Source organism: Lacimicrobium alkaliphilum, assembly GCF_002591895.1.
GTDB lineage: Bacteria > Pseudomonadota > Gammaproteobacteria > Enterobacterales > Alteromonadaceae > Lacimicrobium > Lacimicrobium alkaliphilum.
This window is the reverse complement of sequence record NZ_NISX01000015.1, coordinates 57,469-115,139: the sequence shown is the minus strand read 5'-3', so window position 1 is coordinate 115,139 and position 57,671 is coordinate 57,469. Positions and strand designations below refer to the sequence as shown.

Below are 57,671 nucleotides of genomic sequence, written 5' to 3'. Positions count from 1 at the left end.
CCACTTTCTTCGCCGGCTTTAAGCGTATCCGTTAGCCTATGAGCGAAGCTGTTATCCTGTCCCTGATCGGCGATACCAGAGCAGAGAATACGATCTGGCAGCAACAGAGAATGAACCCTAGTGTGTACTCACATTTGAAAACAGGTTAATAATCACCACCCCACTGACAATCAGGACCATTCCGAGCATGCTGGCCAAATCCAGCTTTTGACCATATATCACCCAGCTTGTCAGCGTAATCAGCACTATGCCCAGCCCCGCCCAGATTGCATAGGCAATACCAACCGGTATCGTCTTCAGGGTAAGGGATAAAAAGTAGAACGCCATGACGTATCCTAAAACCACAAGCAGGCTGGGCCAGAATTTAGTAAAGCCATCGGTTGCTTTTAAACCTGAGGTCGCGACAACCTCAGCAACAATAGCGGCACCAAGAAACAACCAGTTTTTCACGTAACCCCCTGAGCAGGTTTCAAGACTCACCGTATGCTACTAGAAACATTCAGGCAATGCTCTGGCTTATATACCAGAAGGCTTGGGATAGTTTCAGCCTTCCCCTTCACTCAGAAACAGAGCCGGTAATAACCGGCCCGGATACATTAGTTATTAGCTGTACTATCCTCAATTAATGGAGGAATGGTTTCGCCCTCAGGAAGACGTTCCATTCTGTAATTCAGCTGAACCAGCAAATTGGTTTGCTTCACTGCCTGCCCATTTATGACTTCAGGCTTATATTTCCATTGTTGCAGGGCGGCGATAGAAACCTTATTGAAGGTTTCTTCGGGAATGGCTTTGACGACTTCGATATTATCGGTTGAGCCATCTGCGTTGATATCAAATTGGAGTACTACCGATCCCTCAAGCTCATTTTCTGCTGCATAGATCGGATATTTAGGCTCAACACGTTCTACCAGAGCTGATGAACTGACTTTCTTCCCCTGCACCTTTGATTGTTGATTTGCCATAGCGATACCCGTTAGCAGACCGCCCGATAGCAGTAATACCGTTGCAAGCAAACTGCCTTTTATTGAACCGTTATTTTTGATTAACTCGATACGTTGTCTCATGCTGTGTTTATCTCCGTATTGTGAATAAATCCAACTGGGTTGTAGTGACATTTCTGCACAGCGCAGCAACGCTTTGCTATACAGTATTTTTTCCTGCCGATTCTTATTGCCTAATACCACCGCATCACAGGCTAACTCCTGAGAGCGCCGGAACGCTGAGTAGGCCAGCCAAACCAGGGGGTTAAACCAGAACAGGGCAACAAACAACAACGCGCACAGATTGAAAAAGTTATCCCTGCGGCGGTAATGCACCAGTTCATGTTGCAATATCATTTGTTGTTGAGCAGAACTGAAATCTGCCAGAAAAGAGGCAGGAACAATTAATTTTGGCTTAAACAGCCCAATTAACACCGGGCTGCCCACCTCTTTTGACATAGCGACGGTCAGATTTTCTGGAAAATTGCGCGGCAGAGTAAGATGATTGGCTGGCACAGTGCATAAGCGGCTTATTCGCCATTGCTGCCAAAAAGCAATGCCGATAACCCCGGAGCCGCCGACGATCCAAAGTAACTGCCAGCTGAACATCGCACCAACCTGCTGCGATTGACTGGAAAAAACGACCACATAACGATTAAGAGTATGGTTTTCAAGACTCACCAGATCCACGGGCAGATTGTTTACCATCAATGTTAACGGCAGCAATAACCACAATGCATATAGGGTTCTGGCGCCCAAATCCCGGGCCGCCTTTCGTTCCAATAACAACAGAAGCAGCAATGTGACGCAGAGTACGACTTGTTGCGACAGGATCCAGCTAGCCATTATCTTTCTCCCATTTTTCGATCAAGGCTTTTAACTCATCCACATCCTGCTTAGAAAGGGAGTCGGCTTCGGCAAAACCGGCCACCATGGGGGCAACCCGACCTTCAAACAGCCGGCGCACCAGACTCTTACTTTCGTTGACTACGTAGGACTCACGCTCCAGTAGCGGGAAATAAAGATAACTACGCTGTTGTTTGTCAAAATCGATGGCCTTCTTCTTTACCAGGCGACTTAATAGGGTCTTAACGGTTTTGTCATGCCAGCTTTTATGTTTATTGAGTCGTTCAATAATGTCGCTGGCCGTTGCAGGGTGTTGTTCCCATAATGCATCCAGCACTTCGAATTCAGCCTTGCTGATTTCTGTCATACGCACCTCGATTACAAATGTAGTCAATGACTTTAGATTACACCTGTAATCTATAAATGCAACAAGTTATACAAAAAAGTTGGGGTGCCTGGGCGGATGACGTCAATCCGAAACAGATATGGACCGTATTGAATCCGTTTTTGGATAAAACCGTTATCTTTGCCAGAATAATCTGTAGACCCATCCTGCGGCTGACCGAAATTGAAGTGCCGATGGCTCTTTCGAAAGAGGCTATTGAGTAATACTTCCTGCCCGGCGGCAGCAACGTAAAAAACAGGACAGTAACGTTGAATACTGACTTCCCAAAGATCTCTCCCCTTGACCCTCTGCACGTTGCCACTATTGAAAAATTCGGTGGAAAAATCACAGCGCTGGAGCCCATAGGCGCGCGGGTGCTAGGCATCGACTTAACATTCACCGAACCACCTCCGCCTGATGTCGTCGGAGCTCTTGAGCATGAAATGGCAAATCGTGGGTTCATTGTTTTTAAAAACAAACAGCAACTGGCCGTCGACGATTTTCTGCGCGCCAGCTGCTACTGGGGTGGCAGGAAATTACACAGCACTCATGGCGTTCATCCTGCAACGCCAGGTGGGAATCAGCACATTTTCCGCCTCTCGAATGATCGGCGCAGTGGCATTCCCGGTGTGGGGCCACAGTGGCACAATGATGGCAGCTTTAACGCTGCTACCTTTTCACACTCCGGCTACCATATTATCCGCCCGGCAGAAAAAGGGGGAGGTACGTATTTTGCCCATCAGGGTGCTGCCTATGATGTTCTTCCGGAGGAGACTCAGCAATTCTGGTGTCGTTTATCTTCTGTCAATTCAAGTTCAGGCGCCGTGCATCCACTGGTTCATTTGCACCCCGTCACCGGGCGCAAGTGTATCTGGTTGCACTTAGGCATGACCGGCGCTGTAATTGAAAAACTTGCCGGCAAGGATGGCTTTCGCCTGTTGAACGCCGAGGAGCTGAAGCAACTTTGTCGCGAATATAACGACATTCTGAACGCCGGTCTGCAAAACGGATACGCTATCGGCTACGAATATGAGCAAAACGACTGCCTTTTTGTCGACAATCTGGCCGTGGCCCATCGAGCAGCCCCTCAGGCTCACTTAACCGCCGAAGAGCAGGGCCTGCGCATATTGCACCGCAGCACCGTTCGCGGTGTCCAGGATCTTGCCCCTGATTTTGGTTTACCACAGTTTCTCGATATCCATCGCCCCGGTCCTTTCGGAGAGGGCGTATGGCAGTTTGGCGGAGTCGGCTTTCGATGGGACGATGGTATTCCCATGCAGAATTAATTAGAGCGCCGCGGTATCTTAGGGCTGACATGGGATGCCACCAATCAGTGCTTCTGCAACTCTGACTCAGCCACCGCTATCCAGCGCCAGTCGAACAAAGGTATTGATGATTTCTGTTTGCTGGCGCCAGGCGAGGCCGATCTCACGGCTCAGTTGCAGCCCTTGCAAAGGTATAAAACGGATATCCGGGCTATGCAATTCTTCATGTACCGGCACCAGCGCACACCCCACCCCGGCACTGACCAGACCAAGTGCGTATTCGATGGTCTGAATACGGGCGCGGATATCCAGGCTGATCCCCGCCTGTTGAGCCAACTCTCTGAGAGCCGCACACCCTTCACAAGGGCTGCGCTGAATAAACGCCATATCAGTCAGGTCGTTGATGCTGATAGTAGTTTGAAATGACAACGGATGATTGGTGGGTACCGCCAGCTGATAGCTGTCCTGCCAGATCAACTGATATTGCTCGCCTGGCTGGAGCAGGTCTCGGGTAATAATTCGGGCATCGCTGGCATCTTCCGGAGGCACCAAAGATAACTCCAGCGCGTCACGGGCCGAGGTAAAGGCTTTAAGCAATGCACTCATCCTGCTCACCCCTAACCCTTTGGTAACCCCCAGTCTGAAGGGTTCCTTTTTGAGACCGCCGGAGAATACCGAGTGAATAGCATCGGCCTGAGCCAATAGTTGCTTAGCCAGCGGATAGAGCTGCTCCGCCGCTTCGGTGGCTTTTACGCCACGGGCATGGCGCAGAAACAACTGTTGCCCCAGCTCATTTTCAAGCTGTTTAATCGCCGCCGACAGTGACGGCTGGGCAATAAATCGCCGCCTGGACGCGCTGCTCAGGCTGCCCTGTTCATACACTGCGACAAAGTGACCAAGAGGGCGTAATTCCATTGTGTATCCGGTCCGCTTAGATATAGATCTAAACTATACCTAATAAAGAAAATTGGTACTATTCCTTTAACTAAATTGGGCTTAGTATCGGTATCAGGCTGAACAAAAAGTGGGGTCAGAGTAAACTTTAACGCACAGTTCTATTTCTTTGGCTGAGCAATAGACAGAAAAGTTTACTCTGACCCCACTTTTTAGACACCACTTTTACCAGGCAACCGTTTTTGTAAACAATCAGGTGTATTCGTTATGGCAAAACCCGCTTTCAACTGGCAAGACCCGTTATCACTGGAATCCATGTTAACCGAAGAAGAGCGCATGATCCGCGACAGCGCCCATCAGTACTGTCAGGAGCGCCTGATGCCAAGGGTGCTGATGGCCAACCGCGAAGAAATTTTCGACCGCGAAATCATGAATGAGCTGGGTGAACTGGGCCTGCTGGGTGCCACCCTGCCGGAGGAATACGGCTGCGCAGGGGTCAATCATGTGGTCTATGGCCTGGTAGCCCGGGAAGTGGAGCGGGTCGACAGTGGTTATCGCAGCGCCATGAGCGTGCAGTCTTCACTGGTGATGCACCCTATTCATGCCTACGGCAGTGAAGAACAGCGTCAGAAATACCTGCCTAAATTAGCAACCGGCGAATGGGTGGGCTGTTTTGGCCTGACCGAACCTAACGCCGGTTCCGATCCGGGCAGTATGGCCACCCGGGCCGTCAAAGTAGACGGCGGCTATAAGCTCACCGGCACCAAGATGTGGATCACTAACTCCCCTATCGCCGATGTATTTGTAGTGTGGGGCAAGCTTGACGGCGAAATTCGCGGCTTTGTGCTGGAAAAAGGCATGCCCGGCTTAAGCGCACCAAAAATCGAAGGTAAATTCTCGCTACGCGCCTCCATTACCGGCGAAATCGTGATGGACAATGTGCTGGTGCCGGAAGAAAACCTGCTGCCTAATGTCAGTGGACTCAAAGGCCCTTTTGGTTGTTTAAACAAGGCTCGTTATGGTATTTCCTGGGGCGCGCTGGGTGCAGCAGAGTTCTGCTGGCATGCGGCCCGTCAGTATACGCTCGATCGCGAGCAATTCGGCCGCCCCTTAGCGGCCACTCAGCTGATCCAGAAGAAACTCGCGGATATGCAAACCGAGATCACTACCGGCCTGATGGCCTGTATCCAGGCCGGGCGGCTGATGGATCAGAATCTGCTCGCCCCAGAAGCGATTTCCCTGATTAAGCGTAATTCCTGCGGTAAAGCTCTGGATATTGCCCGGGTCGCCCGGGATATGCATGGCGGTAACGGCATCGCAGATGAATTCCACGTTATCCGCCATGTGATGAACCTCGAAGCGGTCAACACCTACGAAGGCACCCATGATGTACATGCGCTGATCCTCGGCCGGGCACAAACCGGATTGCAGGCTTTCGGTTAAATCAATGTCCAGACTATGAGTCAGGTTCTGTTGATGTAATTCTGAACCCTCCACAGCATGGATGCTGTGGCGGAGCGTCCGGGGAAGGATTTACCGCGTGTTCTGAATTGCATCGACAGCGCCTGCCAACAGTGATGCAAAAATTTAAACCGCCAATCAATTTTACCTGCGCTGCGGCGGTATTCAGGAGTGACAGATGTTGGATCGCAATAGTATCGTCAGACAGAATCTGATCCGCCAGATTGAGCAAAGAACACTGCCCAAACCAGCACTAAAGATGACCACAGTGGATGCCGGATTGAATCACGGCCAGTTGGTGGATTTATTTGAAACCCAGGTGATGAGCCGGCATCTGGATCTCGAGTCCCGGCGCATGCAAAAGCTGGGGCAGAGCTTTTATACTATCGGCAGTGCCGGCCATGAGGGCAATGCCGCCTGTGCCGCCGCCCTGCGTCCTGACGATATGGCCTTTTTGCATTACCGCAGTGGTGCCTTTGCCATTCAGCGCGCCAAACAATACCCCGGCAGTACACCTTTATTTGACATGTTGCTGTCTTTTGCGGCCTCAGCAGAAGACCCCATCTCCGGCGGGCGCCATAAGGTATTGGGTAGCAAGAAAATGTTTATTCCGCCGCAAACCAGCACCATTGCCTCACATCTTCCCAAGGCTATGGGTACGGCGCACAGTATTGCCCTGAACAGGAAGCTTGGCACCGAATCGGTGATGCCCAAAGACGGCATTGTGTATTGCAGTTTCGGCGATGCGTCGGCCAATCATTCCACTTCGTTGGGTGCCATTAATGCAGCGTGCTGGGCGGCCTATCAGTCGGTGCCCATGCCCATGCTGTTTGTCTGTGAAGATAACGGTATCGGCATCTCTACCCCTACCCCTCAGGGCTGGATCCACGCCAATTTTGCCAACCGCGCCTCGCTGGAATACCGCTATTGTGATGGCCTGAATCTGCTGGATACCTTTAACACCGTCAGCCAGGCGGCGAACTGGGTGCGTAAACACCGCAAGCCACTGTTTTTGCATATGCGCACGGTGCGACTACTCGGCCATGCCGGCTCCGACTCTGAATTTGCTTATCGCAACCTGCATGCTATCGAAAGCACCGAAGCTCAGGATCCGCTGTTGCATAGCGCTGCCATACTTATGGAGCAGGGCGTTCTCAGTGGCGATGAGATTATCGCCCTGTATAACGAGGTGGAACAACGGGTACAGCGCATCAGCAAAGAAGCGGCCAGCCGCCCAAGACTGGTGAATAAGGAGCAGGTGCTTGCCTCTGTGATCCCGCCCAAGCGTAAGCTTCCGGCACTTGCTGGGGTAGCTGAAGATAAACGCTCAGCCCTGTTTGCCCATGAAAAACACAATCTTGGCAAGCCTCAACACCTGGCCAAGCTGATCAACTGGGCGCTGATGGATCTGATGGCTCAGCATCAGGAAATCGTCCTTTGCGGTGAAGATGTGGGCAAAAAAGGCGGCGTCTACAATGTTACCGCCAAATTGTGCGAGAAATTCGGTGTGCCCAGAGTGATCAATACCCTGCTCGATGAACAATCGATACTGGGGATGGCCATCGGCATGGCCCATAACGGCCTGTTGCCGATCCCGGAGATCCAGTTTCTGGCCTATGTGCATAACGCCGAAGATCAGATCCGTGGCGAAGCGGCCACGCTGTCGTTTTTCTCCAACGGTCAGTACACCAACCCCATGGTGATCCGCATCGCCGGGCTGGCCTACCAGAAAGGCTTTGGCGGGCATTTTCACAATGACAATTCCTTTACCCTGTTCCGGGATATTCCCGGGCTGATCCTGGCCTGCCCCTCTAATGGCGCCGACGCCGTAGCCATGCTGCGCGAATGTGTGCGCCTGGCCAAAGAAGAACAGCGCCTGGTGGTTTTCCTCGAACCCATCGCCCTGTATATGAAAAAAGATCTGCACGAGGAAGGCGACAACCTCTGGTCTTTCGATTATCTGCCACCGGCACAAAACCAGCCCATCGCTCTGGGCGAGCCGGGCCGCTACGGCGATGGCAAGGACCTGTGCATTATCAGCTATGGCAATGGCTATTATCTCAGCCGTCAGGCCGAGAAAATCCTGCAACAGCAGGGTATTCACTGCACCGTGCTGGATCTGCGCTGGCTGGTGCCACTGAATGAAAAGGCCATTGTCGAACATGCTCAGGGCTTCGATAAGGTGCTGATTGTGGATGAGTGCCGCAAGAGCGGTTCGGTCAGTGAAGCGCTGGTGACCCTGCTGCATGAAGCGGATCAGGCCAGTCAGCAACAGCGGCAGATCACAAGATTATGCGCCGAAGACAGCTTTATTCCGCTGGGCAATGCCAGTTATCAGGTGCTGCCCGGTACTGAACAGATAGTGGAACTGGCTCAGAGCATGGTTCAGGGCATTAGTAGTAAAAACAATAATATACGTGGGGTCGGCTGATGAGCGCTAAACAAACCGCCGTGGTCATTTGCCCGGGCCGGGGCACCTACAACAAAGACGAACTGGGTTATTTTCGCCGTAACCACGCTGATAAAGGCCATATTCTGGATGTGATTGACAGCTACCGCCACGGCCAGGGGCAGATGCCGGTGAGCGAACTGGATGCCATGAGCGCCTACAATATGCGCCAGCATACCGCCGGTGAGAATGCCTCGGCCCTGATCTATGCCTGCGCCAGAGGGGATTTTGAAGCCATTGATACCGAGCAATATGAGATTGTTGCGGTGACCGGCAATTCCATGGGCTGGTATATTGCGCTGGCCATGGCCGGGGCGTTAGGCGAACAGCAGTCTATCGAGCTGATTAATACCATGGGCTCGATGATGGCCGGTAAACTGATTGGCGGGCAGATGATCTACCCTGTGGTGGATGAAAACTGGCTGCCGGATCGAGCGCTGCAAGCGGATATCCAGAACTGGATGGCTGAGGCCAATCACCAGAGTGGTGCTGAAGTCTATGTATCGATTTATCTTGGCGGCTATCTGGTACTGGGCGGCAACGACAAGGGCCTGAAGGAAATGGAGCAGCGCCTGCCCAAGGTGCAGGACAGATACCCCATGCGCCTGTTTAACCATGCCGCCTTTCACACCCCGCTGCTAAAGAGCATTTCCGAAAAAGCCCGGCAGGTTCTGCCCACCTCCTTGTTCAGCAAGCCGACACTACCGCTGATCGATGGGCAGGGTAAGATATGGCAACCCTACAGCACCGAGCTGGATGCCCTGTACCGCTACACCCTGGATACTCAGGTGGTGGCACCCTATGACTACTCTGCTGCCATTATGGTAGCACTGAAGGAATTTGCACCGGATAAGCTGATTATTCTCGGCCCCGGTGCCACCTTAGGCGGCGCCACCGGCCAGTGCCTGATCCAGAACCGCTGGCAGGGCATTACCGACAAGGCCGGATTTATCAGCCGTCAGCAGCAGGATCCGCTGTTACTGGCTATGGGAATGGCAGAGCAGCGATCTCTGGTAACGGGCTGATAAGTTATCAGCCTGCAGCCATTTAAATTACCAAAGTGCCAACTATTAGCCCCCTGCAATCAAAGGTGCTGGACATGCCCGCCAACTGCCGCGGGAACGACGTTCAGTCATGCCCGAATGCAGTTATCGGGCATCCAGAGCCCTTTTATGGTGGTTAGTTTACGGCAGTAAAAATCTGTTTGTTCCGTGCTATGTAGTGGATAGTGAGTGTCTACCTCATCTTAAAAATCGGTTGGTTGACGCAAACACTGAATAAAACAGGCAAAATACTTTAAAGTAACCGCACGGTAACAAAAACTGGTAGCCCTCAATGCTTAAACATTTTTCACTGTCATTTGCGCTGATACTACTGCTCAGTAGCTGCGCTGGTACATCGACTCAGCCCGATTATGCTGATCTGATTGAAGCCGATGTGGCCTCTTTGCAGGCTCGGATGAACAAGGGCGAGCTAAGCTCTGAGCAGTTGGTGAACTTCTATTTGCACCGGATCGAAAAATATAACCGTCAGGGGCCCGAATTAAGGGCAGTAATCAGCATCAATAAAGACGCCGTAAAGCGCGCCAGAGAACTGGACAGATTACGCAATCAGGGCGAGATGCTAGGGCCTTTGCACGGTATTCCGGTATTACTTAAGGACAATATCGATAGTGTGGGTCTGGCCAACACCGCAGGCTCTGAACTGCTCAAAGATAATCTTCCGGCTGATAATGCCTTTCTGGTCACCAGACTCCAAGCGGCTGGTGCCATTATCCTGGGTAAGGCAAACTTATCTGAGTGGGCCAATTTCCGTGGTCAGCGCTCCAGCTCTGGCTGGAGCGCTTTGGGCGGTCAGGCCAGAAATCCCTATGATCCCAGCACCTCACCTTGCGGTTCCAGTGGCGGTTCTGCTATTGCAGTAGCCGCCAATATGGTGACCATAGCAGTGGGCACCGAGACCGACGGCTCACTGGTGTGCCCGGCAGCTGTTAATGGCATTGTTACCATCAAACCAACATTAGGACTTATCAGTCGCGATGGCATTATTCCGATTGCCCATAGTCAGGATACCGCCGGGCCCATGGCCCGCACCCTCAGAGATGCTGTTATTATGCTGGCATCCATGCAGGGAAAAGACAGCACTGACCCGGCTTCCTTTGCTACCAATACCGACTGGCTCAGTCATCTGCAGGAGGAAGGCCTGAAGGGCAAACGTATCGGCATCGTGCGCAATCTGACTGGTTATCATGAGCTACTCGACAAACAGTTTGAGGCCCAGTTGGAGATATTAGAAGCCCGCGGTGCCATTCTGGTGGAGGATGCCAATATCGAAACCCTGCGCAAGTGGTCGGAAGATGAATTTACCGTGCTGCTGCACGAGTTTAAAGCTGATCTGGCTGCCTATCTGGCGGGCACCGATTTACCCTATTCGGGTTTGAGCGATCTGATTGCGGCCAATCAGGCTTCAGATATTGAGCTGTCTATTTACGGACAGGAGCTGTTTGAAATGGCCGTACAGCGCACTGAAGATCAGCAGCAGGACTACCAACAAGCCCTGGCCAGAGCCAAGCGCCTGGCGGGCAAAGAAGGTATCGATGCCGTACTGGAAAAGCATAATCTCCACTTACTGATTGCACCCACTGTAAGTCCGGCCTGGAAAATCGATCATATTAACGGCGATCATTATATGGGCTCTGCCAGCTCTGCTGCCGCTGTGGCAGGCTACCCTCATATCACGGTACCCATGGGGTTTATCGAAGTACCTGGCAGTCCTGCTCTGCCCGTGGGCTTAAGCTTTTTTGGTACCGCCAACTCGGAGCCGGTGCTGATTGAAGCGGCCTATGGCTACGAACAGGCCAGCCAGCACCGCAAGCCACCGCCTTTGTAACGGCGCTCAGTCATGCCCGAATGTTGTTATCGGGCATCCAGCAGCCTTTGAATATCCAAAACGCACCACCTTAGCATTGAGTCATCAAAGGTGCTGGACAAGTCCAGCGACCTTTAACAAAAGGCCATAATAACCACAGAGGCACAGAGAACACGGAGAAACGCAGTGCCCCATGCCTTAGAACCTCTGTGCCCTCCGCCTGTCCAGCCCCTTTGCTTAGCCGCTTCTTGAGGAATATACACCTAATCTAAAAAAGCAAAGGTGCGGGGTGGCTCTGCGGTGAATTATGTTTAACGCAGTTTAAGGTCACACCCCTGCCAGGCGCTTCAGCAGGGTCAGAAAGGCTTCGCAGGATTTCAGCGACGCCGTTTCTTCCATGGTGTGGTATCCGGTGGTGGGTATTTGCAAGGTGGTGCCTGTCACCACGCCTTTGGAAGCAGCGATAATCCGCCCCATCTCGGTGCTGCCAAGTGACTGGGGTTGCTGGCCTGGTGTCAGCAGGGCATTTTTTTGTTCTATATACTCATCTTTATAGCTGTAGCTTAACCCTGACGCCTGGCATAGATCAGCCAGGGTATTGGTCAGCTGCGGATCAAAATCCGCATTGGCATCCTTATGTCTGAGCACCAGTTGCTGACGATCTGCCTCGCCACGATCCGAATAGGGGCTGGTATCCACCACCACCAGCCTGTTGGTACTGCTACCGAAGCGGCGGAACCATTCGAGCAGATAGCGCCAGCTCTTGCCCGCCTCTTCCTGCGCAGTGAAAAAGGCCGTGCCCTGAAACCCCAGACTGAATAAATGCACCAGATAAGCGGCAGTCAACACATTGTCCAGTTGACCGCTGACACTGTTGTCAGTGATCTTGAGCTTATCGGCAAAGGCCACCGGCGTCCCGGCAACCAGATGCTGCATGCCTTCGAGGGTGAAAATCAGGTTATTGCGTCGCTCACAGACATAACTGGATGCTATTTTTCCGCTACCTCGATAAGCGCCGGACCAGGGTTCATAGGCCATCACCGGCGTGGCATCAAAGCGATCAACAATCTTACTGATCAACTGTTCCGATACCGAGTTGCCGAGTAAGTCAGACCGGTTTCCCGCCACAAAGGCGGCATACTGAAATTCATCAGGCCCGGTGCAAATCAACCCATGGCGGTCAATATGGGCAGAAAACATGGTGCTGTAAGGATCGCTTCCCTGTGCCACCAGCAAACCTTCGTACCAGGTAACATGGGCGCCGCGCTCTTCGAGTTCCCGCTGCAATACCCGGAAAAAGCTGTGCTCGGCACCCACCACACTGGGTTCACGGATCAGTATTTTAAGCAGATCCAACACTTCGCTTAGCTGATACATAAAGATCTTTATCCGTTAATGGAACATGCTTCGCAGCATAATATTCACTGGCCAACGGCGCCAGCACATTCCACGCGGCCAGAACACAAACACCCGCAAGACTGTCAGCATTTCTAACAAGCCTGATAAGACGGCCATTTAACCCACTGTTTTTTATAGATATTAAAAGTGGCTCTAATATTGCACTTTTACTCCTTAGTGAGCTCTATTGGCAACTAATTTATTCATCAGAACAGGTGTATCGTCAGTATCAGCTCCTCCAGCCAACAAGGAACACAGGCTGTTCATTCACGGCTTTGAGTAGTGCCAACGAAAAACAGACGGATAGAACAAAAACACTTGTTGATTTGAAGGAATAACAATGCAAAACAAAATACTAAAAGGCCTTTCTCTGGCTTTCGTTTTAGGGACGGGTTCTGCCAATGCCGCCCTGATGTATGATGCCGATGTAACCCCGGATGCGATCTTTGGCAGCGGTAATGCCAACGGTAGCTTTACTGTCGATCAAAATAATGGTGTTGAACTGGGTTTACGCGGTAAGTTGCGCCACAACGCAGCAGGCCTACCAGAGAATACTTTTAACAGTAACGGTGATGGCACCTACAGCTTTAATGCCGGAGTTGCACCGACGCAGACTGCGCCGACTGCAGAGTGGAGCTTCGAATGGTCAATCAATACAAATTTTGATGGTTCGAGCGGTTACAACCTCTCTGATCTGACCTTTCTGTTGGGCCTGGACAGCGATCCGTCCCTGTCGACCAATTTTGCTGACAGCTTTGATGTGATCAACGGTGCGCCCTGCTTCGATCATGCACTGGGTACCAATGCTACCGGCAATGGCGGCGGCCTGGCCACAGACTGTGGCGTAGCCACGGCAGCGGCAGATTACTCGGCTAATATTGGCAGCTTTAATGTGGCCCAGAATTCATGGAAACCACACTGGTTTCTTACCGGATTCGATCCTACTGTGGATGGAACCTATGACTTCTTTCTGGCAGCCTTCGCCTCTGATGGCAGCGAATTGGCGCGCACCAGTATGCAGATTATTGTTGGTGAGGGGGGAAGCGCTGACATACCGGAACCAGCGCCGCTGTTGTTACTGCTGTCTGGCCTGTTAGGGCTCGTCGGAGCCAGAAAGCTGAAGAAAAAATAATTAACAAAAACCTGCAAGCTATAACGCCAGCCATGCTGGCGTTTTTTTTATCTGCGCCAGGCCGGACGCTATATGGGTGATCCCGGTGGTAACGGCAAAGGTTTAAACAACGGCGCCCACTCTCCTTTATCCAGATAGTTTTCAATCTGTTTCTGCAGGTACTTGTGCTGGTTACTGTCATCGTTGTCATCCAGCCAGTCTTCCAGGTCCGACAGAGCCGCGTACATATCGGCACGTACTTCAGGCGCCAGTTCTGTTTGTGATAACGCATCTACCCACCTGTACAGCATTACATGCAGAACCCGGTTGTGGACTTGTCGTTGATACCCATGTTGAGGCGTAGCCTTAAAGGTGCTTTCCAATAATCTGGAATACAAGCCATGAATCCCTCCTAATGACTGTTGCTGAGCCACACGATTGAGTCGTTGAGGGTGGAGTAGCAGGTTCAGAGTGTTATTCGCAGCCGCTTCGGCAGCCGAGATCGGATCAAAGGTCAGCCCGGTGCGGGCTTTGAAGCTCTCACGACCTTCCTGATCACCATAAATTTTGGGCGTAATCAGCTCCAACAGCGACACGGGCAAGGCCAGATATTCTGCGCTGATGGTCTCCAGCAATGCACTCAGTGCCGCCTGCTGTTTATCTGCAGATACCGGCCTCACCCCTTTGGGCTGGCTGTGCTCCCCTTTAAGTTCATATTCGTAATGCACACCACCAATCTGTTTAGCTACTGCTTCCACCTGATAACGATGTAACAGATAAATGGGCACCAGCGCTTCATGCAGTGACGACAACGCCTGCTTATCGGCAATGCTGTCCAGACCAAAGTTCTGCAGCGCCAGCCTGCGTACTTCAGATAATCGCTTCAGCTCGGCAACGGGATCCTGGCCATTGTCCCAAAGGTGACCTATGGTGCTGGCGCCACCTGCAGGACGGGCATCGCGATCAGCCATATATTCAAGCCCCTGCGCCTTGGCCTTAGCAGCCAGTTCGGCCATGGCTTTGTGGTCATCTGCGAAATTTGCATAACCCATTTCAATGGCATACAGATCCCATTCACCTAAGCCCTCGCGGTAAGCGTTGTTCAGTACCACTTTGCCGTTTTTAATTTCTGCCAGCGGATGGGGGTAATCCATTACCGAAGCGCGGCCATTGGCGCTGGCAGCAAAATTATGAATGATTCCCAGGGTATGACCCACTTCATGGGCGGATAACTGACGAATACGGGCCAGCGCCATGGCCTGCTGCTCACTGGTATCGGCATTTTCATCAAAAGGACTGGTGAGGCCGTTGGCGATCAGGAAGTCCTGACGCACCCGCAACGAGCCCAGGGTCACATGGCCTTTGATGATCTCACCAGTACGCGGATCGGTAATCGAACGCCCATAAGACCAGCCACGGGTCGCTCTGTGTACCCACTGAATCACGTTGTAACGCACATCCATGGGGTCGGCATCTTCGGGTAACGGCCTGACCTGAAAGGCATTCTTATAACCTATACGTTCAAAGCCTGTATCCCACCACATGGCACCTTCATACAGGGCGGTACGCACCGGCTCAGGCACACCGGGGTCCAGATAAAACACTATGGGTTCAACGGCTTCACTGACATCTGCAGCGGGATCTTTTTTAACCAGTCGGTGCCGGGGCAGCAATCGTTTCACCATCGGCTCGTCAATGGCGGCGGCGTAATCCATAAACTCCACCTTCCAGTAACCCGAGTAAGGGTGGAAAGGCCTGGATTGATAACCTTCTTCAGGCAGAGCGATCAGTGAGTGATGCAGATGCACCGACACCGCAGCGGGTTCAGGTGTCACCTGCTTAACATAGTCTCCGGCTTTGCTTCCGGCGAAGGTCACCAGCGATTCCAGCTCGGTATTACGGGGAAAACCCTTACTCCGTGCCAGATGAACACCGCTGCGTTTGGCGTCCGCTTTAAAGCTACCCTGCTCTGTCGCCTCCAGACGCTCACTGACATTGTGAATATCCGACAGCAGAAATTCCGTATAGTCCACCAGCACTTTATCCTCTGTGCTGGCCACCACCGGCAGACCGGCAATCACCGAGCTGGCAAAGGCTTCGTCAACACTTTGCTGCTCGGCACTGTTATCGGAGTCGGCGCGATAATAGGTGTTCAGTTGCTTGAGTAATACTTTGTTGCCGTATTGCTCAAACTGCACCAGTCGCGTATCCCCTTGCTGGCCTCTGTCCAGGCCAATATCATTAGAGCCGATGCCTCTGGGCAGGCTGCTCTGAAAAATAAAGGGTGTCTCGAACTTATCCACCACCAGAAAGACTTTGTCTTCTTCGCTGTGGTAGTAGAAATCGAAATAGCCCTGATGATGCTGCATCTGTTGAGTAAAATCTGACATTTCCGTTGCCAGCAGCATGGGGCTAATACACAGGCACAACCAGACTAGTATTCCTCTCATTTTTATCTCCGGGTATTTTAGTGTTGTTATCTGAACAGCTTATCTCAGGCCCTTGCAGGGATAAACAACAACCTGCTATCGGATCGTCGCTTCGACCTTGTATCTGCACCGCACAACTGTGAAGCACATCAGATAAGTTACCCGTTGGAGTGCCAAAAAGGCAGCTCATAAGATTCCGCCCCTTTAACCCAAAGGCCATTTTTGTCGGTTCACGGCATTTTTGTGTCGGTTCGCACGACCCGCGATAACTTCAGATTCCTTTTTAATATGGTGAATATGCAGGCCCGAATCATTCTATTTGGATCTGTTTTTTTAAATCAATAAACAAAAAGGAAATACAGATGAATAACGTAAAAGCAAATAAAAAATTAAACTTCTACGTATCCAATGATCGCACCCGTGGTGTGAGCTCATTCGGTTTGGCGATTAAAGCTGGCCGCTGTTCTTCTACTTCATCGACTTGCTGTTGCTGCTGCCAACAGCAGCTCAAATAAAGTAGTTGCTGAGCGAGAGCTATCATTCGATAGCTCTCATTCTACTGCCAAACCGGAGAGTTACCATGCGTGAAGAAAACCAATTAATTGTCCACCCTGCCATTTCATGGCTTCAGTTCGATAATGAACATTTACAAATACGTGTGCCTGACGGCCAGAATATTACTCTTGAAGAACGTGCCAATGAAGTACGCCTGATCCTTGAAAAATTAAGCCAGCCGCACAGCTATGAAGCCACTGTTACGTGGGCACAAAGCCAGAAAATAGATCGGGAAATCGTCGACTCGGCATTGAGCACTCTGAACGAGTACTCGATCATTGTTGAAACCAATCAGTCTCACCAGTCCCCTTTACCTGGTGTCTTCAAAAATGTGATTGATTTTAATATTAATGCCAGCAAAGCATTGCGATCTGGTCTTGCTTTCCCTTACTTCAATCAGCTTGAGGTCGTAGGAGAGGGGGACATTAAAACGGTAGTCGCCAGCACCGCTGCAGAAGTAGAAACCTATTTAATTTCACAAACCCCGGAGAGCGACACCCGTTCACTTCGTATTGTGTGCACCACAACCGGTGATCAGAAGTTACTTCGTGAACAGAACAAGCAAGCGGTAAAGGACAAAGTGGCAATGCTACCCGTCCAGTGGGCCGACGATATGTTCACCATCGGGCCTCTTTATATCCCTGGTGAATCAGCCTGTTATGAGTGTCTCACTATTCGGCGCAGAGCGTCCACCAACTACCTGGCTGAATTAGATGGCGGACTGACCGGCACCATTCAGCGCAGTCATATCCCCAAGCTCGACACGCCTATGAAAAATCTAATCGGATTTGCGGTCAGCCGCTATCTGTCCATCGTCGGCTGCGGCATGTTCCACCTCATCAAGCCAAATGAAGTTGAATCCTGGGACGTCATAAAGGCTGAGAAGAAAGTGGGTGAAGTATTGAAGGTACCGCGCTGCGATGTCTGTGGGCGTAAGAAAACCTCTGATCCGATTCGCGCCATTCGCGACCTTAACAGCTAACAGAGGAGTGGAACATGGACCAGCTAAATGAAACATTGTCCCGGGTCGTTGCGCCCAACTTCGGTTTGTTAACCTATGTGAGCGAAGTTCAGATTCAGGCCACGGAACCCGATATTTATGTGGCCGTGGCAGAGTACCAGGATCCGATCAGGGTATCTGAACATACCCGCCATCTGTCGCTTGGTGAAAATGACAATCGGCAAGCATCAGGTGCCGGCCTGGACCGAGAGTCAGCGCTTTGGTCAACCCTGGGTGAGGCAGTGGAACGGTACGCCAGTTCGGTTGTTGATACCGATAACCTTTACTACGCCACCTTTAACGAACTTGAGGGAGAAAAGCTCGATCCCAGAGATATGATCCTGTTTGCCGACTGGCAGTATGCCTCGGATAATTTTCCATATACAAGGTTTTCAGAAGAGAACCCTTATGGCTGGGTGAAAGGATATAACCTTAGCAAGGGAACAGAAGCCCATATTCCGGCACGCTTTGCTTACCTGAATTACATCTCTCAATATCCACACGAAGCATTGGATAATGGCTACAGTACTGGACTTGCCGCCGGCCCAACGATGACAGCAGCGATTTGCTCCGGGATCAGGGAGATTCTGGAAAGAGATGCATTCTCGTGTCATTTCCTTAATGGGATTTCTGCGCCAGAGATTGATCTGACGGCGATCTGGGATACGTTGCCTAAGAATTTCCAACGCGCTCTTAGTCAACCAAACATTGACTACAGCATCAGTAATATCACCTCAGAATTTGGCTTTCCAGCTGTGATGTCGGTCCTCAAATCCGGTGACAAATTCGGCTTTTCAACAGGCACCAGCTGCCATTCAAAAGCGGGGCTAGCACTGGAAAAAGCGGTAGTGGAATCTTTCCATACCTTTAACTGGGTGCTGGACATCAACCGCTGGCAGGAGCCTTTAGACAATCCGGAACAGGTCCGCTCATTTGCAGATCATGTTGCTTACTATCTGGACCCTACACGCCATAAAGACCTGCAATTTATGACAAATCTGAAACCGGCCGTTCCTTTTGACGTCAGCGCCGGGGACTTTCTCAGTGACGGCTTTGCAGATAAAGCCGAGCTGCAGAGTATGGTTGACGTATTAAAGACCCACGGATACGAAGTGTTTGCCGTCGATCTGACCACTGATGATATCGCGTCACTGGGTTTCACTGTGGTGAAAGTCGTGATCCCCGGTCTGCAACCTCTGTATTGCGGTCATGGAAACCAACACCTGGATCCCAGGCGCTTGCGCCAGTTCACAGAAAACATGGGGTACCCGTCTCCGGAAAAATTCAATACGACGCTGCATGCGTTTCCATAGGAAACAATTATGAACTCAGAATATCAACAACATATGACAAACATTGGCCTTGAGCCTGCTGAATCCGGCCTGCTTGAACTCTTTCACGAGTCATCGAAGGTCATGTATTCAACCGCCCTCAAGCGCGACCTTCGAATTGGTGCATATTTGTATGACCCTCGCTGTGTATTGGAGGCCAGCCGCAATAAGAAGTTGTACCAGACTTGCCCGATTACCGAACTTCCGCAACCACAACATTTAGAGATGGCGTTGGACGACGTCTTTCAGAATCGCAGCTCCTGCCGCAGTTTTAGTGGTAAAGACATCGGTGCTCAATCGCTCGCCAATATTCTTAACGCGTTGCGGGTAACACGTCGGGGCTTTTCTGCGGAGTTCGAAGAAGTCCCTATGGCCATGCGTTCCTACCCCAGTCCAGGTGGCCTTTATCCGGTCGAGGTCTACGTCCTTGCGATTAACAGTGATGATATTGAGCAGGGCGTATACCACTATGATTTTGATTTGCAAAACCTTGCCCGGGTCAGCAGTTTGCCAAGTAAAGAGTCACTGCGATTGATGCTCGGTGATCACGACAATATCTGTACTAACCTTGCTTCATACGCCATCGTAATGACGGCTGTCCTGCCGCGCAGTACGGTCAAGTATGAATCGCTCGGCTACCGTTTTGCGCTGATTGAATCAGGGATCGTGGGGCAACATTTGTCACTTGCAGCGACAGCCGCAGGGATTGGCAATCTGTTCTGGGGTAGCTACTACGATGATGAAATTCATGATCTGATCGGTATTGATGGCGTCGAGGAAGTGGTCACCAACTTCCTGTGGTTGGGAGACAAATCATGATCTCCCAGCCAACCCAGACTTTAACTCCACCGCCAATGACGCCCCAACCAGGGCTGGCCATTGCAGACGTGCTCATGGAAATATGCGGCAACGCCAGTCGTGGTGAGTATCACAACAGTCTCAGTGCACTGAAACGGATTATTCCTGTTGTTGGTGGTGGAGAAGCTACTGCACTATTGTCAGAGGTGGCTCAGGGGATCTGTGGCTGTCACCAGAGTGAAGGTTTCTGGCTGACAGGCGAGGCCATAAAACTTGACGCTGACCAATTGGCACTACTTAAACAATGTGCTGAGCAAACCTCGGCTCACTTTCAGGCAGAGCAACCGCTAATATTAGTGGCACTTCTTGAACAGCCTGACTTGCCCCCTTATATGGTCAGGATCATCAATGGCGTCGGTGTGTTATTCGCACATCCGACACATTTTCAGCGCCATATTCTCACCCACGAACTAACCCATGCGATTGCCGCAACAGGGCACCATTTTCTGGATGAATCCCTTGCTCATTATGCTGAAAGTGAAATCGCGGATCAGCCTGGCGTGACTGAATTGTCGGCCATTGAAATCTTATCCTTGCTGCAGAACACGGGGATTTCCGCATTTCAGGATTTACCCCCACAAAAGGTTAATCATTGCTATCAGCAAGGTGCCGCGCTAATTCACTGGCTGGCCCGGCAGACCAGTACCAGCATGGTGTATCAGTTTTACTGTGATTATCACTTGGTTACCGCCAACACCTCTGTACATAAAGCGATCGAAAGCTTCTTCGGCGTCGAGATCAGCCAACTTGATAGGTCTGACGTGACCCATTCTCGCCATGCTGATCGTTGTGTGGAACAGGCCGCCAAATTGCTGAACGAGTATTACTTCAGTGGCAGGCTGAACGAGATAGATGATCACGTTAATACACTGATGCAGCGCGCCAACACGCTGACTTTGCCACAGCAGCTCGCTCTAATCAGAGGCTTGTTTAGCCGCACCTGTTATTGCCAGAACAGCACTGATCAGGACAGAGCCACAGTGCTTGCCCTGGCAGCACGCTATCTTGAGCAGCAAGATAATGAAGACGCCACAACCTTCAGTATTACCATCATTATTGCGTGCTTAAAAATGAGCACCGCAGCGTCTTATATCGAAATCCAGGAACTGGCAACACAGATTAATCAACGTTTTGATCAAGGCCTGCATTGCTACCCCAATGATGGCGAGCTGAATCTGATGAAAGCCAAGAGTCTGCATGACACACCTGAAGCACAAGGTGGCGATAAAAATCTGGCGAAAAGCTTCTTCACTAAAGCGTCTGAAGACACTGAATTTGGCCAGTGCATTCGCCTGTTGATCGCTCGCTATCAAGAGGAGGCATAAAATGGAAAAGCTGATGACAATCCAACAACTTGTAGTCACGCACAGTAACGACACCTTGCTGGACATTCCTGAACTGAGTCTGTTTAAAGGCTGCCAGATTGCATTGGTTGGCGGTAATGGCTCCGGCAAAACAACGCTATTGGAGAGCATTCTGGGCCTGCGAAAGACCGCAGGAGGAAAAATTAGTTTGCATTGTGATAAGCGTAAACTCGGTGTACAGCTGCAAAATGCCACCTACAATCCGGAAATATTGGTCAGTGATGTTGTCAAGTTGCATTCAACGCTCTATCGCCAGGGGGACTGCGATCTGTATGACAGCTTCATGCTTAAAGACCTTGCCCATAAAAAATACGGTCGTTTGTCACGGGGACAGAAACAACGGGTGGATCTTTACGTTGCATTAGCTCACAAGCCCAGCACGCTCATCCTTGATGAACCGGGAACCGGTCTGGACAAACACTTCTACGAACAGTTTCTGCACGTTATCAGTCACTACCAGGACAATCCGGATATTACTATTGTCATGGCCTCCCATACCCCTTCGGAGGTTGAGAACGCGTCGCATATTCTGTGGATTGAAGACGGCAAAGTACAGGATTTTACCACCACAGAGCTGATGCTCAATAAACACCTGGGTTCTTTCAAGGTACATATTTGTTACCAGCCACATTTTGATATTGATGAACAACTCAGCGCTCTGTCACGCCTTGCCGGCTTTCGTGATGTAAGACATCCCGCCAGCCACGAGGCCGTTATTTATGGTGATGAATCTTTACGTCAGCCAATGCTGGAGCTTGCAGCTGAGTATTCCTTCCCGACATTCAGTTTAAGTAAAACCAGTGCCGAGGATTTCCTGGAACTGGTTTCTGCAAACGGTCTTACAAAACACTAAGGAGTCAGTCATGTCTATTATTTCAGTATTAACCTGGATCGAAATCAAAGCCTACCTGAGAAACTGGGGGGCGATTTTCTGGACATTTGTTTATCCGGTAGCACTGTTGATTCTGCTGTCACTGGTTTTTGGGGGAAGCAATGCCTATACCGCCCGCATTGAAATTGCCAGTGCCCAACCTAATCCCATTGTCGACGAATATATCGAGGCGTTGCACGACAGGGTTGCAATGCTGCCCGGCCTGGATATACAGGCGATTTGGCTTGAAAACCCCAACACTAAGCAGACCGCTCCGATCAGGCTGTCCTTTCCTGCTGAGTTTGGGCGTGCCAATACAGCCTCTTCAGTACGAGTAGCCGTCACCGGTGAAGTCGACGCCAATGTTGGAGGGATGCTGTCTCTGCTCGGCGAGTTAACCGAGACGTTCAACCGGATAAAAACGGGTGCCAGGCAGCAGTTCGCAATGGATTATGTCTACGCCGATAGCAACGCCAACAACAGTAGCAACTACAACGCATTTCTGGTCAGCGGTCTCACTGCACTAACCGTGGTCTCCACTGCCATGTTTGGCTTCACAACGGTATTGGTTGAGATGCGCCAGAACGGTGCATTAAAGATGTTTCAGATATTCCCTATGCAGAAAAGGCACTTTATCGCCAGTTTTGTGTTGTCCCGCACCCTGGTGCTGGCGCTATTTTGCATTGCGTTCTTCTACCTCGCCAATGCCGCGTTACAGACCGGAATCAGTATCACGGGACAGAGTGTGTTTGGTTTTGCTTTATTGTTAGTGCTGGGAACTATTGCCTTTCTCAGCGTGGGGCTGTTACTCGTCAGTCTAATCAAAAAGGGGTCAACCGCGGTCGCCATTATCAACATTGTAAATCTTCCGATTATTTTTCTTTCCGACCTTTTCATACCGGTTGCCGCAATGCCGGCTTTTATCAGGAATATCGCCGAATTGTCACCCGTTTACCTGTTTGTTAATGCGATGCGCTCGGTAACCCAGCCTGAGTTTGTTATCAGCGCAATAGGACCTACCGTAGCCACACTCATTGGAATCAGCCTGGTAAGCCTGATGATTTCCTCAAAATCCTTTCAATGGAGAACCGTCTAATGCGTACTTTCAAAACCCTTGTCTTGATATCGGCACTGCAGATGTGCAGCGCAGTATATGCCGGGAATATCAATGTCAACATAGACAACCTGATCGCCAATGAAGGAAAGATCTATGCCAGCCTCTGCCAGCAAAACAACTTTATGAATGGCCGTTGTCACTTCGAAATTGTGCGCAAGGTGCAGCATTCTCAGCAAAAACTGACGTTCAATGATGTTGGGGATGGCACCTACGCGATTTCGGTTTTCTATGACAAAAATGACAATGGTGAGCTTGATACCAGTTTATTTGGGATCCCCAAGGAGCCCACCGGAGTCAGTAATAACGTCGCCGCGAAGAATGGCCCACCACAGTTTCAGGAGGCCAGTTTTGAGGTCACGGCCGGTGAGTCAGTTCAGATTCAAATCAGTGTCTTTTAAGGAATCAGGGATGAGCAGTAGTAGTCAAGCAATTGTTGTATGTCGTCAGGTAAGCAAGCGTTATCGAAAAGGGGAAATCCCTGTTGACGCGTTAAAACGAGTAGATCTTACCTTGAACCCGGGGCAGTTGATCGCTGCCAGCGGCCCCTCCGGCAGTGGCAAGAGTACCCTGTTAAACCTGATTGGTTTACTCGACCAACCCAGCACGGGCACGATCGAGCTTTTCGGCCAGCGCAGTGAAGTGCTGAAACGAAAGGAGCGCCAGGCACTGCGACGCAAATATCTGGGCTTTATCTTCCAGAACTTCAATCTTTTGCCGGTCTTAAATGCGGTTGAGAATGTCGAGTTGTCTCTGTATGGCCATCCCCTCAGTAAAGACCAAATACGCAACCAGGCATTAGCGATGCTACAGCAGGTGGGGCTGCTTAACCGTGCTTACCACTACCCAAAAGAACTCTCTGGTGGGCAACAACAACGGGTTGGTATAGCCAGGGCACTGGTGCATAAACCAAAGCTGGTCATGGCCGACGAACCGACAGCGAATCTCGATACCGGCAGCGCCACCGAGATCATTAGCCTGATGCGTAATTTGTCCCATGAAATCGGTACAACCTTCCTGGTTTCAACCCACGACCCAAGACTGATCAAAAACATGGACAGAGAGGTCACGCTAACCGATGGAGTATTATTATCATGATTTGGCTTACATTGGCGTGGCGTAATTTTATTCGTAACACACGCAAATCCTATTTCACGCTGCTTATTATCGTTGTCGGAACGGTCGCCTGTGCAATTGGTCTGGCCTATATCAGTGCCACTTTTATGCTGGTAAAAGAAGGCACCATTCGCGGAGGGGTGGGCCATTTACAAATTGCCTCTTCTGACTGGTTTGATGGTCATGAAGAGTCAACCCTGGAGCACGGTCTTGCTCCGGAACTGACCCGCAGGATCGAGAAATTCAGTGATGAACACCCGGATATAAAACTGGCGATGCCGAGAATCCGCTTCCAGGGCCTGATCAGTCATGGCGACACCAGTCTGGTCTTTATTGGTGATGCCGTAAAGGCAAAGCTGGAACGCCAGTTGTCACAGTCTTTTGTCAGTACAGTTGAAGGTCAGGGGCTTGAATACCTTACCCCTGAACAGGTCTATTATGTGGTCATTGGCAGCGAGTTGGCGCGTCTGCTCGGCGTCAGTCCCGGTGATGATATTACCCTGATGGCGGTGACAGTACATGGTGGTATTAATGCCGTTGATGCCACGGTCTCCGGCATTTCCAGTTCGGGCAATCCTGATATTGATAAAATGCAGCTTTACGCACCTTTAGAATTGGCCCAATCACTGCTGTTAACCAACAAGGTGTCTAAATTTGTTTTGTTTCTGCAAGAGCCGCATGCAATACCAGACGTGCAGGCTGCGCTTACCGCTGATTTTCCTCAATTAGCTGTCAGAACCTGGCAGCAGCTATCGCCTTTTTACGAACAAATGGTGGCACTGTATAGTCGCCAGTTCATCGTTTTTGGGATCATCATCGGTATGGTAGTGGCACTCACCACAGGCAACGCCATGCTGATGAATCTGTTTGACCGCAAACAGGAGCTGGCCACCATGTCCAGCATGGGTCTGCCCGAAGCCGGTATTAGAATCAGTTACCTGTTTGAAAGCGCATTGCTTGGAATTAGTGCCGGGGCCATTGGCCTAGTACTGAGTGTCGCTGTCTGTGAACTCATTAACCTCGCATCCATCACTATGCCGCCCCCTCCGGGACGCTCTGAAGGTTATACGCTGATGGTGTTGTTCGATGTCGGACCGAGTCTGCTGTTATGGGCTGGCGTCATTCTTCTTTGTGTGATTGCAGCCGCATTCGCTACTAACAGAATCAATAAATTACAACTTGTGGAGGCCATCAATGGTTAAACGCATTTTCAAATCAGCGTGGCTTATCAGCCTGGTTTTTAGCCAGGCCGTAATCGCCAATACGACCGATCAAACATCGGTGTCTTTGAGCCAAGCGCAGCGTATTCTTGAGTATATTGATCAAGGGCGGGCAGCCAAATCCCCTTTTCAGGTCAGACTCAAAATCATCAAGCAAACCGATCAGACATCGTTCTCCTATCGTCTCGTCGATGACGGTAAAAGTCGTTCAGTACTGTACTTCTTAGATAAACACCAACGCGGCCAAAAAGTGTTAGCCACTGAAGATGAAACCTGGTTTTTTTCCAATCGCACACGCAGGGCGATAAAGATTCCAGCGGTGCAGACACTCTTTGGTGATGCCAGCATTGGTGACATCGCCAGAATACGTTTCTCTGCCGATTACGCCCCCACGTCACTGGAACAGGACGATGAGCTTACTACTCTGTCACTGAGCAGCAAGCATCCTGCAGCCACTTATCAAGCCGTTGTGCTGACCCTCAACCGGGCCAACAATTTGCCTCAGCAAGCCAAGTTCTTTGCCGCTTCAGGCAAGCACCTTAAAACCGCAGATTTCACCGAGGTAAGTGTTGAACAAGGCATTCCGGTGATTCACGAATGGAAATTGTACTCACCCGACAATAAGCATTCTGCCACCATTGTACAATCTTCCGACTTTGAAGAGATTTCCGTGCCTGCTGTTGCTTTTACCAAGCCATACCTAGAGCTGACGGCGAAGTGATGCAAACATTAGTCATCAAACGATACACCCTGTTATCGGCCCTGTTATTTGTGGAAATTACATCAGCGAGTGCCCAGGTAGCAGAGATAATACAGGTGAGTTCTGTGGTGAATGAGCGGGAAACGCTGTTAAATCCAGGGAAATTCTCAACGATTCCCTCTCCCACTCATGAAACCGCGTTAATCCTGTCCGATCAGCTTTCAGTGGGGGACCTCACATCCTTTAGTTATCGCATGAGGCTGGAGTATGACAGTGGCGAACCAGAACAACGTTTTGATGCAACGTTACAGGAAGCTTCATTCAGTACGTTTATTCAGCAGCGTTGGGTAGTGAACGCCGGAAAAACCCAGTTAGGCTGGGATATGGCAACCTCATTTCAACCTCTGGGATTTTTTCAGGACAGTGAAAACCTGTTTGATTTAACCGATGTTCAGAGTCGTTCCAGCGGCTTGCCCCTGATCGCCGCAACCTATTTACGCCCCTCCTGGAGTGCAACAGTGGTGTACAGTGATGACAAATGGTCCGCCTATGATGGCTTTAACAGCGGAGTAGAGCAATGGGGCGGCCGTTTTCAGTATCAGTCCGCCTCCAGTGATTGGTCGTTGGTGCTGCAAAAGCCTGCCGGGCAAAATATGGGAGCCGGATTTAGCGCCACCTTTTCACCTACAGACTATATGGTGACCTATGTGTCCGCCTTTTATCGACAAGGAACACGCAGACCCCAGAATCTGATGTTGGACTCCAGGCAACCACAGCTGGCAGCGTTTTATCCTTTTTCTCATCATCGTAAGCAATCAGATACACCATACTGGCGGGGCGTGCTGGGTTCTACCTTTGCCTTCAGACATCTGGACTTAACCCTTGAGCTTACTCACGATGAACGGGGACTGGATACGTTGATGTGGAGAAGATTGTCTGATTTGATCGCTTTTCATAACCAGTTGCTGATTTCAGAAACGACGCCTGAAGTACGAGAGCTGATTGCCAGGAATCTGTTTTTCGACAGTCAGACATTATCAACCCATGGCGCTCGGGAAACATACGTGTTTGCCTATCTTAAAACAGAAACCGACTATGCAGATGCGTCACTCTATACCCGTACGGCCCTTGAGGACAAAAGTGCTCTGGTTGGCATTACTCTGCAAAAAACGCTCTCAACGGCGCTGACGATTTCGCTCAGTGCGCAAACGTTTCTCGGCGGGCAACACGATGAATTTGGCATCACGCCTGTTGACTCTTCATTTCAGTTTACCCTCAGATACCTGTTCAATTAAGGAAGTATGATGATGCCTGAAGCCCTTACCAACCTGCAACGAACCTTACCGCCCTGGTATTACAGTAATGAAAATGTGTTTCTTAAGGAACGCAGCGAGGTGCTGGCAAATCAGTGGTTTTTTGTCGCTCACCGCAGTGAATTTTCACAAACAGGTGATTTCAAACGTATCAACCTGTTGAACACCGATATTATCCTACGACTTCAAGATTGTGGTGAGATAAAAGCATTTTCAAACCGATGCCTGCATCGGGGGGCCACGCTCACGCATGCTCTTAGCGGCAACCTGCCGGTTATCACCTGTCCATATCACGCCTGGAAATACGATGCTCAGGGCCTGCTGATTTCAACCCGGGGGCAAATGCCTCAGCTTGAAAACAAACTCTGCCTGCCCTCATTCACAACAATAGACGTGTCGGGCTTGATACTGTTAAAACTCAAGGGCTACGAACAAGGCGTTACATCTGACGTTCCTGAAGTCGACGCACTCAGCCCTTACTGGAGTTTCTATGGTCTGCCTGATGCAAGAATTATCAACACCAAAAGCATAACGTGTAAAGCCAACTGGAAAATTGTTACCGAGAACTTTCTGGAATGTTATCACTGCTCGCCTTGTCACCCGCAGCTATCTGAAGTTGAGAAGCACGTGGCGTTACTTGAGGATCAGCAGTTAGGCCAATTCATGCAATTGCAACGAAACTACTTCAACCGCGCATCGGAACTGGGTCACCCGATTCCTCCACCACAATTCATCAATAGCGAGGCGCTTAGTTACCATGTGGTGAATGCAGTGCCACTTTCTGGCAGCACAGAAACCGGTACGCGAGATGGCAAACTGGCTGCCCCCCTAATGGGCGAGCAAAAGGCGTCCGATCAGGGTTTTTTATACGGATCTCTCGGCCCCTTTGTGCACTTTTCACTATATTCAGATCATGCCGTGCTGTTTAACTTTACTCCCATCAACAGCCAGTCTACACAAATAGATGTTACCTGGATGGCACGGGAAATACCTGATGCGGATGCCGTTGCTGACTTATGCTGGCTTTGGGAGGCAACAATAGAGCAAGATTGTAAACTGTGTGAGCTTGTTCAGGAACAGACTGACAGTTTTGCTGCCAGACCTGGTTACTATACCCACATGGAAACGGACTCGGCCTCATTCTGCAAGTGGTATCAAGCACATTTCCAACATTCTATAAATGAAACTGGCGTTTAAGGATTTTTGCACCATCCCGGCTGCTAGAGATTTCGGTCAGATTGCTATCGGCCATGATCACCAGCAGCTTTCCACCAAACCAACGCTGCACTTCCTTGATATGGTTGACATTAATCAGGAAACTTCTGTGAAATCGCAAAAAATCCTGTGGGTTAAGTTCAGCCTGCAGTTTTTCCAGGCTGGTGGAAAATGGATACGCTTTGTTCTCGGTATGACCGTAAACGGTACCCTGAGTCGATTTAAAATAGTAAATCTCTTCAAGCCTGACAAAAAAAATCCGATCTCCCTGTTTTGAAATCAATTTATCCTGACTGTACTCTGCAACCAGTTCATTCTGCTGGTCTTTTTCCTGAGCACCACTTTTCGCATATTCAACTTTATCAATGGCCTTTATCAGTCTATCGGTATTAAAAGGCTTCAGTAAGTAGTCGACCGCTGACTTTTCAAACGCCTGAATTGCATGTTTCTCACTTGCTGTAGTAAAAACAACATAGGTCTGCTGGGGGAGAAAAGGGATAATATCAAAACCATTCAGCTCAGCCATATTTATGTCTAAAAAAACCACATCGGGTTGTAACTTTTTTATTTCTTTTATGGCACTAGAGGGTGATTGGGATGCCCCCACAACGCTGACCCTGTCCAGCGGCGACAATTGCATTTCCAGTTTGGTGATTGCTGGCTTTTCATCATCGACAATGTAGGCCTTCAACACAGAATTATTATCTCGCATACTAGGATTTCCGTGAAAATTAGATCGCAAAAGATATAACTACGCTGGCACCATAGCCCATTTCATCAGAATAATTTGAAAACTCAATATTGGCATTCTTGAGCAATGTCACCTGTGACTCAATATTCTCAAGGCCTGTTCCCATAAATCTTTTCTCACCCTGGAGTTGCGCACCGAATCCGACACCGTCATCAGCCACTTCAATGATTGCCCTTCCGGCTTTACTATAAACCACGACGTGAATTAATAATGAATTAGATATGCTGTTATGCTTTATTGAGTTCTCTACCAGAGACTGAATTATCAGCGGTGGGATAAGTATATTGTAACACTCATCATCAATTGAAAAATCAATCTTCAATTTATCTTCGAATCTTGCTTGCTCTATTTCAAAATACTTCTTAACAACATCAATCTCAATCGAGAGTGGAACAAACTTGTGTGATGAAACATCCAGCGAATAACGCAATAAATCAGCTAACTGATGAAGGACACTATCAGCCTTTTTTGGATCGGTATAAATCAAAGAAGAAATTGTATTCAATGAATTGAATAACATATGAGGGTTAAGCTGATATCTTTTCGCCTCCGCTTCGGCTTTTATGGTTTTTACCTTACTGGAAATAAGCAACTTACCAGTATAATACACTCGTTCCATTGCGTAGAATATAACCGACCAGGAAAAGGTTAAAGAGATGATCTTTAAGAGTGAAGAAGGGTGAGACAATCCATAAAAGCCATCTACCTTTTCCTTTACTACTGCGCCCAGGAGGAAAACCGACCATATTAAAAAGAATTCAACAACGGTATAACTGATACCTTTTTTTCGTAAATAAAAGATAACATAACCAGCCACCCATAATGGCATAAGAAAAAACAACAAAAACCAACTCAATGAGGCGAGAACAAAATGAGACCAGCTCGAACTACTTTCCCAAAACAATAGTGAAGTAGTAATAACGATGGTAAACGCCAGTAGAAAAGTAAAAGGGTAGTAACCCGAATACTGCTTATTATACTTTAAGTCCATTTAACCCCCCGGCCACAGTATTAATTACTTGGTGGTTTCTACTCTAACGCCATTTCAGCCCATCGACAACGCACTCCTTCAGCCTTGTTGACCAAGCCGCTCGATCATCAGTTCCAGTCGTTTTATCTCACGTAACAGCGACTGCCGATGCATTTCATGAAAGCCCCACATTTTCAGAGCAATCTGCACCATAGTGCTGAGCAATAACAACACCCCAAAATGGAGTTTATGAGCCAGCCCGGCGTCCGTGCTGACAAAGAAAAACTGATACCCGGACCACAGCATCAGTGCCGAGAGTAACAATGCCACGGCACCAACAAGGTACATCCAGCCTTTCATCTTGCTGCTATAAGCCTGACCCAACATCTCAAACAGACCGGGCTGCTGGGCCATTTTCTGTTCCAGTTGTTTGCTTTCCTGCTGCAACTGCTGACGCAATTTTTTATCAAAGTCCATAACTAGTCTCCACTGTAAGCTTGTTTAAGGGTTTGTCGGGCACAAAATAATCTTGATTTGATAGTGCCGGATGCCAGTTGCAAGATGTCACTGACCTCTTCAATACTTAATTCGTGCAGGTAGAACAGTTCTATAACTTCACGCTCGCCACCAGGTAGCTGGTTTACCATTCTGAGTAAGTCCATCTCCGGATCCCCGGGAGTTGTGATCAGTTGGTCATCATCTAAAGACTGATGCTGAACACGTCGCCCCTGATCGACCAATTGCCAGCGAACGGCACGGTAGAGCCAACTGCGAAACGCATGGGGCTGCTGTAACTTTTTTAGTCCATGCATGACTTTCAGCCAGGCATTGTGTACCGCATCCGCTGCCAGCGCATTGTCGTGGCAGGACTTATAGGCATAGCTGAACAACAATGGCTGAAAATGTCGGTACAGGGCATCTAAACTGGCGTTGTCACCTTGCTGTGCCTCCACCACCCACAGGGCGATCTGCGCCTTCTCCATATTTACTGCCTTTGGGATTTTTACTTAATCTACTACAAGGACGGACGAGGTCGACAAAGGGTTCGCAAAAAATCCGCAGAATCGCCATAACATTCACAGGGACTGTCGATAGTGAAAACCACGAAAAGATCATTTCACCAGAGAGGCAGGAAGAACACAGAGATATAAAAGGGTTACAAGATCCGTAGCCCGGAGGAGCCAAAGTGCTCTTATCTCATTCTCTCGCAGAGACGCAGGGGCGCAGAGTGATAAGGTGTTTTATTCTCTGCGCCTTGGCGGGATCATATACAGGCTTTGGTGCTAACCCCATAGAGATCCTGACTTTCGTCAGGATGACGAGGGAGGCGGCTGGATTACGGGATATCAGAGGGTTCTGCCCCCGGATTCTGCTTCGCTACATCACGGGCTACTCAGGGCGACACCCGGCAAGCAAATTTGTATCAATCGGATCAAATAATAAAAAGCCCGCTGTTATCAGCATAACAGCGGGCTTTTTAAAGTCTTACCGTCTTCGGGATTTTACTTGGCGTTAGTACTTTCGAAGATTTTGTCAGCAGAGGCTGCTACGAATCCACTATAGAGCTTACCGTCGGGCAACGGGAAGCGCTCGGCAAATTCATAGAAACAGCTTGGTATGGTCAGCGCTTTATCGCTGAACTTTACTGTCATCCTGTCGGCCATAGTAGACGACTGGGCCAGATGTACTTCAGGGCCGCCTTTGATTTCGCCACCCGAGGTATTGAGTTCAAAACCCGCCTGTTTGAGTTTTTCGTTCACTTCAGCCAGCATATTGTAATGCTTGAGATGGTTCAGGCTCACGGTAAAGTGATTAGCACGGAATCCCCAGGCAGAGACCCATGCGGCATATTCAGACTCCTGCAACAGGGTTTCATAATCATTACTGCTTACGTTCCAGTGAGTACCGGAATACAGAAAATCTTCTTTGTTCACCGCGTCCGCAGGAATAGCTTCTACCATTTTATGAATAATCTGCTGAACCTGCTCTGAAAATTCTTCTACCAGTAACTCACTGATAAAGACTTTCGGTTTGGTGTCATCAGCATGCTCATAATGCCTGGCCTTGAGCTTCTTCTGCTCAAAATCATACTGGCCTTTTTCTTCATAACCCAGGGCCAGAAAATGTGCCGCGAGCTTATCCAGATTAATCTTTTCCAGATTGAAGGTACGGAAAGCCACATGATCATTGATCAATTCATCACCGTCGCCGAGCAGCTGATGTACTTTTTCAGCAGAGGGTGTCATGGCAACATAATCGTGCCAAAGGTTAGAAAACAGGCTTTCTATACTGGTATGCATAATATTAAAACATCCTATACTTAACGAGTGAAACTGTAACTTATCTGCTTAAACGAGAGAAACTCAACAAGCAGATGTCAGATAAACCGTATTATACAGGAGCATTGAACAAAAAACAGCCAGATCTGAAAAATATACACTTCCTCTTAAATATGCGCATTTTATTAACAATTAGCATAAAAAAAGACAGCTTTCGCTGCCTTTTTGTTACATAACTGTTAATAAACAGCGCTATCTAGTTAATCAGAACTTAAGTCCGGGATTAAGGGTAGCGGGTAACTGACTCTTTTCCAGCTCCACAGAGGCCACCGGGTATGCACAATAGTCTGCAGCATAGTATGCGCTGGCTCTGTGGTTGCCGCTTTCACCGATACCGCCGAAAGGTGCGGCACTGCTGGCACCTGTGATGGGGCGATTCCAGTTAACAATGCCCGCACGAATACGTCCTAGAAAATGCCTATACAATTGTTCATCATCAGACAACAAGCCCGCAGATAAACCAAATACGGTATTGTTGGCCTCATCAATAGCCTGTTCAAAATCGCTGTATCGAATCACTTTCAAAAGAGGGCCAAAATGTTCTTCGTCGGGCATTTTATCCAGCATTGCGGTGACATCGATAATCCCCGGAGTGACCAGGCCAGACTCAGTATCCTTATGGGTCATTTCCACCAGAGATTCGCCACCAAGGCTCTGTAATTGTTGCTGTGCCGCCACCATCATCTTAGCCGCAGCAGAGGATATCATTGCCCCCATAAAGGGCTGAGGGTCGGCATCATAGTCACCTACCGCGATATTCCGGGTCACATCAATCAGACGCTGCAGAATCTCATCGCCTTGCTTGCTCTTTTCAATAAACAGACGACGGGCACAGGTGCACCGCTGACCCGAAGTAACAAAAGCAGACTGAACAATGTCATGTACTGCGGCATCGATGTCAGACACATCTTTAACCAGCAGCGGGTTATTGCCTCCCATCTCCAGCGCCAGGATCTTGCCCGGATGGCCACCAAACTGTTCATGTAATAATTTACCGGTTCGTGAACTGCCGGTGAAGAACAGTCCGTCGATATCAGGATTTGAGGCCAGCGCCTTTCCGGTTTCCAGTTCACCCTGAACCAGATTTAGCACACCGGCAGGCAAGCCGGCCTTTTCCCACAACTCGATGGTTTTCTGTGCCACCAGCGGTGTTTGCTCACTGGGTTTGAAGACTACGGTATTACCGGCTAACAATGCCGGCACAATGTGCCCGTTAGGCAAATGGCCGGGGAAATTATAGGGCCCGAATACGGCAACCACACCATGAGGGCGGTGACGAATAAAAGCCTTACCCAGTGGCATCGGGTTTTCTACCGTTCCGGTGCGCTCATGATAGGCTTTCTCAGAAATCGCAACTTTACCGATCATAGCACCCACTTCTGTGGCGGTTTCCCACAGCGGCTTACCGGTTTCACGGGCGATGATCAGTGCCAGTTCGTCTTTATGCTCACCCAACAACTCGGCAAAGCGTTTGGCAACAGCCAGGCGCTCTTCTAAGCTGCTTTCAGCCCAGCCGACAAATGCCACTCGCGCAGCAGCGATAGCCGCATTCACCTGATCTGGTGTGGCAGACTTTGCCTGCCAGATTTGTTCTTTTTTGGCCGGATCCACCGAAGCCATGTCGTGACCTTCGCCAGCCAGCCATTGACCTTGTATAAATTGTGCTTTTGTCATCGGATTATCCTTTTATCTTTAGCGGAGCAAAACGCACCATATCGCCGTCAACCAGATTTAATGCACTGGCTGCCTGTGACGAAATGATGGCCTCCTGTTTTGATTCATCCACCAGCAATGGTGTGGCCACACCACGAAAATCTTCCACCCTGGTATTGATAACCATATTCGTTAATGCGTCCTGAGCATCACCAATTCTAATCGGCAATCTGCGACTGATACGGGCTGTACGGATATGCTGAAGATCCGCTTCAACGGTGGGGCCCGCGTCAAAAATATCCACGTATCCGCGACAACAGAACCCTTCAGACTGCAACAGTTGCAATGCCGGCCGGGTTTTCTCATGCACTTTGCCAATCACAGCCTGGGCTTCTTTACTCAGCAAGCTCACATAAATCGGATACTTAGGCATCAGTTCAGCAATAAACACCTTCTGGCCAATACCAGTGAGATAATCCGCCGTCGGAAAGTCCATGGAAAAGAAATGTTCTTCCAGCCACCGCCAGAATGGTGAGTTGCCTTTATCATCAGAAACACCGCGCATTTCTGCAATTACTGTTTTGGCAAAACGATGCTGATGTTCCTGCAAAAACAGAAAACGAAACTTGGACAATAACCTGCCATTACTCCCCTTACGGGCTTTTTCCCGCAGGAACAGAGTGCAAATCTCGGTCACGCCGGTGTAGTCATTACAAAACGTCAGGATTTCCACCAGGTTTGACACGTTCAACTCACGGGATACGTGTGCCACTTTGCTGAGGTGGTAATGATAAAATGCATCATCCAGTCCTACCGCCGCCTGAATACCACTTGTGCCTACGGCGGTACCTGATTCGCCATCTTCCATCACAAACAGATAACTCTGTTCACCGGGCTCACTCACCTCGGCAGAAAAAGACGCTTCTGAACTGGCAATCTTATTGCGCAGCAGTTCCTCGTTGACTGGCAAGGATGTAAACCCTATGCCCGATTCAACGGCAATGTCATGCAACGAATCATAGTCGCTGCTCCGGATTGGGCGGATAACCATCATGGTCGCTTACTCCTGCTTTTATCGAGGGAAGACAACCCCTGGTGAACCCCAGGAGTTGCTTGTGGTCAGGATCGAATCAGCCGTTGACGACTTTGGCCACTGCACGCTCAAATCTGGCCAGACCTTCTTTGATATCTTCGTCAGGGATAACCAGCGACGGCGCAAAACGTACAACATTAGCACCGGCTACCAGACACATCAGATGTTCACCTACAGACGCCACCAGAAAATCCCGGGCACGCCCCTGATACTTTTCATTTAATGCCGCGCCGAGCAACAAGCCCTTGCCACGGATCTCAGCAAACACCTGATATTTTTCGTTGATGGCATTGAGACCATCACGGAAAAGTTGTTCTTTATGCTTAACACCACTGAGTACTTCAGTGGTATTGATTACATCCAGCACCCGCTCAGCAACCGCACAGGCAAGTGGGTTACCGCCATAAGTGCTGCCATGGGTTCCGGGTTTAAGACTCTGCGCAATATCCTTGGTGGTCAGCATAGCGCCGATGGGAAAGCCGCCTCCCAGAGCTTTTGCCGTAGTCAGAATGTCCGGAACGACATCCAGCCCCATATAAGCATAGAGATCGCCGGTACGGCCTACGCCGGATTGCACTTCATCAAATATCAACAACGCATTATGCTTGTCACACAATTCGCGCACACCTTTAACGAATTCAGTGGTGGGGCTGATAATACCGCCTTCACCCTGCAGCGGCTCCATCATCACCGCACAGGTTTTATCAGACATCAGCGCTTCAAGGCTGGCCAGGTCGTTATAGACGGCATGCTCTACAGCACCGGGCTTGGGACCAAAACCATCGGAATAGGCTGGCTGACCACCTACAGTGACAGTAAAGAATGTGCGGCCGTGGAAGCCCTGTTTAAAAGAGATAATCTGGTTTTTATCTTCACCGTGATGATCCAGCGCCCAACGACGGGCCAGTTTGAGGGCAGCCTCATTCGCTTCGGCACCGGAATTGGCGAAATAAACGCGGTCAGCAAAAGTCAGTTCTGTAAGCTTTTTAGCCAGACGAATTGCGGGTTCATTGGTAAACACGTTACTCAGATGCCAGAGTTTCTCACCTTGTTCTTTAAGGGCTGAAACCAGCTCAGGATGGCAATGGCCCAGCGCATTTACTGCAATACCACCGGCAAAATCCACATATTCGATATTTTCCTGGTCCCAGATTCTGGAACCCTTGCCTCTGACAGGGATCATGGCCGCCGGATTGTAGTTGGGGACCATCACGTCATTAAACAGTTCACGAGTCACTTTCATTCTATCTACCTCTTGCTTTGCGCGTAGCATTGCGAAAAATGCCGCTATTATTCCAGATTTCCCGGCCGTTGTCTTGCCAGCTGTAACCTTCAAACCCCCTGAAACTAAGGGTTTAACCTATAATTGCAGGTTTAGTGAATAACTATCCGGAGCCTATGTGGAACATGCGTTGCGGGGGCCCGAGTCAGACCCGATTCCGCCACAAAAACGAAGCTGCATGATTATTAAAAAAAAATTTATGCAAGAAGCACTTTGCCGGCTTTATTCTTCAAAAGACAGGTTAAGACGCTTTAAATCTGTAACTTTAAGTGTCGCTAACGCCCCGGGAGGCATCTGAAATCCTTTAAGATAGGATTTTGCCTCTTCCATATTGATCAGCCTGTAGGTTTTCAACATACGATACTTACTGTACGCACTCCCCTGGGCAGCCACTTTAGCCAAATCTGACATCTCAGCCACAGGTTTGTTATCTGCCACTTCGTGCATGGCCGGAGATATAAATACCCTGCGCAAATCCATGCGCTCTATAAGGCGGCTGCTGATTGCTAAACCATGCTTGCCTAATATCTCTTTGAGAAACTCGCCACTTGGTTGTAACTCTGCCAAAGCACTGTGTTCATCTCTCATGGTTGCTGCATGTGCCTCGGCAATTGCGTCCCGTTGCACTTCATCAAACAATCGGAAATACAGCCTGACGAGCACGATCTTACCAATATCATGCAGCATACCCAGGGTAAACGCCTGCCCGCCATCCAGTTCAACTATCTCGGCAATTTTCTTACAGGACAGCGCAGTGCCAATGCTGTGCTCCCACAGGCGGGTTTTGATATTAGGAAAAGGATCGGTGATTTGAGGTGTCCAGCGTCTGAACGCCAGTGCAGGAATCACCATTTTCAGATTTTCAATCCCCATAAAACTCAGCGCCACACGCAGACTATCCACAGGAATAACTTTGCCTTGCTTATCCGTGCGCCGGTACCGGGGCATATTTATCATTTTAACCAGGTCAGCATTCAGCCACGGGATCGTCGCTACCAGAGGTTCAATCCGACCGATGGAAGACGCCCTTACTGCCATCACATCTAATACATCAGGAAGATTCTCATTAACGCCCAGGATCTTGCTGTAAAGCAGTTCAGTGTCTTCTAATTTTTCTTCCAGGCGAATCAAAATCTCCCGGTTGAGCTTTTCGAGCAAGGAATCGAGGAACTTCTGGTGATGTTTCTGATTCAGAGTCTTGTCGCGTTTCGCCTGTTTTTCTACACGCAGCAGTTGCCGGCCTGAGGTTTCAATTTCGGGCAGAATACTATCCGCATTATCATTATCTGAGGCCGTCACTTTCCTGGCCATATCCACACCAATCTGCAGGCTGGTAAATCGGTGCTCAATGTCTTGTATGATTCGTTGTTGTTCTGGCATCAATATTCTTTTTGCTATTGTCTATGCTGTTTATCGGTCATTCCGATAAACAATATAGGAACAACCGGCGTCAGGATCGTGCAACTGGAACATCCATATACAGCTCCATTCTTCCTTCTTGTGAGCGTCTGCTCTGATTTGGTTTACATAATACAGAGAATTAACTGATATGCAGACAATTGACATATATTTTTTATACCTACCCGGTAATACCCCGCTCTTTTAATCCAGAAAAAGTGACACGCTCACTTACATTTTTAACGTTGGCGCAGGCTTCTTAAAGTGCTATCTATATACTGTCTGATTTTTGGAGTATTACATGCCTATACCTTTGGTCTGGCTAGGGCTGGGTATCGGTGCTGTGGTGGCATCCGGGCAGTGGCAAAAGGCCGCGAACCGCAGCCAGGTACAGCATTATCCAGGAGAGATTGATGTTCCTGTGCGACCTCAAAACGGTGCGGTGGTCTGTTGTGGAATCTATGGTGCCTTTGATCATAGCGGCATCTGGATGGAAGACGGGATCATAGAACGGGCCGGCAACGGTCTGGTGCGTGCCATATCACCGGCAAGGTTTATTGCCCGCCGCTCGGGCAGAACAATCTTTGTCGCCTGTAATGAGCAAGGCCATGTGGTGACTGACGCCACAACCGGCAGACGTGCCGCTGAGCAAATCTATCACTACGCTGACTACCATCTGCTGAACAATAACTGCCATCAGTTTGTTGCATCATGCCTGCAAGACTCGCCTTCAAGGGTCACATTTTTCAGTCAACTGAATCGCATACTCGCCGGGCATTATGGCAGCAGAATAAGCTGGCACCCGGCTATAATCAGCTAATAGTTTCTGAGAAAGTTACCGAGGATCCGATGCCCGGCATCGGTGAGCACAGATTCGGGATGAAACTGCACCCCGCACAATGGCAGAGCGTTGTGCTCGATTGCCATAATGGCTTCTCTGTGACCCTGTTCCTGAGTCCAGGCGCTGATAACAAACTCTTCAGGAATAGTGGCTTCTTCCAGCACCAGAGAATGATAACGGGTGGCGGTAAAAGGGTTGCTGACATCGTTAAACAACGCTGAATTGCCGTGGTACACCTGCGAGGTTTTGCCGTGCATTACCTTCCTGGCTCGCACCACCTCAGCCCCAAACACCTGGCCGATGGCCTGATAGCCGAGGCACACACCAAGGATGGGGATCTGGCCGGCGAAAAGTTCAATGGCACTGAGGGTAATACCTGCCTGATCCGGAGTGCAGGGGCCGGGCGAAAAAACCAGGTACTGAGGCTCCATACCCGCAATATCCTCCAGACTCAACTGATCATTGCGTACCACTTTCACCTGTTGCCCGAGTTCGGCAAAATAGCGCGCCAGGTTATGGGTAAAAGAATCGTAGTTGTCGATCAGCAGTAACATGAGGTGATGGTTCCGAAGACCTTTAAAAGGCAAGTGTTATACAGGTGAGAAACAAAGCAGGCGCTATTCTATGCAAACACCTGCCTGCGGCCAAGTCATTTTGGCGAAGGTTTTCATCATCATGTCATATTAGCCCCCTAGGCTTGGCGCAGGTTTGAACTGCAGTCTGCTGCTATGCAATCAAGATTTCTATCCAGACTCTATAAAAGTTACTGGCAGGAGCTGTGTGACAGGCTTCGTGCCAGGTATGGACTGGGCCCACCAGAGCCTGAAGATATTGCTCAGCAGGCATTTTTGAAATATTCACAAAACCTGACGAAAGAACCAATCAAAAATCCCCGGGCCTATCTGTATACCCTTGCCCGCAATCTGTATGTAGACCACTATCGCAGTCAGTCGCGCCAGGAGCGACTGATTGATGAGATCCTGGTCGAGGAAGGGTGTGATCCTGTTGTCACAGTCTGTACAGAAACTCTGGCTTTGCAGTCTGAGATGATTGACGTGCTCGACCACGCAGCCAGACAACTACCACTCAAGCATCAGCAACTGCTTCGGGCAAGCCGGTTTGACGGATTAAGCTATCAGCAGATTTCCCGTTTAAGCGGTTATTCCGTGACAGATATCAGCCGCTGTCTGGAACGGGTTCATCTGACCTTACAAAACGCACTTGAACATTGGCAACAGGGCAATAGCCAATCCCCTGAGGAACCTGAAAAAGCGCATGCAACCAGTAAGTAAAATAACAATGCAACAAGCAAGACAATGGTGCATCACATTGCATTCAGAACAATGCAGTAAAGAGCAGCTCGATGACTTCAGGCGCTGGCTTAAAAGCGATCCGGAGCATACCCGCAGCTTTCGCCAGGCAGAAACCTTGTGGCGCAAGGCCGCTTATTGTCAGACACTGACAGAAACCCCTTCATTGCAGCCTGCAGATAACCTGACCACAACGCATAGCAGACGACATCACCACCTCTGGGGCAAATGGCTCAGTGCTGTGGGTGGACTGGTCGCCTTAAGCGCATGTTTTCTGTTGCTGCTGTTACCGATTAACTATTCACAACCAGCAGATCCTGTTCATTTTCGCACCAGTGTCGGCGAAGTTAAGGACTTCACCCTAGGTGACGGCTCTGTTGTTACGCTCGGTGCCGACAGTGAATTGGTTACCTGGATCGATGCGCGGCAACGCCATGCCAGACTGATTAAAGGCGACGGTCTGTTCCGTATTCAACCCAGGCCAGAGCTTCCCTTTGAACTCAGGGTTCAGCAGGCAAACATAGAAGTACTGGGCACGGTGTTTGATATACAGCAACAGGGCCGCTCCGTGCAGGTTGCCGTGGAAGAGGGCAAGGTTCGCGTCAATTATCAACATCACAGCAGCAATTTAACGGCAAGCCAGCGACTCAATGTAGATGCTGAGCTGGGTATCGGCGCGGCCAAACCTCTTGAGCTGGCGCAGTTTGCAAACTGGCGTCAGCGGCGGTTTGTTTTTCATGATGTCGCCATTGAAGACATTCTGACCACCCTCAATCGCTATCTGCAACAGCCCGTTCGTCTGTCCACGCCGGGCCTCGGCTCCGAGAGACTCAGTCTCGCCTTTCGCTTAGAACAACTGGAGCAAGTACTCGACAGCCTGCAAAGCGGACATGATATTCACTGGCGGCGAACTCCCTCAGGAGAGTACGAGTTGTTCAGATGAAGTTTTTGTGAAACCTGCTCAGGGGCTGGAAAAAGCCCAGCCGACAATCGTCAACATAGTGCATCCCGGTGATGCCACTCAACTGATTTAAATTAATTTAAGGATCACTATGTTACCTGATTTCCGTCCCCGTATATTATTCGCCAGTCTCGCCCTGGCATTAAGTAACCCGGTGCTGGCCGAATCTCCCCGGCTGCAACTGGATATTGCTGCTCAGCCTCTCAACGAAGCCGTTGCCAGACTCTCCAGAGAATATGATGTGGTAATCATATCGCCCGCCGGCAGCAATATGGACATCAGGCTACAGCCCGTGTCCGGTAACATGACGCTGGCTGAGGCGCTGAATCAGGCATTGTCCCATACCCAACTGAGAGCGGTGAAAGACGACAACGGCAGTATCATCATTACTACCAGTGAAAAACAGCCATCAGCCAGATCCACAGTCAAACCGACCAGGCCTGACGGCAGGCAGCCACGAGTGGAAGAAGTGGTGGTCACCGCACAGAAAACCGTTAAAAACCTGCAACAGGTGGCAGCAGCAGTATCTTCCGTATCAGGTAATGAGCTGAACAGTCTGAATATTGGCAACCCTTTCGATATGAGCAACAAAGTACCAGGCCTGGTGGTATCCAGTGTGCAGGGTTACAGACCCACCATCAGCATCCGCGGGGTCGGTAATGAAATTCCGGATAACGCCGGTACCAAACAGGCTGTGGCCTTTCATGTGGACGGCGTGTTTATGGCCAACGATTATGCCCTTTGGGCCGATCTGTTCGATATTGACCGTATTGAGATAACCCGCGGCCCCGACGGCACGCTTTATGGTAATAGTTCTACCGGTGGTGCGCTGAACGTGATCACACAGAAACCCGACTTCACCCGCTCAGGAGGTTATGCAGAGCTGGCACTGGGGACTTATCAGCAACAGGAGTTTCGCGGTGCCTTTAATATGGCTGTCAGCCCCAGCGTTGCCATCAGGCTGGCGGCGTCTCACCGTGAAAATAAAGGCTACAGTAAGAATCTGGCCATCGACGGATATCGTCTGGATGACCGCGACAATCAAACCTATAAGGCGCAGCTAAGCTGGCAGCCCAATGATCAGGTTTCATTGCTGCTTCAGCAGCAGAATTTTACCAGCGATACACACGGCCCGGCCCTCAAAGGCGGTTTTGACATGATCTCTGATGATCCCCGGGAAGTCTCTCATGATACCGCCGAGTTTTATAAACTGGACACCAGCCTGACCAGCCTGCACCTTGACTGGCAACTGGACGTCGCTAACCTCAACGCTGTTGTCAGCCGCCAGCGCTATGATATGCGCCGTCGCCTGGATTTTGACCGTTCATCACTGACGGCCAATGATCCGGCGCCACTCCCCCTGACAGGGGAGCTGGATTTACTCGGCGAAGCTCCCATTCCACAGTTTGTCGGCAACCTGTCACAACTGGATCATTCCTATACGGCAGAGATAAACCTGACTTCTGCTGCCGATGAGAGTGGCATACAGTGGGTAATCGGTGCCTTCTATCTGGATACCGAGGTGTTCAGCAACACCCGAAACTTCTATGATGCCGACCGTGATGGCAACCCTGTCAACGAAGTGGTTCAGGGCCCTAATATATTTGCCAACAATGCGGATATCGATTTTATCAACTCTGACTACCGCAACTTTAACTCTTATGCACTGTTCGGGCAGGTCACATACCCGCTAAGCGATAAACTCAATCTGACCGGTGGTCTGCGTTATACCAAAAACAAATTCGAAGATGAGCGTTGCAGCCTGAATTGTGTGCCTGACCGCTCCCCCATCAGCAGCAGGCCAGAAGATGAAACGGATAATATTACCGGTAAACTGGCTGCCGACTATCAGTGGTCTGATACCGCGATGAGCTATTTCTCTGTCGCCACCGGCATCAAACCTGCCGGTTCAAACAGCAGCTCTGACACCCGCTTCTTTCCGGAGGTATTTGATCAGGAAAGAGTATTGTCCTACGAACTGGGCAACAAGCTGGATCTCTGGCAACAGAGGCTGCGAATCAATACGGCAGTGTTTTTCTATGACTACAAAGACTATCTGTTCGAGTCCAGTGGCATAGGCCGCTTTGCCTCAGGGGCCTCTAACCTGCCTGAAGCAGAAATTTACGGCCTGGAGCTTGAGGCTAACGCATTTCTAACCCCCAGCCTGACGTTAGACCTGAATCTCAGTGCAATGGATTCAGAGATCACCGAAGGGCGCGACGCCATCGACCGCGCAGAAGCAGAAAACCTCAGTGTTGGCCTGATTATATCGGGTGCTGACACCGAGGTAATCAATGCGGTGCGTGAGTCCACCGCAATCGACCTGACAGGTAACAAACTTGCTAAGATCCCTGATCTGACTGCCAATTTACGCCTGACCCACGAGCTTGCGTTGGGAAATGGTAACTTACTCAGCAGCCTGGGCTTCTCCTATCGCTCTGAATACTACTCCAGGGTGTTTAATTCTCCGGTAAGAGACAAGGTTCCCTCTTCCAGCCGCTATGATATGAATATCCGCTATCAGCCTGACTTCGCACAGTGGCATGTTGAACTGAACGTTCAGAACCTGTTCGATAAGGACGATATCGCTTCACGCTATACCGATACCTTTGGTCTGGGCTTTACCAGTGATCAATATATGGCTCCGCGTACCGTCACCGTGCGTGGCCGCTATCATTTCTGAGCAGGAGAATAACCTTGCAACGACGGGATTTTATTAAGTTAGGTTTGCTTACTGGCGGTTTAACCGCCAGTAAGCTGGCCTTCGCGGTTACAGGCAATAGTTCAAGGCCCGGTGTACAAACCGGCATCGCCGCTGGCGATGCAACCTATGATGGAGCCGTAATCTGGAGTCGAAGCGACCTGCCTGCTTTGATGCAGGTAGAGGTGAGTGGCTGGCGGGATTTCCGCCAGTCCAGATTCTTTCGTGGTGCGGCGGCACTGCCTGAACAGGATTATAACGCCAGGACCCTGCTTGAAGGTCTTGAACCCGGACGAGAGTGGTTCTACAAAGTACGTTTCGACAGCTTGCAAACGCCTGGCATCTATAGTGAAGCCAAATCCGGAAGCTTTAAGACGGCGCCGACGAAAAAAGCCGATGTGAAGTTCTGTTGGTCCGGTGATACCGCCGGCCAGGGATTTGGCATCGATCCGCGTCATGACGGCATGCTCACTTACAAGTCAATACTGGCTCAACAGCCTGACTTTTTTGTACATTGTGGCGATCTGATCTATGCCGATAACCCTATTCTGGCCGAAAAGAAACTGGATAATGGTGAAACCTGGCATAATCTGACCATCCCCAGCGTTACAAGCGTGGCGCAAACCCAGCAGGCGTTTCGCGAACGTTATTATTACAACTACCTGGATCAGCACCACAGCGCGCTGCACAGTAAGGTCGCCTGTTATCAGCAGTGGGACGATCACGAAGTCCGTAATAATTGGTATCCGGGCGAGCAGTTGACAGATGACAGCAGATACACTGAGAAGAGTGTTTCTTTGCTGGCGGAGCGCTCCAGGCAGGCATTACTCCAGTGCAACCCGATCCGCCCTGGCAGTGTCGATCAACAGGGCCTGTATCGCAAAGTAGAATATGGTCCGTTGCTGGATATTTTTATTCTCGACAAACGCACTTACCGGGGCCCCAACAGTCTCAACCGGCAGCAGCAGAAAAGTCCGGCAACAGCCTTGCTGGGTGAGGTACAGCTGGCCTGGCTGAAGCAGGGACTGAGCGCTTCCCGCGCCACCTGGAAGATCATTGCCAGTGACATGCCTGTTGGTCTGCGAATAACAAACTGGGGGACAGAGATTGCGGAAAACATGGCCAACGGTGACGGCCCCCCTTTAGGCAGAGAGCTGGAAATGGCCGGGCTGCTGTCCCATATTCGGGAACATGATATTCGCAATGTGCACTTTATTACTGCCGATGTGCATTACTGCGCCTCCCATTATTATGATCCGGCCAAAGCTCAGTTTAAAGATTTTCTGCCCTTCTGGGAATTTGTCAGCGGCCCTTTACATGCCGGAACCTTTGGACCAAATCCGCTGGATAACACCTTTGGCCCACAGGTGGTATTTCAGGGCATTCCGGCCAACCTGAAACCCGGCACCGCGCCCTCAGCCGGTTATCAGTTCTTTGGGCAAATGGAGATCGACAGCAACAGCGAAAGGCTGACGGTGAGTCACTTTAATCGTACCGGCAAACAACTTTGGCAAACCACACTGGAACCTAAGTAATACCCTTATCCAACAATTCTGACCATTAAAAACAAACAGGCTAATGTTTACTTTGTGCTGTTTTGGTTGTAAATACGTATAACGTAGGGACAACCCGGTGCCGGTGTCTTTGATAAGGTGAATTCATGGATCTGAAAAATGCCATCAGTTAATACAAACAAATTAAATACCTTACAGACCAACTACAAGCTTCATTTAGCACAGTACAGAGCTCGTTTAACTGAACTGTGGCCGAAGGCGGCTCAGGACCCTGAAAAACGACAGGAAGCTCTGACTATTGCTCATCGGTTGGCTGGCTCTGGCCAGGCGTACGGTTTCAGGGATATTTCTCAGGGTGCCAAAGAGCTCGAAAACGCTTTAGAGAGAGTGGATAAGCTCTCACAAAAAGAACTGATTTCAGCCGTATCCCACCCATTCAATACATTGCTGAATATTTTACAGCAACATGAAATTGCCAAAGACACTCTGGATGAGGGCACAGTAACTGAGGGCTCCTTTCTTACAGATACAGGAAACGGACCTCAGCAAAACATTAACCTGCTCATTGTTGATGACGATAAAGATTTTTCTGCCAGGCTACTGCATACATTAGAAACCTATGGTTACCGTGGGAAGGTTGAAAGCGATATTGCCAACCTTGAACATGCAGTTTCGATACATGACCCTCTGGCATTGCTGGTCGATATGGACTTTTACGGGCACCGTTTTGCCGGTGCAAAACAGGTTAGCCTCTGGCGCCAGAAGAATGGCGAGCCTCTGCCGGTTATATTTATCTCTAAGCATGACTCCTTTGAATTGCGACTGGCATCGGTGCGGGCCGGGGGAAATCACTTTTTAAGTAAACCGCTGGACATTCCCAAACTGGTAGCGCTGTTGCATTCCGAATTAAACCTGGCTCCGGCTGAACCATATCGGGTGATAATTGTAGATGATGACCGTGACTTATTAAGTTTGTACGAATCTATATTGGACGATGCAGGCTATGTTGTTTCAACTGCAACAGGTGCAGAAAGCGCATTAAACTTACTCGATCAGTCGCGGCCAGAACTTATTTTAATTGATGTGAATATGCCGGGGTGTAATGGTATAGAACTAGGCCGAATTATTCGCCAGCATGAAGAGTTTTCCGTTATACCGTTATTGTTTATATCGGCTTCAGCGAATACCGATATGGAGCTGGCCTGTGCACGGCTAACCAACGACGAATTTATCAATAAACCTATAGAGCCCTGGCGCTTAGTGATGATGGTTAAATCCCGGGTAGTAAAAGGGCGGCAACTGCGCAAACAGGACCACACCTTAATTAACGCAGATAGCGCCGTTGCCCACGATGCATTGACGGCTTTACCCAGACTGTCACACCTTCGGCTTGCTATTGACAAAACTTTGCAGCAGAAGCAACAAGGTTTCACAGCGTTAGTAAAACTGGATATCCGTGATTTTCATACTATCAATAATCTTCACGGCAAGTTTTTCGGTGATCAAATATTGCAGCGCCTTGCCTGGGAGCTTGGTCAGCATATCAAAAGCGAAAGTCTGTTGTGCCGGGAGAATGGCGACGAGTTCCTGATATTTACAACAGGCCATGATTCCCGGGATGCGCTGCATGAATACATCAACAACATGATAAAAGTCATCGAGGAAATCGAGGTGATTTCAGAGCAAGGTCAGGCCGTTTTGTCCGTTGATGTGGGTATCGCTATCGCTGCAAAGAACGATCGCGCAGCCGATAAGCTGATTGATCATGCTGACATGGCGCTTTTCAAAGCAAAGGCTGCAAATGGCCCTGAGCTGGTGTACTTTGATGATTCATTACAAAGTGAACAAAAGTATCGTTTTAATCTTGAACAGGCGATAAAAACGGGCCTGAACAGTGGGCAGTTTGTCGCAGCATACCAGCCGATTTTCTCAGTTAATGAGCAAACGCTTGTCGGCTTTGAGGCGTTGGCAAGATGGCAGCATCCTGAACGCGGCTTGTTAGGGCCAGGAGAGTTTATTCCGTTGATGGAAGAGCGCGGCCTGATATCCCAGCTAACTGAACAGATGCTGACCCATGTAGCTCTTCAGCTTTCATCCTGGCAACTTCAGCACCCTGCATTATTCGTATCTCTGAACCTCTCTGCGCTGGATATCCAGAAGCCGGTATTTATTGAAAAATTAACATCGCTGATAACAACCTATGGACTCAGCGCGGATCGTATCGTGCTGGAAATAACCGAAAGCCTGCTGCTCTGTGACTGGCAAAAAGCCAGCCCGGTGCTTGAGTCACTTCGGGCTCTGGGGGTTCGCCTGGCTTTGGATGATTTTGGAACGGGGTACAGCTCGCTAAGCTATTTACATCGCATTAATGCCGACAAGCTTAAAATTGACCGCAGTTTTATCGAACACTGGTCACGTACAGGCGATGCCCGCCTGCTCAAAACCATGGTTCAACTGGGTATAAACATGAATATGACCGTCATAGCGGAAGGCATCGAGCGGGTTGAAGAACTCGATTTCCTGCGCCAACTTGGCAGTGAACAGTATCAGGGCTTTTTGACGGCAAGGCCAATGCTGTTAGACGAACTTGAACGCGATGGCTGGCTGTTGCGCTAAGTGGCCATGTGAATACGGCTGTGAATAACGTCTATCAGTTTTTCTGTTGTTAGCTGTGTTTTCATCAATATCGCCTCAACGCTGCCCAGCTTTTCATTGCTCACATCATTGCCCGTCAGCACGATTATCGCCGCATCCGGTTGTTCAGCTTTAATCGCGGGGATCAGATCCCAGCCTGAACCATCGGGCAGATCAATGTCCAGCAATATTACGTTATAGACATGTTGCTTTAATAAAGACGCGGCACTTTCCACGCTGGATGCATGGTCAATAACCATATGATCGGCCACCATGGCACTGATCACCGAATGCAAATCGGCATCATCTTCAACATGCAGGATTTTTGGGTATTCATTGTTCAGCAGCTGGCGTTTCACTATGCTCACTAACCTTTCATGCTCAATGGGTTTGGCCAGCCATTCTATGTTGTGCGCCTCGCCACTAAGCTTTAACCGGCCTTGCTCCATTTTCGCGGAAACCACCACAATGGGAATATCCGCCGTATCAGCGTGCTTTCGCACCCGCCGGATAATGTCGAGCCCACTGATATCCGGCAGCATCAGATCCAGGCTGATCAAATCATAATGACCAACATTAAGCGCCTCCAGCGCCTCTAAGCCGCCATGACAGATATCAACCAGGTAGCCTGCTTCTTCTAACATTATTTTCAACAGGCTGGCAACATCTTCATCATCCTCTACAACCAGAATTCTGTGCTGTATATCGCTTGATGAAGCAGATTCAGGAGCCTCTTCTGTACTTATTGCTTTAGCTGTTTTTACCAGAGGGAGCCGGAAGTAAAAGCAACTCCCCTTGCCTTCGGCTGATTCAAAGTCAATGCTGCCATTCATATGCTCAACCAACTCTCTTGTGATGGCCAGCCCCAATCCAGTGCCGCCTTTTTGCCGGGTATCGGAGCTGTCGGCCTGAGCAAACTTCTGAAAAATCTTGTGCTTGAATACCTCGGGAATGCCACAGCCCTGGTCGCAGACACTGACAATAATGTGGTCCTCGTCAGCCTTCGCCTCAACGGTCACTTTACCGCCATCGGGAGAGAACTTGATAGCATTAGACAGCAGATTGGCAAGCACCTGTTTTAGCCTTTGCGCATCCACAAATACACGGGCAGCGGCATGTTCTTCGGACAAGAGAATGTTGATGCTGCGCTCTGCACCGTAGGCTTTATTTTCTTCCACTGCCTGCTCGAGTATAGGGGCAATAGGCTGAGCCTGCATATCAAAATGTAATTTGCCGGCGGCAATTTTCTCGATATCCAGCAGGTCATTGATCAGATGAGCCAGTCGTTTACTATTGCGGTGTGCTGTTGTGAGTATTTTTTCTGCTTTGTCGGGGATGTCACCCAGACGCCCCGCCAGAACCAGGCCGAGAGCACCGGATACTGACGTAAGTGGTGTGCGCAGCTCATGACTGACCGTAGAAATAAACTCATTTTTCATTTGTTCCATGCGCTTTCGTTCACTGATGTCCTGAGCAATGCCCAGGAACCCGGTGATCTTATGCTTGTCATCGCGGATAGCCGTAACAGTTAACGAAACGGGTATCTGCTGACCATCTTTGTTTATATAGTGCCACTCGCGACTCTCTGCACCCTCGCGAACAGGAATCGTCACAAACACGTCAAAACCTTCGATAGATTCACCTAACTGCTCTGACAGCTCTTTCGACCGTGCCTCCACCTCAGCGGGAACATGAAACAGCGCCGGACTGGCTGTACCAATTACGTCTTCAGCTTTGTATCCCAAAAGATGCTCTGCACCAGAATTGAACAAGGTAATGGTGCCTTGCACATCGGTCGCAATAATCGCTACTTCAGAGGCGGCTGAAAACACATCTGCCAGTTGTTGATTAAAGTGCTCTCTGGCATTTTTATATTGCTCTATCATTTTGTTGGCCAGATGGTACGCACTTTCGCGGCGCCCCATTAACACCAGCATCATGATAAAAATAGATACGCTAATTCCGCTTCCCAGAATTGCTACCAACCAGGGTTGGCGGCCATCAAACTGTGCCTGAAACCCTTCCTGAGCAATGACTTTAATTGTCCAGTTTCGCCCATAAGTCGTGAGCTGTTGCTGTGCAATAAAAGGATCGTCCCGATGAATATTTTGCGTCAGGCCGCTTTCATACATAAGAGCTTCAGCATCGTCTGATTGCCCATCAAAAATCAGAAAATCTACCAGCATTTGCTCCCGATTGAAAATACCCGCCATTAAATCATCCATTCGGTAAGGGCTATAGACATACCCTTTGATGGCTTGCCAGCGTTGCTCTGGGGAATCAGGTGCAATGGAAGTATGATAAATCGGTACATACATCAAGAAACCGGCCTGTTCCTTACCATGAGTTTCCTGAACAAGCCTGACTTTACCGGTAATCGTCGTTGTATTTTCTTCTGCAGCGCGTCGCATGGCTTCGCGCCTGACCGGGTTGGAATACATATCGTAACCAAACGCCGCCAGATTTCTCCCTGAAAAGGGTTCCAGATATTTAATGCCGGAGTAGATGTCACGTTCACCTTTCGGTTTGACTGAATAATCAGGAAAACCCTCCTCCTGAATTGCCTTTTCATGAGCGGCAAGCTGTCTGGCGGGAAAAATTTCAGCGTAACCGACACCCTGTATACCCGGATAACGTTGAGTCAGTAATAACCCTTGCACATAGTCATGCCATTGTTGGCGGCTAACATGCTGTTGTGCTTTCATAAAACCCGCTGCACCAAGCAAGATCAGTTCGTGATCCTGAAGACGTTTATCTATAGATGTCAGTATTTGTTGGAAATGAATTTCAAACTGATTCTGAGCACTGGCCTGATTCTGTTTATACAAACTGAAAGTGGCTAACCCGGTAAAAAACAACCCAAGAAACAGACTAATCAGGGCAGGAATGCCCCGACGATTAAAGATTAAATACCTATACGAATAGGTTTTTTGAGGCTGTTCCTGTACGTCCGGGCCACTGTTCATAGCTTACCAACCTGTAACTGAATAAAAAATAGCGAACCGCCGCCCTTGGCATCGCGGTAGCCAACTTCGCTGTCCATCTGCTGGCATATCTCCCGGGTTATCGCCAGACCAAGTCCGGTGCCCGGCATTTTACGATTGTCGCTACTGTCTGCCTGACTGAAACGCTGGAAAAGCCGGTTCTGAAACGCCTTGTCAACGCCAGGCCCGTGATCCCGTATACTGATTTCAATCATATTGTTTTGCAATGTGGCTGATACGTCTACCTGCTTACCCTTCGGTGAGAATTTAATCGCATTGGAAAGCAGATTAGTCAGAGCCTGAATCAGCCGTGACCCATCGACGTTTACAGTGACCTCAGGCCAGTGCTCAGGTGTTTGAATAAACACTTTACGATTATTTTTGTAGTTGGAGACTGATTCAATGGCCTCATCCAGCAGTGGCCCCAGGCGCTGCTTTTGCTGATTGATAGGCATTTTACCTGCAACCAGCTTTTCCATATCCAGCAGGTCGTTAATCAGTAACATCAGACGTGCGGTATTGCGCTGAGCGCTGAGTATTAAATTGTTCGCTTTCTCAGACAACTCTCCGGCAGCACCGCCGGCCAGCAATCCTAACGAGCCTTTAATGGACGTGAGTGGAGTGCGCAACTCGTGGCTGACAGTCGCAATAAACTCCTCTTTCATTTTGTCGAGCTTTTTGCGCTCCGTGATATCTTCAACCAGTGACCAGATTACCTGTGTACCGTCCTGTTCCTGGCTCAACATGCCTTGCAGGCGCACAGGGTAGCGGCTGCCATCCTTACGGATGTACTCCTTTTCAAATGGCCCGTAGCGACCCGTTCTGTGCAGGCTGGCCAGGGCTTTCTGCTCTTCGGATTCATATTCTCTTGGTGTCACATCCCAGTAGTTGAGCTCAACAAACTCTTCACGGGTATAGCCGGAAGGCGCAATCAGTGCGTCATTCAGGTCGATAAATTGCCCCGTATTCAGATCGTTCAGCGCAATGCCTATAGGTGAAAATTCGAACAGCCCACGCAGCCTTGTTTCGCTCTGTTTAAGTGACGCCTGTGCTGATACTTCTTTGTCAATGTCCATATGAGCACCGTACATAAGCAGAGGATCGCCCTCTGGCGACCACTCAAGCACCTGTCCCTGAGAAAGAATCCATTTCCAGTACCCTTTCTTATGACGCATGCGGAACCTGATATTGTAAACCTCTGATATTCCTGAAAAATGCTCTTTAAGTGCGGCCTCTACCCGGGCACTGTCCTCTGGATGTGTGAGAGCACTAAAGGTTTCAATACTGATTGGCTCTAATTCTTCCAGTGTGTAACCCAGCATCCCTGCCCAACGTTCATTAAAGATGGTTTCACCGGTCTGCACATTGTACTGCCATGTGCCTAAATTCATCCCTTGCACTACCAGTTGCATGCGTCGCTGCACATTGTTCAATGAGGTCTCAAGGTTACCGTATTCGCTGCGACGGGCCGTATCAACCTGGATAAGATCTTCCACCATCCCTGCCAGATCCTTCAATCTGGCTTCGTCAGCTTCACTAAATGCCCGGGGCTTACGATCGATCACACACAAGGTTCCCAGACGATGGCCATTAGCTGCATGTAATGGCGCACCGGCATAAAAACGGATGTCCGGTTCAGCACTCACCAGGGGGTTATCGCAGAAACGTTCATCCGCCAACGCGTTTTCAACAATAAGGGGGGCACTGTCGAGTATGGCGTGTCCACAAAAGGATATGTCCCTCGGGGTTTGTATGGCATCCAGGCCATGGCGGGATTTGAACCATTGCCGGTCACGATCAATCAGTGATACCAGCGCAATGGGTACAGAAAACAGGTCACTGGCGAGACGGGTGATGCGATCAAAGCGTGCCTCGGCACCGCTGTTGAGTAAACCGGTTTCATCCAGAGTCTGTTGCCGCTGCGCTTCGTTTTTCGGGCTTGGGGGCGTTTTCATAAAAACCTCTTGACCTGATCTGTTTAAGCGCTACTAAAGTTTGGCTGAAACCACGCGATTCCGCCCACCATCTTTGGCGTCATATAAGGCTTTGTCAGCGCGGTTCAGCAGCTCGTCCGCGCTGTCTGTCAGAAACTGCTTATTATCGGCTACACCGGCTGAAATAGTGCATGAGAATGCTTTGCTGTCTGCCCTGAACTTGATCGCACCAAAGTCTTCGCGCAGACGGTTTACCTGCTGTTCGGCCTGGCTTACGTCGCAATCCGGCAACACCAGGGTAAATTCCTCACCACCATAACGACCGAGTGTGTCGGTTGTTCTGAAGTGCTGCCGCAACAGGGTTCCGACAGCGGCAATCACCAGATCGCCGACCGCATGGCCATAGGTATCGTTGACGGCTTTGAAGTGGTCAATATCCAGCATAACAACACTGAAGATCTGTGGACGACGCTGCGTTAGTTGCCATTGCATCTGCAAAGCCTCCTTGATACTGCCGTGCTTCAGCAAGCCGGTGAGACTATCCAGGTTTCGGGTGCGGTCTAGCTCCCGCAGCCTGCGTATTCTGGCCTGACAAAGGCTAACCAGCAGTTTCTTATCAACGGGCTTCTCCAAAAAAGCATCGCCCCCCCTTAACAACGCCTGATTACGAAGAGCTGAACTGGACTCACCGGAGAGGTAAATCACCGGTAGTTGAGCCCAGCGTTCCGTTTGGGTGAGAAGCGCCGCCAGCTCGGCTCCTGTGACATTGGGCAAACAGAGATCCATCAGTACCAGTTCAGGATTGAACTCGCTGATGCTTTCAAATAAGTGTTCCGGTTTATCCAGTGTAGCGACTTTCATTCCAGCTGTTTCAAGAACAGTCTGGCAGTGGGCAGCCAGCGCTTTGTCATCCTCAATAATCATCACCCGCTCTGGCTGGGTGTTCTCACACCCGAGAATAAGCGTGGTTTTCGAGGCCAGCTTTATCATGTCCAGAGGTTTCACAAAATACCCCTGCCCCCAGCCCGCAGCGCCTGAAGTCGTGCATTGAAGCTTTCTTCAGCACCAGTGAAAAACACGGGGCAATCATAATTACTTAAAATTGCCTTCCAAAAGACAGCCAAATCGGCGCCAAAATCCGCTGCTCCAATTGCATGATGATCAATAAGCAGCAGATCCGGTGGGTGTGAGCGGCATTTCTCCAGCTCATTGGCATCACTCAGGCAATGAACCTGAAAACCAAAACTGGTGAGCTGATTTTTTGCATAATTAGCCAACATATTGTCGCGCTCCACCAGCCAAATGGTTGGGCCGCCCTCAATGCCTCTTTGCTGCGTTGTTTCCAGACTGTGTTTTACTTTACTGTTGTCAGCATCAAGAGCGATTTGCAACTTGTTCAGCCAACCTCCCGGTAGCGTACCCAGGCTTTCAGTCTGAGATAATTGCTTTGCAACCCGTTGTTCAAATTCACGTGCAGCCTCGCCAAGTGTATGAAAACCAAAGGTGCCAGCCGCACCAGCTATAGTATGCAAAGCAGAATGCAGTGCATCCAGCGATTCCTGACGAGTGTTGTCTTGCAAAAGATGTGACTCTATTTCACGCAGCCTGGCAAATTCCAATGTCAAACGCTTTTTATAAGCTTCTTTTAATTGTTCCAGACGATTGCCGGGCTGAGGGGAGTTGGTTGAATCAGGCATTGAACGTATCCCACAAAGCGCGTACTTCATCCGCCAGGGTCATAGGGTCGAAGGGTTTTGAAATCACCTGTTCAACACCCAAATTTTTATAGCGCTGCAACTCGTCAGGGTGAACTTTAGCGGTCATAAAGATAACCAGCACAGTGTCGGTTATCACCCCCATATCTCTCATTGCTGATAATGTTTCAGGGCCGTCCATTCCAGGCATCATAACGTCCAGCAGAATCACCTGTGGTTTAAACACTTCAAGCTGTTGTATAGCCAGTTCCCCGGAGGCGCACGAATTAAGTATCAGCCCCCCCACATCCTCCAGAGCAAGCTCAGCAATCTCGCGAATGTCAGGATCGTCTTCAACGTACAGGACTTTTCTAAGATCAGACATTACTCCTCCTAATTTACAAACAGAGATACCTGAAAGGCATAAAGCACAGAAACCAATGCTGTTGAGTCAAGCGCGAGCAGGACAAACCTTTACCAGCAAAAGTAAGTGTTCAGACTCATCTGTCATTTCTACTTGTGTGAATCCTGATGAAATGATGCGAATTGGTGTTCTATTCACTTAATAGCAGATTAACCGTAATTACAAATAAAACATCAGTATTTTTACAGTCTAAATACGATACAGCCTTTCAGGACAGCAAGCGCTGGCGGCCCCCTTTTAAACAGATGAGAATTTATGCTAAAGAGATACAACTTCAGGCGAAGCAGTCTGGACTGTGGAAAACCACACTGGAGCCACTTTAGAAAAGCATGATAGCGCTTAAATACGAACACCAGTGAGGTCTGAAAGGCTCCTGTTAAGGGTGGGGAATAAAGCCCACCGCCTCGTAGACTTTTTTCAGGGTTACGGCGGCGCGCTCACTGGCCTTATCTGCACCTTCTTTCATAACACGATCCAGCTCACTGCGATCATTACGCAGCTCGTGAAAGCGGGTCTGGATCGGTTCCAACAGCGCCACCACGGCATCGGCCACATCGGTTTTCAGATGGCCGTACATCTTGCCTTCATAGTCTGGCACCAGGTCATTTATGGATTTACCGGTAGCGCCACTGAGCAGCGTCAGCAGATTGGATACACCGGCCTTTTCCTGCGGGTCGAAATAAATCCGGGCCTGTTCATCGGAGTCCGTAACCGCTTTTTTAATCTTCTTAGCAATCTTCTTTGGCTCTTCCAGCAAGCCCACAAAGTTGTTGGGATTGTCATCAGACTTGGACATTTTCTTTGCCGGATCCTGCAGGCTCATGATCCGCGCACCAAATTCAGGGATATAGGGCTCAGGGATCTGAAAGGTTTCACCATAAATATTGTTAAAGCGGGTCGCTACATCCCGGGCTAATTCCAGATGCTGTTTCTGATCATCGCCCACCGGCACCTGATTGGCCTGATAAATCAGAATATCGGCGGCCATCAGAATCGGGTAGGTATATAACCCGGCGTTAATATTGTTGATATTGCGGGCGGATTTGTCTTTAAACTGGGTCATACGGTTCAGCTCACCCATCTGGGTATAGCAATTCAGTACCCAGGCCAGTTGCGCATGCTCAGGCACCTGCGACTGAATAAACAGGGTGCTCTGCTGAGGGTCAATGCCGCAGGCCAGATACAGGGCAAGACCATCCAGAGTCGCCTCATGCAAAGCCTTAGCTTCCTGACGCACGGTAATGGCATGCAGATCCACCAGCATATACAGGCAGTCATAATCCTGCTGCATGGCCACCCATTGTTTCAGCGCCCCCATATAGTTACCTATGGTCAGTTGTCCCGATGGCTGACAGCCGCTTAATACAATGGGTTTACTCATTTTAAGGTGATCCTTTAAATACAATTCTGGAGCTCAGAGTCCGGCCAGTTGCTCGCGCATCTGAGCAATCACTTTGGCATAATCCGGTTGGTTAAATATTGCCGAGCCGGCCACAAAGATATCGACGCCAGCCTCAGCGATGGCGCGAATATTATCGACTTTTACGCCGCCGTCAATTTCGATACGAATATTTCTGCCACTGGCGGCAATACGCTTTTTCACCTGGGCCACCTTTTCCAGCGTGGAGGGAATAAAGCTCTGGCCACCAAAACCCGGGTTTACCGACATCAGCAGCACATAATCCAGCTTATCCAGCATATGATCCAGATAATGCAGTGGCGTTGCGGGATTTAATGCCAGACCAGCCTGACAACCGGCCTGTTTAATCAGTTGTACGCTGCGATCGATGTGCTCGGAGGCTTCCGGATGAAAACTGATCATGCTGGCGCCGGCCTCGGCAAACATCTCTATCATGCTGTCTACGGGCTTTACCATCAGGTGCACATCAATATCCGCCTTTACACCATGTTTTCTCAGTGCACTGCAGATCATCGGCCCGAAGGTAAGATTAGGCACGTAGTGATTATCCATCACGTCGAAGTGAATAATATCGGCACCGGCATCCAGCACGGCGTCCACTTCTTCACCCAGACGGGCAAAATCAGCAGATAAAATCGAGGGCGCAATAAGATGTGGCTGCATGACATATCTAATCTGTTGGCAATGGGCTGTTACTCTACCCAATTTACCTGTTACAGAAAAGGCTCAGCACTGCACCATCAGCCGCCCTCACGCTCCATGATGGTGCAACGGCCATCTGACAACACAGCGCCGCTGCCACTTCCTCACTGGTTTACCTTTAGAATGACCACATTTAACCTATAAATATCAATAAGTTAAGCGAGGTTAATTCGTAAGGGATAAAAAGATGGCAAGGCGGCACCAACTTTGCTCCAGCCTTAGTGCACATTATTACAATCAGGAGACACAAGAATGAGACAAATGCACAAAGCATTGATCGCTGCTGCACTGGGCAGTGTATTTTACAGTCAGGCCAGTATCGC

50 protein-coding genes (2 of these 50 only partly in view) are annotated in these 57,671 nt (G+C 49.7%); 26 read left to right on the top strand and 24 right to left on the bottom strand.

Going from position 1 to position 57,671, the window contains the following annotated elements:
* The 4 genes from CDA54_RS14590 to CDA54_RS14575 form a co-directional block, all read right to left on the bottom strand.
* Nucleotides 1-104, bottom strand: the 5' portion of a protein-coding gene (locus CDA54_RS14590) for a DUF1028 domain-containing protein (RefSeq protein ID WP_099035762.1). Its footprint begins 166 nt before the window's first position; 104 of the gene's 270 nt are visible here — the first part of the coding sequence; it begins with the start codon at nt 102-104; its stop codon lies beyond the left edge, outside the window.
* Nucleotides 105-117: 13 nt separating this feature from the next.
* Nucleotides 118-450, bottom strand: a complete 333-nt coding sequence (locus tag CDA54_RS14585; RefSeq protein ID WP_099035761.1) for a DMT family transporter — start codon at nt 448-450, stop codon at nt 118-120.
* 146 nt (nt 451-596) lie between these two features.
* Nucleotides 597-1,826 carry a M56 family metallopeptidase gene (locus CDA54_RS14580; protein WP_099035760.1) on the bottom strand — a complete coding sequence of 410 codons (1,230 nt, stop codon included), beginning with the start codon at nt 1,824-1,826 and terminating at the stop codon, nt 597-599.
* Nucleotides 1,819-2,193: a BlaI/MecI/CopY family transcriptional regulator gene (locus CDA54_RS14575; RefSeq protein ID WP_099035759.1), complete on the bottom strand. Its 375-nt coding sequence runs from the start codon at nt 2,191-2,193 to the stop codon at nt 1,819-1,821. The genes CDA54_RS14580 and CDA54_RS14575 overlap by 8 nt, the downstream gene beginning before the upstream one ends.
* A gap of 56 nt (nt 2,194-2,249) precedes the next feature.
* On the opposite strand from CDA54_RS14575, the gene CDA54_RS19625 reads away from it, so the two are divergent.
* A complete protein-coding gene (locus CDA54_RS19625; protein WP_099035758.1) occupies nt 2,250-2,435 on the top strand; it encodes a hypothetical protein in 186 nt (61 codons plus the stop codon).
* 45 nt (nt 2,436-2,480) lie between these two features.
* The gene (locus CDA54_RS14565) at nt 2,481-3,497 is read left to right on the top strand and encodes a TauD/TfdA dioxygenase family protein (RefSeq protein ID WP_099035757.1); all 1,017 of its coding nucleotides are present in this window, start codon (nt 2,481-2,483) and stop codon (nt 3,495-3,497) included.
* Nucleotides 3,498-3,563: 66 nt separating this feature from the next.
* On the opposite strand, the gene CDA54_RS14560 is transcribed toward CDA54_RS14565, so the two are convergent.
* Nucleotides 3,564-4,391, bottom strand: a complete 828-nt coding sequence (locus CDA54_RS14560; protein ID WP_099035756.1) for a LysR family transcriptional regulator — start codon at nt 4,389-4,391, stop codon at nt 3,564-3,566.
* A gap of 246 nt (nt 4,392-4,637) precedes the next feature.
* Here CDA54_RS14560 and CDA54_RS14555 point away from each other — a divergent pair, with 246 nt between their 5' ends.
* From CDA54_RS14555 to CDA54_RS14540, 4 genes are all read left to right on the top strand, one after another.
* Nucleotides 4,638-5,813 carry an acyl-CoA dehydrogenase gene (locus tag CDA54_RS14555; protein WP_099035755.1) on the top strand — a complete coding sequence of 392 codons (1,176 nt, stop codon included), beginning with the start codon at nt 4,638-4,640 and terminating at the stop codon, nt 5,811-5,813.
* Nucleotides 5,814-6,009: 196 nt separating this feature from the next.
* Nucleotides 6,010-8,262, top strand: coding sequence for a dehydrogenase E1 component subunit alpha/beta (locus CDA54_RS14550; protein WP_099035754.1), 2,253 nt, complete (start codon nt 6,010-6,012; stop codon nt 8,260-8,262).
* Nucleotides 8,262-9,305 (top strand): acyl carrier protein, encoded by a 1,044-nt coding sequence (locus tag CDA54_RS14545; protein WP_099035753.1) that lies wholly within the window; start codon nt 8,262-8,264, stop codon nt 9,303-9,305. Before CDA54_RS14550 ends, CDA54_RS14545 begins: the two co-directional genes overlap by 1 nt.
* 310 nt (nt 9,306-9,615) lie before the next feature.
* Entirely contained in the window at nt 9,616-11,169 is a 1,554-nt protein-coding gene (locus CDA54_RS14540; RefSeq protein ID WP_099035752.1) for an amidase, read from the top strand.
* 306 nt (nt 11,170-11,475) lie between these two features.
* Here CDA54_RS14540 and CDA54_RS14535 read toward each other — a convergent pair whose 3' ends face one another.
* On the bottom strand, nt 11,476-12,525 hold the full coding sequence (locus tag CDA54_RS14535; RefSeq protein ID WP_099035751.1) for a peptidase M42: 1,050 nt from the start codon (nt 12,523-12,525) through the stop codon (nt 11,476-11,478).
* 361 nt (nt 12,526-12,886) lie between these two features.
* On the opposite strand from CDA54_RS14535, the gene CDA54_RS14530 reads away from it, so the two are divergent.
* Nucleotides 12,887-13,678, top strand: a complete 792-nt coding sequence (locus CDA54_RS14530; protein ID WP_099035750.1) for a PEP-CTERM sorting domain-containing protein — start codon at nt 12,887-12,889, stop codon at nt 13,676-13,678.
* Nucleotides 13,679-13,746: 68 nt separating this feature from the next.
* On the opposite strand, the gene CDA54_RS14525 is transcribed toward CDA54_RS14530, so the two are convergent.
* Nucleotides 13,747-16,107 (bottom strand): zinc-dependent metalloprotease, encoded by a 2,361-nt coding sequence (locus tag CDA54_RS14525; protein WP_229748167.1) that lies wholly within the window; start codon nt 16,105-16,107, stop codon nt 13,747-13,749.
* Nucleotides 16,108-16,666: 559 nt separating this feature from the next.
* On the opposite strand from CDA54_RS14525, the gene CDA54_RS14520 reads away from it, so the two are divergent.
* From CDA54_RS14520 to CDA54_RS14465, 12 genes are read left to right on the top strand one after another with little or no spacing between them, the layout of a single operon-like run.
* The gene (locus CDA54_RS14520) at nt 16,667-17,623 is read left to right on the top strand and encodes a hypothetical protein (protein WP_099035749.1); all 957 of its coding nucleotides are present in this window, start codon (nt 16,667-16,669) and stop codon (nt 17,621-17,623) included.
* Nucleotides 17,624-17,637: 14 nt separating this feature from the next.
* The gene (locus tag CDA54_RS14515; RefSeq protein WP_099035748.1) at nt 17,638-18,954 is read left to right on the top strand and encodes a YcaO-like family protein; all 1,317 of its coding nucleotides are present in this window, start codon (nt 17,638-17,640) and stop codon (nt 18,952-18,954) included.
* A 9-nt stretch (nt 18,955-18,963) separates the two neighbouring features.
* On the top strand, nt 18,964-19,791 hold the full coding sequence (locus CDA54_RS14510; protein WP_099035747.1) for a SagB/ThcOx family dehydrogenase: 828 nt from the start codon (nt 18,964-18,966) through the stop codon (nt 19,789-19,791).
* Nucleotides 19,788-21,155, top strand: coding sequence for a hypothetical protein (locus tag CDA54_RS14505; protein WP_143452303.1), 1,368 nt, complete (start codon nt 19,788-19,790; stop codon nt 21,153-21,155). The genes CDA54_RS14510 and CDA54_RS14505 overlap by 4 nt, the downstream gene beginning before the upstream one ends.
* Nucleotide 21,156: 1 nt before the next feature.
* Nucleotides 21,157-22,047 carry an ATP-binding cassette domain-containing protein gene (locus CDA54_RS14500; protein WP_099035745.1) on the top strand — a complete coding sequence of 297 codons (891 nt, stop codon included), beginning with the start codon at nt 21,157-21,159 and terminating at the stop codon, nt 22,045-22,047.
* Nucleotides 22,048-22,057: 10 nt separating this feature from the next.
* Nucleotides 22,058-23,161, top strand: a complete 1,104-nt coding sequence (locus tag CDA54_RS14495) for an ABC transporter permease (RefSeq protein WP_099035744.1) — start codon at nt 22,058-22,060, stop codon at nt 23,159-23,161.
* Nucleotides 23,161-23,580, top strand: coding sequence for a DUF2141 domain-containing protein (locus CDA54_RS14490; RefSeq protein WP_180237232.1), 420 nt, complete (start codon nt 23,161-23,163; stop codon nt 23,578-23,580). Before CDA54_RS14495 ends, CDA54_RS14490 begins: the two co-directional genes overlap by 1 nt.
* A gap of 10 nt (nt 23,581-23,590) precedes the next feature.
* Nucleotides 23,591-24,277, top strand: coding sequence for an ABC transporter ATP-binding protein (locus tag CDA54_RS14485; protein ID WP_099035742.1), 687 nt, complete (start codon nt 23,591-23,593; stop codon nt 24,275-24,277).
* The gene (locus CDA54_RS14480) at nt 24,274-25,497 is read left to right on the top strand and encodes an ABC transporter permease (RefSeq protein WP_099035741.1); all 1,224 of its coding nucleotides are present in this window, start codon (nt 24,274-24,276) and stop codon (nt 25,495-25,497) included. The genes CDA54_RS14485 and CDA54_RS14480 overlap by 4 nt, the downstream gene beginning before the upstream one ends.
* Nucleotides 25,490-26,236 (top strand): outer membrane lipoprotein-sorting protein, encoded by a 747-nt coding sequence (locus tag CDA54_RS14475; protein ID WP_099035740.1) that lies wholly within the window; start codon nt 25,490-25,492, stop codon nt 26,234-26,236. The genes CDA54_RS14480 and CDA54_RS14475 overlap by 8 nt, the downstream gene beginning before the upstream one ends.
* Nucleotides 26,236-27,510, top strand: coding sequence for a hypothetical protein (locus CDA54_RS14470; RefSeq protein ID WP_099035739.1), 1,275 nt, complete (start codon nt 26,236-26,238; stop codon nt 27,508-27,510). Before CDA54_RS14475 ends, CDA54_RS14470 begins: the two co-directional genes overlap by 1 nt.
* 9 nt (nt 27,511-27,519) lie before the next feature.
* Nucleotides 27,520-28,725 (top strand): aromatic ring-hydroxylating oxygenase subunit alpha, encoded by a 1,206-nt coding sequence (locus tag CDA54_RS14465; RefSeq protein WP_180237231.1) that lies wholly within the window; start codon nt 27,520-27,522, stop codon nt 28,723-28,725.
* Here the strand turns inward: CDA54_RS14465 and CDA54_RS14460 are convergent.
* From CDA54_RS14460 to CDA54_RS14420, 9 genes are all read right to left on the bottom strand, one after another.
* Nucleotides 28,703-29,455 (bottom strand): LytR/AlgR family response regulator transcription factor, encoded by a 753-nt coding sequence (locus CDA54_RS14460; protein WP_099035737.1) that lies wholly within the window; start codon nt 29,453-29,455, stop codon nt 28,703-28,705. The two genes, CDA54_RS14465 and CDA54_RS14460, sit on opposite strands and share 23 nt — an antisense overlap.
* Nucleotides 29,456-29,474: 19 nt before the next feature.
* Nucleotides 29,475-30,485, bottom strand: a complete 1,011-nt coding sequence (locus CDA54_RS14455) for a sensor histidine kinase (protein ID WP_099035736.1) — start codon at nt 30,483-30,485, stop codon at nt 29,475-29,477.
* 78 nt (nt 30,486-30,563) lie between these two features.
* Nucleotides 30,564-30,941, bottom strand: coding sequence for a DUF6768 family protein (locus tag CDA54_RS14450; protein ID WP_099035735.1), 378 nt, complete (start codon nt 30,939-30,941; stop codon nt 30,564-30,566).
* Between the two features lie 2 nt (nt 30,942-30,943).
* On the bottom strand, nt 30,944-31,447 hold the full coding sequence (locus CDA54_RS14445) for an RNA polymerase sigma factor (RefSeq protein WP_099035734.1): 504 nt from the start codon (nt 31,445-31,447) through the stop codon (nt 30,944-30,946).
* A gap of 519 nt (nt 31,448-31,966) precedes the next feature.
* Nucleotides 31,967-32,764 (bottom strand): DUF1338 domain-containing protein, encoded by a 798-nt coding sequence (locus CDA54_RS14440; protein WP_099035733.1) that lies wholly within the window; start codon nt 32,762-32,764, stop codon nt 31,967-31,969.
* A 243-nt stretch (nt 32,765-33,007) separates the two neighbouring features.
* Nucleotides 33,008-34,477, bottom strand: a complete 1,470-nt coding sequence (gene astD / locus CDA54_RS14435; RefSeq protein ID WP_099035732.1) for a succinylglutamate-semialdehyde dehydrogenase — start codon at nt 34,475-34,477, stop codon at nt 33,008-33,010.
* Nucleotides 34,478-34,481: 4 nt separating this feature from the next.
* Nucleotides 34,482-35,510 (bottom strand): arginine N-succinyltransferase, encoded by a 1,029-nt coding sequence (astA, locus tag CDA54_RS14430; RefSeq protein WP_099035731.1) that lies wholly within the window; start codon nt 35,508-35,510, stop codon nt 34,482-34,484.
* Between the two features lie 76 nt (nt 35,511-35,586).
* Nucleotides 35,587-36,792, bottom strand: a complete 1,206-nt coding sequence (locus CDA54_RS14425) for an aspartate aminotransferase family protein (RefSeq protein ID WP_099035730.1) — start codon at nt 36,790-36,792, stop codon at nt 35,587-35,589.
* A 261-nt stretch (nt 36,793-37,053) separates the two neighbouring features.
* Nucleotides 37,054-38,211, bottom strand: coding sequence for an HDOD domain-containing protein (locus CDA54_RS14420; RefSeq protein WP_099035729.1), 1,158 nt, complete (start codon nt 38,209-38,211; stop codon nt 37,054-37,056).
* A 319-nt stretch (nt 38,212-38,530) separates the two neighbouring features.
* Here CDA54_RS14420 and CDA54_RS14415 point away from each other — a divergent pair, with 319 nt between their 5' ends.
* Nucleotides 38,531-39,049 carry a hypothetical protein gene (locus CDA54_RS14415; RefSeq protein ID WP_099035728.1) on the top strand — a complete coding sequence of 173 codons (519 nt, stop codon included), beginning with the start codon at nt 38,531-38,533 and terminating at the stop codon, nt 39,047-39,049.
* On the opposite strand, the gene CDA54_RS14410 is transcribed toward CDA54_RS14415, so the two are convergent.
* Nucleotides 39,046-39,624: an anthranilate synthase component II gene (locus CDA54_RS14410; protein ID WP_099035727.1), complete on the bottom strand. Its 579-nt coding sequence runs from the start codon at nt 39,622-39,624 to the stop codon at nt 39,046-39,048. The genes CDA54_RS14415 and CDA54_RS14410 overlap by 4 nt on opposite strands.
* 174 nt (nt 39,625-39,798) lie before the next feature.
* Between CDA54_RS14410 and CDA54_RS14405 the strand changes: the two genes are divergently transcribed.
* The 5 genes from CDA54_RS14405 (at nt 39,799) to CDA54_RS14385 (ending at nt 48,172) form a co-directional block, all read left to right on the top strand.
* Entirely contained in the window at nt 39,799-40,362 is a 564-nt protein-coding gene (locus CDA54_RS14405) for an RNA polymerase sigma factor (protein WP_099035726.1), read from the top strand.
* Between the two features lie 7 nt (nt 40,363-40,369).
* On the top strand, nt 40,370-41,323 hold the full coding sequence (locus tag CDA54_RS14400; RefSeq protein WP_180237230.1) for a FecR family protein: 954 nt from the start codon (nt 40,370-40,372) through the stop codon (nt 41,321-41,323).
* 109 nt (nt 41,324-41,432) lie between these two features.
* Nucleotides 41,433-44,024 (top strand): TonB-dependent receptor, encoded by a 2,592-nt coding sequence (locus tag CDA54_RS14395; RefSeq protein ID WP_099035724.1) that lies wholly within the window; start codon nt 41,433-41,435, stop codon nt 44,022-44,024.
* 14 nt (nt 44,025-44,038) lie between these two features.
* Nucleotides 44,039-45,577 (top strand): alkaline phosphatase D family protein, encoded by a 1,539-nt coding sequence (locus CDA54_RS14390; RefSeq protein WP_218962415.1) that lies wholly within the window; start codon nt 44,039-44,041, stop codon nt 45,575-45,577.
* A 138-nt stretch (nt 45,578-45,715) separates the two neighbouring features.
* On the top strand, nt 45,716-48,172 hold the full coding sequence (locus CDA54_RS14385; protein WP_099035722.1) for a putative bifunctional diguanylate cyclase/phosphodiesterase: 2,457 nt from the start codon (nt 45,716-45,718) through the stop codon (nt 48,170-48,172).
* Here the strand turns inward: CDA54_RS14385 and CDA54_RS14380 are convergent.
* From CDA54_RS14380 to rpe, 7 genes are all read right to left on the bottom strand, one after another.
* Nucleotides 48,169-51,156 (bottom strand): CHASE domain-containing protein, encoded by a 2,988-nt coding sequence (locus CDA54_RS14380; protein WP_099035721.1) that lies wholly within the window; start codon nt 51,154-51,156, stop codon nt 48,169-48,171. The two genes, CDA54_RS14385 and CDA54_RS14380, sit on opposite strands and share 4 nt — an antisense overlap.
* Nucleotides 51,153-53,129 (bottom strand): PAS domain S-box protein, encoded by a 1,977-nt coding sequence (locus CDA54_RS14375; protein WP_099035720.1) that lies wholly within the window; start codon nt 53,127-53,129, stop codon nt 51,153-51,155. The genes CDA54_RS14380 and CDA54_RS14375 overlap by 4 nt, the downstream gene beginning before the upstream one ends.
* Nucleotides 53,130-53,162: 33 nt before the next feature.
* The gene (locus CDA54_RS19760) at nt 53,163-54,113 is read right to left on the bottom strand and encodes a GGDEF domain-containing protein (protein ID WP_218962414.1); all 951 of its coding nucleotides are present in this window, start codon (nt 54,111-54,113) and stop codon (nt 53,163-53,165) included.
* Nucleotides 54,110-54,805 (bottom strand): response regulator, encoded by a 696-nt coding sequence (locus tag CDA54_RS19755; protein WP_218962413.1) that lies wholly within the window; start codon nt 54,803-54,805, stop codon nt 54,110-54,112. The genes CDA54_RS19760 and CDA54_RS19755 overlap by 4 nt, the downstream gene beginning before the upstream one ends.
* Entirely contained in the window at nt 54,798-55,187 is a 390-nt protein-coding gene (locus CDA54_RS14365) for a response regulator (protein WP_099035719.1), read from the bottom strand. Before CDA54_RS14365 ends, CDA54_RS19755 begins: the two co-directional genes overlap by 8 nt.
* 415 nt (nt 55,188-55,602) lie before the next feature.
* Complete coding sequence (gene trpS, locus CDA54_RS14355; RefSeq protein ID WP_099035717.1) at nt 55,603-56,607, bottom strand: tryptophan--tRNA ligase; 1,005 nt, start codon at nt 56,605-56,607, stop codon at nt 55,603-55,605.
* Between the two features lie 33 nt (nt 56,608-56,640).
* Nucleotides 56,641-57,309, bottom strand: coding sequence for a ribulose-phosphate 3-epimerase (gene rpe, locus CDA54_RS14350; protein ID WP_099035716.1), 669 nt, complete (start codon nt 57,307-57,309; stop codon nt 56,641-56,643).
* Between the two features lie 291 nt (nt 57,310-57,600).
* Here rpe and CDA54_RS14345 point away from each other — a divergent pair, with 291 nt between their 5' ends.
* On the top strand, nt 57,601-57,671 hold the 5' end (the start) of the coding sequence (locus CDA54_RS14345) for a TorF family putative porin (RefSeq protein ID WP_099035715.1). 607 nt of this gene lie beyond the right edge of the window; 71 of the gene's 678 nt are visible here — the first part of the coding sequence; it begins with the start codon at nt 57,601-57,603; its stop codon lies beyond the right edge, outside the window.

What these genes read in the sequence shown, in the direction of transcription:
- CDA54_RS14580 (WP_099035760.1), bottom strand. Translation starts at nt 1,826, where the DNA reads ATGGCTAGCTGGATCCTGTCGCAACAAGTCGTACTCTGCGTCACATTG.
- CDA54_RS14575 (WP_099035759.1), bottom strand. Translation starts at nt 2,193, where the DNA reads ATGACAGAAATCAGCAAGGCTGAATTCGAAGTGCTGGATGCATTATGG.
- CDA54_RS19625 (WP_099035758.1), top strand. Translation starts at nt 2,250, where the DNA reads ATGCAACAAGTTATACAAAAAAGTTGGGGTGCCTGGGCGGATGACGTC.
- CDA54_RS14560 (WP_099035756.1), bottom strand. Translation starts at nt 4,391, where the DNA reads ATGGAATTACGCCCTCTTGGTCACTTTGTCGCAGTGTATGAACAGGGC.
- CDA54_RS14555 (WP_099035755.1), top strand. Translation starts at nt 4,638, where the DNA reads ATGGCAAAACCCGCTTTCAACTGGCAAGACCCGTTATCACTGGAATCC.
- CDA54_RS14550 (WP_099035754.1), top strand. Translation starts at nt 6,010, where the DNA reads ATGTTGGATCGCAATAGTATCGTCAGACAGAATCTGATCCGCCAGATT.
- CDA54_RS14545 (WP_099035753.1), top strand. Translation starts at nt 8,262, where the DNA reads ATGAGCGCTAAACAAACCGCCGTGGTCATTTGCCCGGGCCGGGGCACC.
- CDA54_RS14540 (WP_099035752.1), top strand. Translation starts at nt 9,616, where the DNA reads ATGCTTAAACATTTTTCACTGTCATTTGCGCTGATACTACTGCTCAGT.
- CDA54_RS14535 (WP_099035751.1), bottom strand. Translation starts at nt 12,525, where the DNA reads ATGTATCAGCTAAGCGAAGTGTTGGATCTGCTTAAAATACTGATCCGT.
- CDA54_RS14530 (WP_099035750.1), top strand. Translation starts at nt 12,887, where the DNA reads ATGCAAAACAAAATACTAAAAGGCCTTTCTCTGGCTTTCGTTTTAGGG.
- CDA54_RS14525 (WP_229748167.1), bottom strand. Translation starts at nt 16,107, where the DNA reads ATGAGAGGAATACTAGTCTGGTTGTGCCTGTGTATTAGCCCCATGCTG.
- CDA54_RS14520 (WP_099035749.1), top strand. Translation starts at nt 16,667, where the DNA reads ATGCGTGAAGAAAACCAATTAATTGTCCACCCTGCCATTTCATGGCTT.
- CDA54_RS14515 (WP_099035748.1), top strand. Translation starts at nt 17,638, where the DNA reads ATGGACCAGCTAAATGAAACATTGTCCCGGGTCGTTGCGCCCAACTTC.
- CDA54_RS14510 (WP_099035747.1), top strand. Translation starts at nt 18,964, where the DNA reads ATGAACTCAGAATATCAACAACATATGACAAACATTGGCCTTGAGCCT.
- CDA54_RS14505 (WP_143452303.1), top strand. Translation starts at nt 19,788, where the DNA reads ATGATCTCCCAGCCAACCCAGACTTTAACTCCACCGCCAATGACGCCC.
- CDA54_RS14500 (WP_099035745.1), top strand. Translation starts at nt 21,157, where the DNA reads ATGGAAAAGCTGATGACAATCCAACAACTTGTAGTCACGCACAGTAAC.
- CDA54_RS14495 (WP_099035744.1), top strand. Translation starts at nt 22,058, where the DNA reads ATGTCTATTATTTCAGTATTAACCTGGATCGAAATCAAAGCCTACCTG.
- CDA54_RS14490 (WP_180237232.1), top strand. Translation starts at nt 23,161, where the DNA reads ATGCGTACTTTCAAAACCCTTGTCTTGATATCGGCACTGCAGATGTGC.
- CDA54_RS14485 (WP_099035742.1), top strand. Translation starts at nt 23,591, where the DNA reads ATGAGCAGTAGTAGTCAAGCAATTGTTGTATGTCGTCAGGTAAGCAAG.
- CDA54_RS14480 (WP_099035741.1), top strand. Translation starts at nt 24,274, where the DNA reads ATGATTTGGCTTACATTGGCGTGGCGTAATTTTATTCGTAACACACGC.
- CDA54_RS14475 (WP_099035740.1), top strand. Translation starts at nt 25,490, where the DNA reads ATGGTTAAACGCATTTTCAAATCAGCGTGGCTTATCAGCCTGGTTTTT.
- CDA54_RS14470 (WP_099035739.1), top strand. Translation starts at nt 26,236, where the DNA reads ATGCAAACATTAGTCATCAAACGATACACCCTGTTATCGGCCCTGTTA.
- CDA54_RS14465 (WP_180237231.1), top strand. Translation starts at nt 27,520, where the DNA reads ATGATGCCTGAAGCCCTTACCAACCTGCAACGAACCTTACCGCCCTGG.
- CDA54_RS14460 (WP_099035737.1), bottom strand. Translation starts at nt 29,455, where the DNA reads ATGCGAGATAATAATTCTGTGTTGAAGGCCTACATTGTCGATGATGAA.
- CDA54_RS14455 (WP_099035736.1), bottom strand. Translation starts at nt 30,485, where the DNA reads ATGGACTTAAAGTATAATAAGCAGTATTCGGGTTACTACCCTTTTACT.
- CDA54_RS14450 (WP_099035735.1), bottom strand. Translation starts at nt 30,941, where the DNA reads ATGGACTTTGATAAAAAATTGCGTCAGCAGTTGCAGCAGGAAAGCAAA.
- CDA54_RS14445 (WP_099035734.1), bottom strand. Translation starts at nt 31,447, where the DNA reads ATGGAGAAGGCGCAGATCGCCCTGTGGGTGGTGGAGGCACAGCAAGGT.
- CDA54_RS14440 (WP_099035733.1), bottom strand. Translation starts at nt 32,764, where the DNA reads ATGCATACCAGTATAGAAAGCCTGTTTTCTAACCTTTGGCACGATTAT.
- astD (WP_099035732.1), bottom strand. Translation starts at nt 34,477, where the DNA reads ATGACAAAAGCACAATTTATACAAGGTCAATGGCTGGCTGGCGAAGGT.
- astA (WP_099035731.1), bottom strand. Translation starts at nt 35,510, where the DNA reads ATGATGGTTATCCGCCCAATCCGGAGCAGCGACTATGATTCGTTGCAT.
- CDA54_RS14425 (WP_099035730.1), bottom strand. Translation starts at nt 36,792, where the DNA reads ATGAAAGTGACTCGTGAACTGTTTAATGACGTGATGGTCCCCAACTAC.
- CDA54_RS14420 (WP_099035729.1), bottom strand. Translation starts at nt 38,211, where the DNA reads ATGCCAGAACAACAACGAATCATACAAGACATTGAGCACCGATTTACC.
- CDA54_RS14415 (WP_099035728.1), top strand. Translation starts at nt 38,531, where the DNA reads ATGCCTATACCTTTGGTCTGGCTAGGGCTGGGTATCGGTGCTGTGGTG.
- CDA54_RS14410 (WP_099035727.1), bottom strand. Translation starts at nt 39,624, where the DNA reads ATGTTACTGCTGATCGACAACTACGATTCTTTTACCCATAACCTGGCG.
- CDA54_RS14405 (WP_099035726.1), top strand. Translation starts at nt 39,799, where the DNA reads ATGCAATCAAGATTTCTATCCAGACTCTATAAAAGTTACTGGCAGGAG.
- CDA54_RS14400 (WP_180237230.1), top strand. Translation starts at nt 40,370, where the DNA reads ATGCAACAAGCAAGACAATGGTGCATCACATTGCATTCAGAACAATGC.
- CDA54_RS14395 (WP_099035724.1), top strand. Translation starts at nt 41,433, where the DNA reads ATGTTACCTGATTTCCGTCCCCGTATATTATTCGCCAGTCTCGCCCTG.
- CDA54_RS14385 (WP_099035722.1), top strand. Translation starts at nt 45,716, where the DNA reads ATGCCATCAGTTAATACAAACAAATTAAATACCTTACAGACCAACTAC.
- CDA54_RS14380 (WP_099035721.1), bottom strand. Translation starts at nt 51,156, where the DNA reads ATGAACAGTGGCCCGGACGTACAGGAACAGCCTCAAAAAACCTATTCG.
- CDA54_RS14375 (WP_099035720.1), bottom strand. Translation starts at nt 53,129, where the DNA reads ATGAAAACGCCCCCAAGCCCGAAAAACGAAGCGCAGCGGCAACAGACT.
- CDA54_RS19755 (WP_218962413.1), bottom strand. Translation starts at nt 54,805, where the DNA reads ATGCCTGATTCAACCAACTCCCCTCAGCCCGGCAATCGTCTGGAACAA.
- CDA54_RS14365 (WP_099035719.1), bottom strand. Translation starts at nt 55,187, where the DNA reads ATGTCTGATCTTAGAAAAGTCCTGTACGTTGAAGACGATCCTGACATT.
- trpS (WP_099035717.1), bottom strand. Translation starts at nt 56,607, where the DNA reads ATGAGTAAACCCATTGTATTAAGCGGCTGTCAGCCATCGGGACAACTG.
- rpe (WP_099035716.1), bottom strand. Translation starts at nt 57,309, where the DNA reads ATGCAGCCACATCTTATTGCGCCCTCGATTTTATCTGCTGATTTTGCC.